At 58.9% G+C, this 54,976-nt stretch carries 58 protein-coding genes and 1 pseudogene (2 of these 59 cut by a window edge); 32 read left to right on the top strand and 27 right to left on the bottom strand.

What is annotated here, in order from left to right:
- The 23 genes from tssM to AC1Z1G_RS26855 all read left to right on the top strand — a co-directional run.
- On the top strand, positions 1 to 3,375 hold the 3' portion of the coding sequence (tssM, locus tag AC1Z1G_RS26965; RefSeq protein ID WP_483623594.1) for a type VI secretion system membrane subunit TssM. The gene continues 165 nt to the left of window position 1, outside the view; only the last 3,375 of its 3,540 coding nucleotides appear in the window; its start codon lies off the left edge, out of view; the stop codon is at positions 3,373 to 3,375.
- The gene (locus tag AC1Z1G_RS26960; protein ID WP_483623593.1) at positions 3,375 to 4,103 is read left to right on the top strand and encodes a PP2C family protein-serine/threonine phosphatase; all 729 of its coding nucleotides are present in this window, start codon (positions 3,375 to 3,377) and stop codon (positions 4,101 to 4,103) included. The genes tssM and AC1Z1G_RS26960 overlap by 1 nt, the downstream gene beginning before the upstream one ends.
- Positions 4,100 to 5,122 (top strand): serine/threonine-protein kinase, encoded by a 1,023-nt coding sequence (locus AC1Z1G_RS26955; protein WP_483623592.1) that lies wholly within the window; start codon positions 4,100 to 4,102, stop codon positions 5,120 to 5,122. Before AC1Z1G_RS26960 ends, AC1Z1G_RS26955 begins: the two co-directional genes overlap by 4 nt.
- Positions 5,123 to 5,143: 21 nt before the next feature.
- Entirely contained in the window at positions 5,144 to 7,363 is a 2,220-nt protein-coding gene (locus AC1Z1G_RS26950; RefSeq protein ID WP_483623591.1) for a type VI secretion system Vgr family protein, read from the top strand.
- Positions 7,360 to 8,373, top strand: coding sequence for a DUF2515 family protein (locus AC1Z1G_RS26945; RefSeq protein ID WP_483623589.1), 1,014 nt, complete (start codon positions 7,360 to 7,362; stop codon positions 8,371 to 8,373). The genes AC1Z1G_RS26950 and AC1Z1G_RS26945 overlap by 4 nt, the downstream gene beginning before the upstream one ends.
- 71 nt (positions 8,374 to 8,444) lie before the next feature.
- Positions 8,445 to 9,251: a hypothetical protein gene (locus AC1Z1G_RS26940; protein ID WP_483623588.1), complete on the top strand. Its 807-nt coding sequence runs from the start codon at positions 8,445 to 8,447 to the stop codon at positions 9,249 to 9,251.
- A 71-nt stretch (positions 9,252 to 9,322) separates the two neighbouring features.
- Positions 9,323 to 9,778 carry an XAC2610-related protein gene (locus tag AC1Z1G_RS26935; protein ID WP_483623586.1) on the top strand — a complete coding sequence of 152 codons (456 nt, stop codon included), beginning with the start codon at positions 9,323 to 9,325 and terminating at the stop codon, positions 9,776 to 9,778.
- An 87-nt stretch (positions 9,779 to 9,865) separates the two neighbouring features.
- Entirely contained in the window at positions 9,866 to 10,462 is a 597-nt protein-coding gene (locus AC1Z1G_RS26930; RefSeq protein WP_483623585.1) for a hypothetical protein, read from the top strand.
- Positions 10,463 to 10,615: 153 nt separating this feature from the next.
- Positions 10,616 to 11,215, top strand: coding sequence for a hypothetical protein (locus tag AC1Z1G_RS26925; RefSeq protein WP_483623583.1), 600 nt, complete (start codon positions 10,616 to 10,618; stop codon positions 11,213 to 11,215).
- 195 nt (positions 11,216 to 11,410) lie between these two features.
- Positions 11,411 to 12,430, top strand: a complete 1,020-nt coding sequence (locus tag AC1Z1G_RS26920; protein ID WP_483623581.1) for an SEL1-like repeat protein — start codon at positions 11,411 to 11,413, stop codon at positions 12,428 to 12,430.
- 38 nt (positions 12,431 to 12,468) lie between these two features.
- The gene (locus AC1Z1G_RS26915) at positions 12,469 to 13,269 is read left to right on the top strand and encodes a PoNe immunity protein domain-containing protein (protein WP_483623579.1); all 801 of its coding nucleotides are present in this window, start codon (positions 12,469 to 12,471) and stop codon (positions 13,267 to 13,269) included.
- Between the two features lies 1 nt (position 13,270).
- On the top strand, positions 13,271 to 14,143 hold the full coding sequence (locus AC1Z1G_RS26910) for a hypothetical protein (RefSeq protein WP_483628015.1): 873 nt from the start codon (positions 13,271 to 13,273) through the stop codon (positions 14,141 to 14,143).
- A 54-nt stretch (positions 14,144 to 14,197) separates the two neighbouring features.
- Positions 14,198 to 14,968 carry a PoNe immunity protein domain-containing protein gene (locus tag AC1Z1G_RS26905; RefSeq protein ID WP_483623577.1) on the top strand — a complete coding sequence of 257 codons (771 nt, stop codon included), beginning with the start codon at positions 14,198 to 14,200 and terminating at the stop codon, positions 14,966 to 14,968.
- Between the two features lie 14 nt (positions 14,969 to 14,982).
- Positions 14,983 to 15,405, top strand: coding sequence for a hypothetical protein (locus tag AC1Z1G_RS26900; RefSeq protein WP_483623576.1), 423 nt, complete (start codon positions 14,983 to 14,985; stop codon positions 15,403 to 15,405).
- Between the two features lie 86 nt (positions 15,406 to 15,491).
- Entirely contained in the window at positions 15,492 to 16,013 is a 522-nt protein-coding gene (locus AC1Z1G_RS26895) for a hypothetical protein (RefSeq protein WP_483623574.1), read from the top strand.
- Between the two features lie 15 nt (positions 16,014 to 16,028).
- On the top strand, positions 16,029 to 16,601 hold the full coding sequence (locus AC1Z1G_RS26890) for a lysozyme inhibitor LprI family protein (RefSeq protein WP_483623572.1): 573 nt from the start codon (positions 16,029 to 16,031) through the stop codon (positions 16,599 to 16,601).
- A gap of 26 nt (positions 16,602 to 16,627) precedes the next feature.
- Positions 16,628 to 17,140: an FG-GAP repeat protein gene (locus AC1Z1G_RS26885; protein WP_483623570.1), complete on the top strand. Its 513-nt coding sequence runs from the start codon at positions 16,628 to 16,630 to the stop codon at positions 17,138 to 17,140.
- Positions 17,141 to 17,286: 146 nt separating this feature from the next.
- Positions 17,287 to 17,910 (top strand): hypothetical protein, encoded by a 624-nt coding sequence (locus tag AC1Z1G_RS26880; protein ID WP_483623568.1) that lies wholly within the window; start codon positions 17,287 to 17,289, stop codon positions 17,908 to 17,910.
- Entirely contained in the window at positions 17,907 to 18,323 is a 417-nt protein-coding gene (locus tag AC1Z1G_RS26875; protein ID WP_483623567.1) for a hypothetical protein, read from the top strand. Before AC1Z1G_RS26880 ends, AC1Z1G_RS26875 begins: the two co-directional genes overlap by 4 nt.
- A gap of 103 nt (positions 18,324 to 18,426) precedes the next feature.
- Complete coding sequence (locus tag AC1Z1G_RS26870) at positions 18,427 to 18,822, top strand: hypothetical protein (protein WP_483623566.1); 396 nt, start codon at positions 18,427 to 18,429, stop codon at positions 18,820 to 18,822.
- A gap of 20 nt (positions 18,823 to 18,842) precedes the next feature.
- Positions 18,843 to 19,226 (top strand): hypothetical protein, encoded by a 384-nt coding sequence (locus AC1Z1G_RS26865; protein ID WP_483623565.1) that lies wholly within the window; start codon positions 18,843 to 18,845, stop codon positions 19,224 to 19,226.
- Between the two features lie 136 nt (positions 19,227 to 19,362).
- A complete protein-coding gene (locus tag AC1Z1G_RS26860) occupies positions 19,363 to 19,749 on the top strand; it encodes a helicase (protein WP_483623564.1) in 387 nt (128 codons plus the stop codon).
- Positions 19,750 to 19,899: 150 nt separating this feature from the next.
- Positions 19,900 to 21,252: a hypothetical protein gene (locus AC1Z1G_RS26855; RefSeq protein ID WP_483623562.1), complete on the top strand. Its 1,353-nt coding sequence runs from the start codon at positions 19,900 to 19,902 to the stop codon at positions 21,250 to 21,252.
- A 96-nt stretch (positions 21,253 to 21,348) separates the two neighbouring features.
- Here the strand turns inward: AC1Z1G_RS26855 and AC1Z1G_RS26850 are convergent, their stop codons facing one another.
- The 6 genes from AC1Z1G_RS26850 to exbB form a co-directional block, all read right to left on the bottom strand.
- Entirely contained in the window at positions 21,349 to 22,749 is a 1,401-nt protein-coding gene (locus AC1Z1G_RS26850; protein WP_483623561.1) for an aminoacyl-tRNA deacylase and HDOD domain-containing protein, read from the bottom strand.
- A 78-nt stretch (positions 22,750 to 22,827) separates the two neighbouring features.
- Entirely contained in the window at positions 22,828 to 24,903 is a 2,076-nt protein-coding gene (recG, locus tag AC1Z1G_RS26845) for an ATP-dependent DNA helicase RecG (RefSeq protein WP_483623560.1), read from the bottom strand.
- Positions 24,904 to 24,912: 9 nt separating this feature from the next.
- A complete protein-coding gene (locus AC1Z1G_RS26840; protein ID WP_483623559.1) occupies positions 24,913 to 25,833 on the bottom strand; it encodes a LysR substrate-binding domain-containing protein in 921 nt (306 codons plus the stop codon).
- 285 nt (positions 25,834 to 26,118) lie between these two features.
- Positions 26,119 to 26,868, bottom strand: coding sequence for an energy transducer TonB family protein (locus AC1Z1G_RS26835; protein ID WP_483623557.1), 750 nt, complete (start codon positions 26,866 to 26,868; stop codon positions 26,119 to 26,121).
- The gene (exbD, locus tag AC1Z1G_RS26830) at positions 26,865 to 27,293 is read right to left on the bottom strand and encodes a TonB system transport protein ExbD (RefSeq protein WP_483623555.1); all 429 of its coding nucleotides are present in this window, start codon (positions 27,291 to 27,293) and stop codon (positions 26,865 to 26,867) included. The genes AC1Z1G_RS26835 and exbD overlap by 4 nt, the downstream gene beginning before the upstream one ends.
- Positions 27,294 to 27,299: 6 nt before the next feature.
- A complete protein-coding gene (gene exbB, locus AC1Z1G_RS26825; protein ID WP_483623553.1) occupies positions 27,300 to 28,283 on the bottom strand; it encodes a tonB-system energizer ExbB in 984 nt (327 codons plus the stop codon).
- A gap of 189 nt (positions 28,284 to 28,472) precedes the next feature.
- Between exbB and AC1Z1G_RS26820 the strand changes: the two genes are divergently transcribed.
- Positions 28,473 to 29,330, top strand: coding sequence for an SDR family oxidoreductase (locus AC1Z1G_RS26820; RefSeq protein ID WP_483623552.1), 858 nt, complete (start codon positions 28,473 to 28,475; stop codon positions 29,328 to 29,330).
- A gap of 36 nt (positions 29,331 to 29,366) precedes the next feature.
- On the opposite strand, the gene AC1Z1G_RS26815 is transcribed toward AC1Z1G_RS26820, so the two are convergent.
- From AC1Z1G_RS26815 to AC1Z1G_RS26785, 7 genes are all read right to left on the bottom strand, one after another.
- The gene (locus tag AC1Z1G_RS26815; RefSeq protein ID WP_483623550.1) at positions 29,367 to 30,089 is read right to left on the bottom strand and encodes a hypothetical protein; all 723 of its coding nucleotides are present in this window, start codon (positions 30,087 to 30,089) and stop codon (positions 29,367 to 29,369) included.
- 77 nt (positions 30,090 to 30,166) lie between these two features.
- Positions 30,167 to 30,907, bottom strand: coding sequence for a hypothetical protein (locus tag AC1Z1G_RS26810; protein ID WP_483623548.1), 741 nt, complete (start codon positions 30,905 to 30,907; stop codon positions 30,167 to 30,169).
- Positions 30,908 to 30,962: 55 nt separating this feature from the next.
- Entirely contained in the window at positions 30,963 to 31,343 is a 381-nt protein-coding gene (locus tag AC1Z1G_RS26805; RefSeq protein WP_015097371.1) for a RidA family protein, read from the bottom strand.
- Positions 31,344 to 31,381: 38 nt separating this feature from the next.
- On the bottom strand, positions 31,382 to 33,487 hold the full coding sequence (gene spoT, locus AC1Z1G_RS26800) for a bifunctional GTP diphosphokinase/guanosine-3',5'-bis pyrophosphate 3'-pyrophosphohydrolase (protein ID WP_347902715.1): 2,106 nt from the start codon (positions 33,485 to 33,487) through the stop codon (positions 31,382 to 31,384).
- A 57-nt stretch (positions 33,488 to 33,544) separates the two neighbouring features.
- A complete protein-coding gene (gene rpoZ / locus AC1Z1G_RS26795) occupies positions 33,545 to 33,808 on the bottom strand; it encodes a DNA-directed RNA polymerase subunit omega (RefSeq protein ID WP_003176920.1) in 264 nt (87 codons plus the stop codon).
- Between the two features lie 167 nt (positions 33,809 to 33,975).
- Positions 33,976 to 34,596 carry a guanylate kinase gene (gmk, locus tag AC1Z1G_RS26790; protein WP_347902714.1) on the bottom strand — a complete coding sequence of 207 codons (621 nt, stop codon included), beginning with the start codon at positions 34,594 to 34,596 and terminating at the stop codon, positions 33,976 to 33,978.
- A 12-nt stretch (positions 34,597 to 34,608) separates the two neighbouring features.
- Positions 34,609 to 35,472 carry a YicC/YloC family endoribonuclease gene (locus AC1Z1G_RS26785; protein ID WP_483623545.1) on the bottom strand — a complete coding sequence of 288 codons (864 nt, stop codon included), beginning with the start codon at positions 35,470 to 35,472 and terminating at the stop codon, positions 34,609 to 34,611.
- 270 nt (positions 35,473 to 35,742) lie between these two features.
- Between AC1Z1G_RS26785 and rph the strand changes: the two genes are divergently transcribed.
- The 3 genes from rph to gltS all read left to right on the top strand — a co-directional run bounded on the left by rph (position 35,743) and on the right by gltS (position 38,561).
- Positions 35,743 to 36,465: a ribonuclease PH gene (gene rph / locus AC1Z1G_RS26780; protein ID WP_483623543.1), complete on the top strand. Its 723-nt coding sequence runs from the start codon at positions 35,743 to 35,745 to the stop codon at positions 36,463 to 36,465.
- Between the two features lie 28 nt (positions 36,466 to 36,493).
- A complete protein-coding gene (locus AC1Z1G_RS26775) occupies positions 36,494 to 36,862 on the top strand; it encodes a DUF4870 domain-containing protein (protein WP_483623541.1) in 369 nt (122 codons plus the stop codon).
- 493 nt (positions 36,863 to 37,355) lie between these two features.
- Positions 37,356 to 38,561, top strand: a complete 1,206-nt coding sequence (gltS, locus tag AC1Z1G_RS26770) for a sodium/glutamate symporter (protein ID WP_483623540.1) — start codon at positions 37,356 to 37,358, stop codon at positions 38,559 to 38,561.
- Between the two features lie 118 nt (positions 38,562 to 38,679).
- On the opposite strand, the gene AC1Z1G_RS26765 is transcribed toward gltS, so the two are convergent.
- Positions 38,680 to 39,459 (bottom strand): exodeoxyribonuclease III, encoded by a 780-nt coding sequence (locus AC1Z1G_RS26765; RefSeq protein WP_003195493.1) that lies wholly within the window; start codon positions 39,457 to 39,459, stop codon positions 38,680 to 38,682.
- A gap of 82 nt (positions 39,460 to 39,541) precedes the next feature.
- Between AC1Z1G_RS26765 and pyrE the strand changes: the two genes are divergently transcribed.
- Positions 39,542 to 40,186 carry an orotate phosphoribosyltransferase gene (pyrE, locus tag AC1Z1G_RS26760; RefSeq protein ID WP_483623538.1) on the top strand — a complete coding sequence of 215 codons (645 nt, stop codon included), beginning with the start codon at positions 39,542 to 39,544 and terminating at the stop codon, positions 40,184 to 40,186.
- Positions 40,187 to 40,226: 40 nt separating this feature from the next.
- Here the strand turns inward: pyrE and AC1Z1G_RS26755 are convergent, their stop codons facing one another.
- From AC1Z1G_RS26755 to coaBC, 7 genes and pseudogenes are all read right to left on the bottom strand, one after another.
- Positions 40,227 to 40,595, bottom strand: a complete 369-nt coding sequence (locus AC1Z1G_RS26755) for a hypothetical protein (protein ID WP_483623536.1) — start codon at positions 40,593 to 40,595, stop codon at positions 40,227 to 40,229.
- Between the two features lies 1 nt (position 40,596).
- Positions 40,597 to 41,169, bottom strand: coding sequence for a hypothetical protein (locus AC1Z1G_RS26750; RefSeq protein ID WP_483623534.1), 573 nt, complete (start codon positions 41,167 to 41,169; stop codon positions 40,597 to 40,599).
- A gap of 16 nt (positions 41,170 to 41,185) precedes the next feature.
- Entirely contained in the window at positions 41,186 to 41,398 is a 213-nt protein-coding gene (locus AC1Z1G_RS26745) for a hypothetical protein (protein WP_483623533.1), read from the bottom strand.
- 189 nt (positions 41,399 to 41,587) lie between these two features.
- A complete protein-coding gene (gene argB / locus AC1Z1G_RS26740) occupies positions 41,588 to 42,493 on the bottom strand; it encodes an acetylglutamate kinase (RefSeq protein ID WP_347902706.1) in 906 nt (301 codons plus the stop codon).
- 20 nt (positions 42,494 to 42,513) lie between these two features.
- Positions 42,514 to 43,890 (bottom strand): annotated as a pseudogene (locus tag AC1Z1G_RS26735) (phosphomannomutase/phosphoglucomutase); the annotation flags it as partial.
- Positions 43,891 to 44,169: 279 nt separating this feature from the next.
- Positions 44,170 to 44,625 carry a dUTP diphosphatase gene (gene dut / locus AC1Z1G_RS26730; protein ID WP_095146311.1) on the bottom strand — a complete coding sequence of 152 codons (456 nt, stop codon included), beginning with the start codon at positions 44,623 to 44,625 and terminating at the stop codon, positions 44,170 to 44,172.
- A 5-nt stretch (positions 44,626 to 44,630) separates the two neighbouring features.
- Positions 44,631 to 45,839, bottom strand: a complete 1,209-nt coding sequence (coaBC, locus tag AC1Z1G_RS26725; protein ID WP_483623531.1) for a bifunctional phosphopantothenoylcysteine decarboxylase/phosphopantothenate--cysteine ligase CoaBC — start codon at positions 45,837 to 45,839, stop codon at positions 44,631 to 44,633.
- A 136-nt stretch (positions 45,840 to 45,975) separates the two neighbouring features.
- Between coaBC and radC the strand changes: the two genes are divergently transcribed.
- Entirely contained in the window at positions 45,976 to 46,650 is a 675-nt protein-coding gene (radC, locus tag AC1Z1G_RS26720; RefSeq protein ID WP_483623530.1) for a RadC family protein, read from the top strand.
- Positions 46,651 to 46,759: 109 nt separating this feature from the next.
- Here the strand turns inward: radC and AC1Z1G_RS26715 are convergent, their stop codons facing one another.
- The gene (locus tag AC1Z1G_RS26715; RefSeq protein WP_483623528.1) at positions 46,760 to 48,346 is read right to left on the bottom strand and encodes an ABC transporter substrate-binding protein; all 1,587 of its coding nucleotides are present in this window, start codon (positions 48,344 to 48,346) and stop codon (positions 46,760 to 46,762) included.
- Between the two features lie 547 nt (positions 48,347 to 48,893).
- Here AC1Z1G_RS26715 and rpmB point away from each other — a divergent pair.
- Both rpmB and rpmG read left to right on the top strand, forming a co-directional pair.
- Positions 48,894 to 49,127, top strand: a complete 234-nt coding sequence (rpmB, locus tag AC1Z1G_RS26710; protein WP_007894701.1) for a 50S ribosomal protein L28 — start codon at positions 48,894 to 48,896, stop codon at positions 49,125 to 49,127.
- Positions 49,128 to 49,138: 11 nt separating this feature from the next.
- Positions 49,139 to 49,294 (top strand): 50S ribosomal protein L33, encoded by a 156-nt coding sequence (gene rpmG, locus AC1Z1G_RS26705; protein WP_007894709.1) that lies wholly within the window; start codon positions 49,139 to 49,141, stop codon positions 49,292 to 49,294.
- An 83-nt stretch (positions 49,295 to 49,377) separates the two neighbouring features.
- Here the strand turns inward: rpmG and AC1Z1G_RS26700 are convergent, their stop codons facing one another.
- The 3 genes from AC1Z1G_RS26700 to AC1Z1G_RS26690 all read right to left on the bottom strand — a co-directional run bounded on the left by AC1Z1G_RS26700 (position 49,378) and on the right by AC1Z1G_RS26690 (position 50,586).
- Positions 49,378 to 49,650 (bottom strand): I78 family peptidase inhibitor, encoded by a 273-nt coding sequence (locus AC1Z1G_RS26700; protein ID WP_483623527.1) that lies wholly within the window; start codon positions 49,648 to 49,650, stop codon positions 49,378 to 49,380.
- A 166-nt stretch (positions 49,651 to 49,816) separates the two neighbouring features.
- Complete coding sequence (locus tag AC1Z1G_RS26695; RefSeq protein ID WP_483623525.1) at positions 49,817 to 50,029, bottom strand: hypothetical protein; 213 nt, start codon at positions 50,027 to 50,029, stop codon at positions 49,817 to 49,819.
- A gap of 194 nt (positions 50,030 to 50,223) precedes the next feature.
- The gene (locus AC1Z1G_RS26690) at positions 50,224 to 50,586 is read right to left on the bottom strand and encodes a cupin domain-containing protein (RefSeq protein ID WP_483623523.1); all 363 of its coding nucleotides are present in this window, start codon (positions 50,584 to 50,586) and stop codon (positions 50,224 to 50,226) included.
- Positions 50,587 to 50,824: 238 nt separating this feature from the next.
- Here AC1Z1G_RS26690 and AC1Z1G_RS26685 point away from each other — a divergent pair, with 238 nt between their 5' ends.
- On the top strand, positions 50,825 to 52,318 hold the full coding sequence (locus AC1Z1G_RS26685; RefSeq protein ID WP_483623521.1) for an aldehyde dehydrogenase: 1,494 nt from the start codon (positions 50,825 to 50,827) through the stop codon (positions 52,316 to 52,318).
- A gap of 96 nt (positions 52,319 to 52,414) precedes the next feature.
- Here AC1Z1G_RS26685 and AC1Z1G_RS26680 read toward each other — a convergent pair whose 3' ends face one another.
- Together AC1Z1G_RS26680 and AC1Z1G_RS26675 are read right to left on the bottom strand one after the other, a co-directional pair.
- The gene (locus AC1Z1G_RS26680; RefSeq protein WP_483623519.1) at positions 52,415 to 53,983 is read right to left on the bottom strand and encodes a phospholipase D family protein; all 1,569 of its coding nucleotides are present in this window, start codon (positions 53,981 to 53,983) and stop codon (positions 52,415 to 52,417) included.
- Between the two features lie 60 nt (positions 53,984 to 54,043).
- Positions 54,044 to 54,976, bottom strand: the 3' portion of a protein-coding gene (locus tag AC1Z1G_RS26675; RefSeq protein ID WP_483623517.1) for an aminotransferase-like domain-containing protein. 501 nt of this gene lie beyond the right edge of the window; 933 of the gene's 1,434 nt are visible here — the last part of the coding sequence; its start codon lies beyond the right edge, outside the window; it ends in the stop codon at positions 54,044 to 54,046.

Raw genomic sequence — 54,976 nt, 5'->3', positions numbered from 1 at the left:
AGCGTGCTGTTCCTGATCTGGGGCCTGACCATGGTCTTCGTCAGTTGGCGCGCCGGTGTGCGTAAAAAAGCCGTCGAAGAAAGCGAAGACGGCCAGGAACGCATGCGCCGCGAAGAGATGATCGACGAAGAGCAGAAAGAACTGCGCTCGCGCTTCAAGGACGCTCTGAAAACCCTCAAGACCTCAAGCCTGTATCGGGGGCGCAGCGAACGCTGGCGCAACGATTTGCCGTGGTACTTGCTGATCGGCCCGCAAAGCAGCGGCAAGACCAGCCTGCTGGACTTCTCGGGCCTTGAGTTTCCGATCAACAAGATCGATCGCAAACTGACCCGCGACACCGTCGGCACCCGGCACTGCGACTGGTATTTCGCCGACCACGGCGTGCTGATCGACACCGCCGGGCGTTACCTGACGCAGCCGGACGCCGATGTTGACGGCAGCGCCTGGACCACCTTGCTCAGCCTGCTGCGCAAGCGTCGCCGCAACCGTCCGTTGAACGGTGTGCTGGTGACCATCCCGGTGGAAATGCTGCTCAGCGGCAGCGAGCAGGACCTGGATACCCTGGCTCGCCAGGTGCGTGCGCGCCTACAAGAGGTTCACCAGAAGCTGCACGTCGATCTGCCGATTTACCTGGTCCTGAGCAAGGCTGACCAGTTGCTTGGTTTCGACGAGTTCTTCGATCAACTGACCCGCGAAGAAAGCGATCAGGTGCTCGGCACCAGTTTCCGTAAAGAGCAAAGCGGTACAGATGTGGCGGTGCTGCGTGCAGAGTTCGAAGAGCTGCTGCGTCGCCTCAACAGCCAGGTGATCATGCGCATGCACCAGGAGCGCGACACCCAGCGCCGTGGCCGCATCCTCGACTTCCCGCATCAACTGGGGCAGATCGGCGAGCGTCTGTGCCTGTTCGTCGACATGGCGTTCACCGGCAACCGTTACCAGCGTGTCAGCCAGTTGCGCGGTTTCTACCTGACCAGCGCACCGCACCTGAGCGAAAAACTCGACCAGAGCACGGCGGGCATTGGTGCCAGCCTGGGCATCAGCAGCGGCGTATTGCCGACGTTGCGCAATGGTCGCTCACGCTTCATCCACCATTTGCTCAGCCGTGTGATCTTCCCCGAGGCCGATCTGGCCGGGTTGGACAAACGTGAACGCAGCCGCATCCATTGGGGCCAGCGTGCGTTGTACGTTGGCGCACTGGCGGCACTGGGCCTGTTCGGCATGTTGTGGGCGACCGGTTTCTCGGCCAACTACGAACGCCTGGAACACCTGCGCTCGTTGGCGCAGACCTGGACTCAGCAACGCTCGGTCCTGACCGCGCGCGATGATTCGATGGCGGTGCTCAAGACCCTCGACACCAGCTACGAAGCGACCAAAGTGTTCCCGCCCAAAGGCGATGTGTCGCTGTATGAGCGCGGTGGCCTGTATCAGGGCGAGTCGAGCAACCCGGTGGTCAAGGGCGCCTATGAGCGTGAACTGGAAACCCAGTTGCTGCCACGGGTTGCGCAAGTGCTCGAAGGGCAGATTCGCTCCAACATGAAAGACCGCGAGCGCCTGCTCAACAGCCTGCGTGCCTACCTGATGCTGAACATGAAGGATCGTCGTGATCCAGCGTGGCTCAAGGATTGGGTCGCCACCGAGTGGTCCCTGCGTTACGCCGGCAACACGGCGGTGCAGAACGGTCTGAACGCGCACCTCGAACGCCTGCTCAAGCAACCGTTTATCTACCCGATCAACGAGACGCTGGTGGCGCAGGCCCGTCAGGTCTTGCGCAGCGAATCCCTGGCCACCGTGGTTTACCGGATCTTGCGTGAACAAGCGCGCAACCTGCCGGATTACCGCCTGAGCCAGCACCTGGGGCCGCAAGCCGGCCTGTTCGTGGGCACCGATTACGTGATCCCGGGTTTCTACACCCAGCAGGGCTATCAGCAGTATTTCTCGGTGCAGGGCAGCACATTGGTCACCGACCTGCTGCGTGACAACTGGGTGCTGGGCGAAGGTTCGGGCATCAGCGGCATGGACATGCGTCGCCTGATGGTTGAACTGGAGCAGCTGTACTTCCGCGACTACGCCAACTACTGGAGCGAGGCGGTCGGCCAGGTGGGCCTGCAACCGTTCACCGACGCGCGCGAAGGCGCCGATCAGGTGGCGGGGCTGACGTCCGCCAACTCGCCGATCCTGCAAATGCTGGTTGAAGTCCGGGAGAACACCCGCTTCCCGGCTGCCGCTGATCCGGTTGATGAGGCCGGTGATGCCGCCGATGCACTGGCCGGGCAGAAGGGCAAGTTGGGTAAAGTCGGCAAACTGGCGTCTGCCGTGGCGGACAAGGCTTCGGCCATGAACGTCGCCAAGAACCTGCCGGACACCGCGAAAAAATCCCTGCAACGGCGCTTCGAACCGCTGCACCGTTTGCTGGACGACAACAACGGCCCGGCAGCGGACCTGACCCCGGCCCTGCAAGCGCTCAACGACCTGCAGCTGCAACTCTCGGGCCTGGCCCGCGCCAGTGCACCGGAGCAGGCCGCGTTCGAAATGGCCAAGACCCGCATGAGCGGCCAGCGCGATGCGCTGAGCACCCTGCGTAACGCGTCGGGCCGCTTGCCGCGTCCGGTCAGCGTGTGGTTCAACGTGCTGGCCGAAGACACCTGGCGCCTGGTGCTCAACGATTCCTACCAGTACCTCAACCAGCGCTACCAGAGCGAGCTGTACAGCTTCTATGGCAAGGCGATCAACAAGCGTTATCCGTTCAGCGCCCACAGCACCAGCGACGTCGCGATCAGCGACTTCCGCGAGTTCTTCAAGGCCCAGGGCATCGCTGATCGTTTCTTTGAAACCTACATGCGTCCGTTCGTGAGCGGCGATCCGGGTAACTACCGTCTGCGCAGCATCGACGGTCACAGCCTGCCGATGTCCAAGGTCTACCTCGACCAGATGGCCGCCGCGCAAGTGATCCGCCAGAGCTTCTTTGCCGAAAACCCGGCCGAGCCGCAGGTGCAGTTCAAACTGGAGCCGTACACCCTGGACCCGGCCGTCAGCCGTTCCGAGTTCCGTTTCGGCAACCAGACCATGGAATACCGCCATGGTCCGATCGTGCCGGTTTCGTTCAAATGGCCGACCGAGGCTGAAGACGGTCGCACCAGCCTGGTCCTCGACAAAATGGCCGGGCGCCCGATCGGCATCGAGAAAAACACCGGACCGTGGTCGTTGTTCCGTCTGTTCGACCTGATGCAGACCGAGTACCTGACCGGTCGTGACGTGCTGGTGCTCAAAGCAGACCTGGGTGGCCTGCGCGCCAACTACCTGCTGATGAGCCAGCGCACGCCAAACCCGTTCGACATGGGCGTGTTGCGCACCTTCCGTATGCCGGTGCAGCTCTGATGCCGGTTGCCAGTGCCTGGCGCAGCGCGGCGCGTACCGACCCCGGCAAGGTTCGGGCGCGCAACGAAGATGCCTTCCTCGACACCCCGCAACATGGCTTGTGGGTGGTCGCAGACGGCATGGGCGGTCATCAGGGCGGCGACATCGCCAGCCAGCTGATCGTCGCCAGCCTGGCGGATTTGCCGGTCGAAGAGAGCTTCGACGAACGACTCAAGGGCGTGCGCCAGTGCCTGCACTGGCTCAACCGTCGCTTGGGCCAGGAGTTGACCGTCACCGCCGGGCGCCACGACAGCATCATGGGCAGCACCGTGGTGGCGCTGCTGGTGGACGGTAATCGGGCGGCCTGCATCTGGGCCGGTGACAGCCGTTGTTATCTGTGGCGTGGGCAGCGGCTGTATCAGCTGTCCAAGGACCATTCGCTGATGCAGCAACTGGTCGACGAACAACAAATGAGCGTCGAGCAAGCCCGTGCTCATCCGTCCGCCAACGCCCTGACTCGTGCGGTCGGGGCCAGCGAACAGCTGACCCTGGACGTGCTTGAACTCGAGGTCCATCCCGGCGATGCGTTCCTGTTGTGCAGTGACGGTTTGTACCAGGGCCTGACCAGCGACGCGCTGGGCAACGCCCTGAGCCTGACCGCGCCGCACGTGGCGCTGGAGCGTCTGTTCGACGGCGCCTTGCGTGGTTCGGCGCGGGACAACCTGACTGCCGTGGTGATCCGCCAATGAGTGAACACGACCCCGTACTCGACCAATTGCTGGTCAGCGAAGAAGAAGCGGCCAACCTGACCTACTTCGCCTTCGCCAAATCCCATGCGCCGCCGCAGTCCGTGACACCCAGCCGGGCCAGCGTCGGCGAATTGCCGGACGTGCTCGCCGGGCGCTACCGCATCGAGCGTCTGCTCGGTGCCGGTGGCATGGGCGCGGTTTACCGCGCACGGGACCTGCTGCACGAACAGTTCGGTGACCCCGACCCTTACATTGCGCTGAAAATCCTCAGCGAAGAATTTGCCGAATCGCCGGACGCCAGTGCCTTGCTCTACAGCGAGTTCGCCCTGACCCGGCGCCTGCGCCACCCGAACGTGCTGCGCTTGCACACCTTCGAAGTGGACACCGAGTGCCAGCGCGCCTTCATCACCATGGAACTGATGCGCGGGCTGACCCTCGACAAATTGCTCTGCGAGCGGCCCTTGGGCCTGCCGTGGAGCGAACTGCGCGACGTCGCGCTGCCGCTGCTTGACGCGTTGGCCTATGCCCACAGTCGTGGCGTGCTGCACGGCGACCTGAAACCGAGCAACGTGATGCTCAGCGAGGAGGGCGTGCGCCTGTTCGACTTCGGCCTTGGCCAGGCGCAAGAGGGCGTATTGCCCGGCTTGCCGCACCTGAGCCGCAGCCGCTTCAACGCCTGGACCCCAGGCTACGCCGCGCCGGAACTGCTTGAAGGCGCGCCGCTGACTGCCAGTGCTGACCTGTACGCCGTGGCCTGCGTGCTCTACGAATTGGCGGGCGGCAAGCACCCGTTCCGCCGCGTGCCATCGACCCAGGCCCGCGATGAACGCCTGGACCTTGAACTCAAGGCCCCACCGCACCTTCCCGCACACTGCTGGCCCGCGTTGCGCACCGCGCTGGCCTTCGAGGCGGCGCAACGCACCATCACTGTCGCCCAGTTGCATGAAACATTGGCGCGTGCCGCCATGGGCGCCACTTCGTCCTGGCTGCAACGCTGGTTGCATCGGCGCAACGGATGACTACCGAACAGGGAGCAAGCCATGTTCAACCCTTCTAACGAAACGCATTTCAGCCTGACCGTCGAAGACTACAAGGGCGACCTGCAAGTGTTGGCGTTCACCGGCACCGAAGGCATCAGCCAGACATTCAGGTTTGACCTGGAACTGGTCAGCGAAGACCCCGATCTGGACCTGGAAAAGCTCCTGCACAAACAGGCATTTCTAGCATTCGACCCGCAAGGCAGTGGCATCCACGGGCAGATCTACCGCGTGGCCCAGGGGGATACTGGCAAACGCCTGACCCGCTACAAAGTGTCACTGGTGCCGCAAATGGAATACCTGCGCCATCGGGTCAACCAGCGAATTTTCCAGAACCTCAGCGCACCCAAAATCATCGCCCAGGTCCTGGAAGAGCACGGCATCCAGAGCAACGCCTACCAGTTCCAGCTCAGCGTGCCGTGCCCGGATCGCGTGTACTGCGTGCAGTACGACGAATCCGACCTGCACTTCATCCAGCGTCTGTGCGAGGAAGAGGGCATTCACTACCACTTCCAGCACAGCAGGAAATCGCACCTGCTGATGTTCGGCGATGACCAGACCGTGTTTCCGAAACTCGGCCAGCCCACAGCGTATGTGCAGGGCAGCGGCATGGTCGCGGATGAGCCGGTGATCAAGGGCTTCAAGCTGCGCCTGGAAACCCGCACCAGCCGCACCACGCGGCGCGACTACGACTTTGAAAAACCGCACCTGCAACTGGAGTCGGCCTACAAGCCCGAAGCCAAAAGCGAAGAGCCGGACCTCGAAGACTACGACTACCCTGGCCGTTTCACCGAACGCCCGCGCGGCAAGGTCCTCAGCCAACGTGCGCTGGAGCGTCATCGCGCCGACTACCGTCAGGCCGAAGGCCATGGCGACCAGACGACGCTGGTCAGCGGCCACTTCGTGGAGCTGTCCGATCACCCGCGCAGCGAGTGGAACGACCTCTGGTTGCTGACCGAAGTGTTCCACGAAGGCAAACAGCCGCAAGTCCTCGAAGAGTCGGTGACCAGCGACACCACCGACAACAAGGACGACTTCCATCAGGGCTACCGCAACCGCTTTTTCGCCACACCGTGGGACGTGTTCTATCGCCCGGCGCTCAAACACGGCAAACCCCGGGTACTCGGCAGCCAGACCGCCACCGTCACCGGCCCCAAGGGTGAAGAGATTCACTGCGACCAGTACGGCCGCATCAAGGTCCAGTTTCACTGGGACCGCGAGGGCCAGGCCGACGACAAAACCAGTTGCTGGATGCGCGTCTCCAGCAGTTGGGCCGGCGACCGCTACGGCGCCATCGTCATCCCGCGTATCGGCATGGAAGTGCTCATCACCTTCCTGGAAGGCGACCCCGACCAACCGCTGGTGACCGGCTGCCTGTACCACAAGGAAAACGTCGTCCCCTACGCCTTGCCGGCCAACAAAACCCGCACCGTGTTCAAAACCCTCAGCTCACCGGGCGGTGGTGGCTACAACGAACTGCGCATCGAAGACAAAAAAGGCGCCGAACAGATCTACCTGCACGCCCAGCGCGACTGGGACGAAAACATCGAGCACGACCAGAAAATCCGCGTGGGCCACGAACGTCACGACACCGTGGAAAACTCCACCTACACCGAACTCAAAGCCGAAGAACACCGCACCACCGTGGCCGACCGCAAAGTGGAGGCCCGCCTGGACGACCACCAGACCGTCGGCGTCAGCCAACACATCAAACTCGGCACCGCCCAACTGACCAGCGCCGGCCGCGAAATCCACCTCAAGGCCGGCAGCAAAATCGTCATCGAGGCCGGCATGGAACTCACCCTCAAGGCCGGCGGCAGCTTCATCAAACTCGACGCCGGCGGCGTGACCGTCATGGGCCCGGTGGTGAAACTGAATGCCGGCGGCGCGGCGGGGAGTGGGACGGGGATTGGGATCAAGGCACCTGCGATACCCCTGATTGCGGATCAGGCACGGGCAGGGAACATTCTCAAGAATCAGGCGGTAGAGAACTTCTACGGGCAACTCAGGTTTGTGACCAGTACGGGCGTGCCTTTCAGCGCCATCGGTGCCGCGTTCATTTTGCCGAATACCCCGGCGCCACTGACCTTTCGTAGTGACGCAGAGGGTCTGTCTCCCAATGTGAAAGCAGAGGCCGTACAAACCGCTGAAGTTCATTTGATGTGGGATGACTTCGAAGTACCAGACGGCTCCGATGATTACGAAAAGGGTCAGAAGCAATGAAACCTACACCTGTTACTTGCCTGGATATCAGCAAGCAAAAAGACGCAATGCCCCATGAAATCTGCATCAGTTGTTCACAGTCTTGGTCAATCGCTCAAATGGAAGCTATCAGGCGATTGAGCGTCAATGAGAAGAGTTTCTGGACGGGTAAGAACAAATTGACACTGGTGAGTGATTTCAGTGTGCGCGCAGCGCGTATTGCTGGGAACTACGCCCGCTTCTACCTGGAAACTGAAGAGGGTGGGAAACCGGAACTCAAAGGACGTTACTACTGGATGGGGCTCGCTTCGTTTGCCAGTAAACAAGTCAAGTGCGGTCTCGATTTTACTGCAAAGATGACAAAAGTTTCGGCTGCGACAGTTCCAGTTGCAATGGCCCCCTTATTAGTAGGCAAGAATGGTCTCGGTAAAGGGAATTTTTGGCTATTTCAAGATATTTTCTGCTGGCATTGGCTTTATAACAAATGCCCCGACGAATTTTTCAAGTGCTCATCAGTTCGTGATGTCGAGTTGTACGAAGAGGCCGCTAAAAAGGTGGTCAAAGATTTGCCTTGGTCAAAGGTGGCACTGAGTTCAGTCAATAACCTGAAAATCACGAGCGAAATTACCAGCGCATTCAAGCTGATTAGAAAAGTAGAAGGGCTACCAGAAGGTGACGCCAAGGAAGAACAGAAGCTGAAATCGTTGTTGGTGATTGCGGATCACGAGCAGCTTAAAATACTACAGCCGCTTATTTATGAAAGTTTTACATTTCAAAAGATTCTCGACGGCCAGGCTATAATGGAAGGGGTTCCATATGTACCTCTTCGGTCTGCTGCATTTGATGTGGCATGCGATGTTGAATCGGCCGAACATCGTGTTCAGATGCATAAAGGAAAGCTTTATGAGGCGCGAGATCGAATGAAATTTATCGGTGAAATTGCAGATCAGTATCATAAACTCATGCTCACTCAGAAGAAACATATGGAAGGGGTGATCTCTCAAATTGCCTCTTGGAGTAGTAAAGTGTGAGAGGTGTATTTTTAGCGGTATGTTTGTTTCTAAGTGGCTGTGATGACGCTCGTAATGTTGAGAGTTCAAAAATGACAATGGAAGGCAAGGTGGTTGAAGTACAGATTGGCGCTCCGGTACAAGGGGTGCTGGAAAGCAGTCCTATAAAGTTTTCATCTGACTGTCTGGATGCGGTCAATATGTGCTGGTACAAGATCAAGTACCGAAGCGGCGAGCCGTCGTTTCCAACCGTGCGGGTGGTTCAAGGGAAGTCGGCCTTGACACTTGAGTCAGTAACGGATGTGAGCATTGTTGATGCAAGTATTAATAAGAATGTTGAAGACTTTAGTGTCACATTGCTAGGGCTGCCGGATGACAGTCCTCATGATGAAAACAGAAAGCTTGTATATAAGCTGATGGGTGACTTGAAGTCTGCTGGCTGGAAGAAATACTACTACCCCGCCGATCCAAGAATTCCAGGCTCCGAACTCGGGAAGCTGCATTCGGAAGACGATATGTTTGGTGAGTTCTCTTTGTCTCAACCGAGATTTGATCCAGATATTGAACTTGATATGCAGCAGTGGTTAAGCGTTGACCGGTTTTATAGTTGGTATCTGTATCAGGATGATGCGCGTGTGAAGTTGAAAGTACAGCGTCGGGATTCTGATAGCTCACCTCAGGAAAACGGCACTTACTTAATAGCTCTGGAGTTCACGTCGCTGGATTACAATTGGCGGATAGACGCAAAGGAAGAGGATCGCGCTCACTGGCTGGAGCTCTTTCCTGCTCGCCTGAAATCTCTGCAGCTTCGTCGCGACGCGGCCGAAAAGCGGGCAAGAGCCGCGGGTGTGGCCATAGATGAAAGTTATGAACCTCCGAAAATTGAGCGGCTGAAGTGAGCCAAGAGATAGATATGACCTTTCCAGGGGTATCCGATGCTCATAATAGAATACAGTTTGTGGAGTGATGAATGAGTTTTAGGGACTTGGTTGCAGTCGTGATCGTGCTCTTTTGCAGCGCGTCAGCTTATGCTGAGTCGACGACCTTTAATCCGAACAAAGAAACCACTGTAACGCTTACGCAAGACGGATCAAGTCTAACGGTGAGCGCGGAAAGTAATGGCCATTCCGAAACAAGAAAAATAGTGATTCAAGCTGAAAAAAAGTTGCATCTGGAGATAGATGATTTCAACTTTGATGGGGTGAAGGATTTCGCCGTTTGGCATTTCGACGATGGAATGGGTGTTTATACCATCTTTAGGGTATTTGTTTATAAGCCTGAGGTAGGGTTTTTTGAGGAACAGAGGCCAGCTTGTAGCGATGAATTTATAAACCTGAAAGTGGATAAGAAGAATAAACTGCTAAAAAGCACCTACTATAAAGGCAATGAGCCGACGCTGTGCATTACAAAGCTATCCAAAAAATGATGTTGGTGATTTTTACGTGCTGAATGGGTTCCTCATCTGAGCTATTAGTTTCTCGATGGTGAGTAGCAAGATAATGGAAATAGGCTGATGAAGCATATTGCAGTACTGTGTTTTTTATTGTTCTGTGCCTCGGCCTCATCAGAGGGGCTCGAGAATAGTCTGGAATGTAAACCCGGGGCAGAAGGAGGGCTGACTCTTTTCTCGGCGGAACATGAGTTTGTTATAAGTAGTTCCGAGAGAGACTGTCAGTCAGCATTTACCTTTAAAACGTATCCCGGCAAAACTGGCGCGACTCTGATATTCGCCTGGCCACCCAGTGACGAATTCGGGTTGAATGCTCAACGCTATGTGTACTCTGTCATGCCCGGGAAGAAAGAGGCTATCCACATCGGCTATATTCCTGCGGGTGCTGACGAAATCGAAGATAAAGTATTCAAGCACGTGCTTCAGGAGGGCGGATCAATCTATGAAACCCGCTATCGAATAGAGAGCGACAAGGTCTCTACGTTGTCCCCGGTGAAGGAACTCATCATTGCTGACACGCTATGCATTTATCCACAAAGAAACAGCCACCAGTGCGAGCAGATGACCGGGACGTTTGAAAATCTGGTGTGTGTCATGAACTATGGCGAGCGTAAAGTGCTCGCTGATATTTCAGCGTGCGCTGGCATGATTGACCAATGAGTACTGAGGCATTACTCGGTGGCTTCCCAGGTCGCCAACATTCATAAGGCTGGAAACGAAAATTAAAAGAAACTTACTGCCGCTGCTTTTTCTGTATCCACGCCCTGCACGTGGTGTGTGTGGTCGCCCATGGTGAAAATATACCGTGTCGTTATGTTGTCGATGCTATCTGCGCTCGCCAGCGCTTGCGTCCACGCACAGCCGTTAGAAGCCTGCGGTGTTGCTGTTCCGGATATCCCAGGTTTTGAACTGAGTGTCACGCAGGAAGACGGTATCTGTTACGGCAAATTGGCTTCGAGGGTGGCGTTGACCCCTGGGATTCTGGAAGAAGAAAACACCTTCATGATCCAGCCCGTGCCCTTTCAACAGCAGATCGAAGCCTCGGGGCGCTTTGATGCGATGCATCACTATCGGTACCGCTATGACGTTGACGAGGTGATTACCCAGATGTCCGGGACTTCTGAAGGGGCCATCGAGCAACGCCGGTTGCTGGGAACTGCGTTTGTGCGCATCACCATGTCGCCGTTTGTGTTGTGGGCGTCCGAGGAGGCGATAAGCCAGGCGATGCAGAAGTTCTCGATTCCGCGCACGGGTTTGTTGATGGACTGCTTTTACGGTGTAGCCGGTGTGGGTGAGGTCAGCGTGACGCTGTCTGCGTGTGTGCCGAGGTCGACCGATTCTGCCGACCCGAGCATTGATGACATTAAGTCCGCCTTCAACCAGCTAGCCATGGCGGGTGTTAAGCCGCTGTAGCGCGTCCCACTGTCGTTCTTTTCTTTCATGCTTGTAGTCAGGCAGCCGATATGACGAGCGTCAGAAGGCGTGGGTTGCATCACGCCGCGTTGAAGGAAATGTCCTGGCAGACAGACATCGATAACGAAATGCTGTAGTAAAGGCGCTCCGGCCTGGCAGAGGGTCGGGGTTGATAAGGAAGGCTGAGTAAAAAGCATGGACGGTGTGTTGAAGAACAAGTGGTTTTCAAAAGCGCGGGTACTGGCCGCGCTCGTGTGCGCAGCCCTTCACGGGCAGGCGTATGCCGCCGAACTGGCGTGCCCTTCGCTGGATTTTCCGACGTTCCTGAGGGCGTTTTCTGTCAGCGAGGCGCTGCAACGGCAGTTCACCGCGCCCACGGTTCGCGCCATGACGCTGCAACCGGCCAAAACCGATCTGGTCGGCCCCCAGACTCGCCCGATTGACCGCACACAACTGACGTTCCCGGTGATTGCGCCCGTCAGCGCGGCACCCGACGAAGGCCTTGAAACTTCGTTCCTCAAGCAGGACCGCGTCAGCCTGGTCGACAAGCGCGCCGGTAACAGCGACATCAAGGTGTACACCTTTACCCGTCAGGCGTGCTGGGTTCTGAGCGGTGTGGCGGACTGGTCCATTACCGAGGCCAATTTCCACCCTTCGCTGAAACCGGGCATGAGCCCCGCCGACAGTTTTTGCTACCAGAAGGCGATGGCCTATGGGACGTTGATCGACGTGCACCCCGCACTGATGGTCGAGTTCTACGCCGCGATGCTGGACAACTTTGTGTGCGCCGCCGCGTCGGGCAATCCAGATGCCAGCGTCGCCGCCGCGAGCCTGAGTTTATCGGGGATGGCACCGCAGTTGCCGACGCCTCAAGTGGAAGCCTTCTTCAAAGCAGCCGCGACCGCATCGGCCGAAGGCGTCCTAAGCCTGTCTCTTTTCTATTGTGACGGTAACAACATCGCCAGTTCCGGCCCATGCCTGGACCCTGCGCGCGCCGAGCAAGTGCTTCTTGACGCGGCGCCCAAGGGCTGGCCGGAGGTTGCCAGCCACCTGGGTTATTCCTTTGAAAAAGGCGAACTGGTCACCCACGATGTGGCCAGGGCGCTCGCGTGTTATCAGTTGGCGATTGAGGGCGGCAGCGACAGCGCCCGCATGCGCTTAGAGCGACTACGCAAACAACGTGCAGACTTGCCGGCCGCCAGTTTCTGCTACTGACGCAGGCCAGTGTTAAAGGATGAAGACGGGTTATGAGCATGAGTCATCGACAGCACGCGTTCGCGATGTCTTATTACAGCAAGTCGATAGGGCTCTACGACGCCACCGAGGCGCGTTGGGCGGGACAAACGATGCAGGCTGACTCGCCCGAGCAGGAGCGAGCGCTGCGCACCGGTTACTTCAAAGAGGTCGCGTTCAAGGGGTTGTTGCTCAGTTATACCGCCGGGGAACCCATTGGTTCGCTGGTGGGGCGCCTGGAGAAACTCATTCACTGTTATGAGTTGTATCAACAGGCACTGGCGGTTGAAGAGAGCAGCCCTGACATCTCCCCGCTGGCCATTGATGACTGGCCTGGCGAGTACGAAGAGTGCGTGCAAGTCATCAGCTTGTGCATCTTGTTGCAGCGTACCGACCTGTTAGTGCGCTTTGTGCGGTTGATCGACAACGCCGGTTACGCCCACGAAGACACGCTCTATGAAGACTTGTTGTGCAAGTTGCTACCGGGCCGTGGCGATGTCGATGAGTGGTATCACGCGCTCTATACGCCCTTGATCAAGTCTATTTATGCCGACACACCGCAGGAGTCTGCGGCGTTATTGAAGCAGTACTGCACGGCGTGGTACCCGGCCTTCAAAGCGCTACAGGTTAGTTGGTACGACAGTCATCTCGAGATTGAAGAGGACGATGGCGATTACGTCGGTTACTGGGCGTTAGAGGCGGGTGCCATTGCATTTTTGTATGGCATTGACGACAGCAAGATCGATTCCAGGGTCTATCCCAAAGACTTGGTTGAATACGCACGAGAGCATTCAAACCCCGGACAGGCAGGGGCGCGTTAGTGTGAAAGTGTATTGGCTGATCATGCTGCTTTGTCTGGCCGGGTGCGATGGCGCTCAAAAGTCGACCCCGGCGAAGTGGCATCCGCCGCCCGTGAAAATCCAGCTGGGCACCTCTGTCGACGGGCTGTTGAAGCAACTGTTTTTCCCGTTCACCAGTGATTGCCTGAAAGCGGTCAACCTGTGTTGGTATGAACTGACATTTGTCGATAAAAAGCCCTTGGACGTCACCCTCACACAGCCGGGTCAGTCGCTGGTGTTGCGTCAGGTCATTGGTTTGCAAGTGCTCGCGAACCGTGAGGTCAGCCAGAACGTCGATGAGCTGGACATTACCCTTCGGGGTTTACCCGATGGCAGCAGTCATGAGGCCAATAGACAATGGGTGTATGCACTGCTGGGTGATTTGAAAGCGGCGGGCTGGAAGAAATACTACTTCCCCTCGGACCCACGCATTGCCGGTTCGCAACTCGAAAAGTTCGAGTGGAAAGACAATGTGTTTGGTCAGCAAACGTTGACTCACCCCTTGTTTGACCCCGATGTGCAGATGAGCCTTGAACGTTGGATGGCAGTAAATGGTTTTTATGACTGGTACTTGTACAGCGGCAGGTTCATTGCCCATGTGAGGGTGTGGCGCCTGGGCGTTGCCAATGAGTCTTCTCGCCCAGGCTCGTACCTGACGAGCATCGAGTTCAGTTCCCTTGATACGTTCTGGCGAACAGACTTTCCGGAAGCGGATCGGCCGAACTGGAAGGCATTGTTTGCCGACCACGTGCGGCAACTTTTGGCACGGCGTCAGGCCACTGAAGCCAAGGCCCGGGCGGCTGGTGTAGCGATTGACGAGGGTTACGAGGGGCCTGCGGGCGAAAGGATTCAGTAGTTGACGGCTTTTTGAGTAAAGACACGCGGCATTACGTTTCCAGGGAATGAGTTTTTGAAGAGCACACGGCAGCGGTTTCTCACCGAGCAGCGATTGAGCAACTTTCACAGGGATCATGCGCGGGATATCGAGTTTGCTCGGACGCACCTGTTCGAGGCGGACTCTCCCGAGCAGGAACTCTCGCTCAAGGCCGGTTATTTTCAGGAGGCCGCGCTGGATGAAATCCTGATCCGCTACACCGCAGGTGAGGCGATCGATTCGTTGGCGCCCTGTCTTGAAGTCCTGATCGACACGTTTGAGGACTATCGAGAAAAGTTGGCCGTGTATGAACAGATGCCTGACATGGCGCCTCTGGATATTGCCAACGACCTGTTTCACTACGAAACCTGTGTTCAGGTGATCAGCCTGTGTGTACTGCTGTTGCGAACGGATTTGCTGAAAAGATTTGTCGCGCTGTTCGATAACGCCGGTTTTGCCGGTGACGATACGTTGTACGAAGACTTGTTGAGCAAGGTGCTGCCTGACCGGCATGACGTTGACGAGTGGCATCACGAGCACTATTCGCCGTTGGTCCACGCTGTTTATGAAGAGGAACCGGCAGAGGCTTCACAGCTGTTGCAGCACTATTGCGACAGTTGGTATGACGCGTTCGAACACGCCCCCTGGCATGACACGCACCTGATGGGTGATAGAGGCAGTTACGTCGGGTATTGGGCGTTAGAGGCGGCGGCCATTGCGTTCTTGTATGGCATTGATGATAGCCAGGTCGACTGCTGGGTTTATCCGAAGGACCTGGTTCAATACGCTCGAAACCACTCACGTTGATCAGGAAGATGAAAATGAAGAAGCTGGGTTTGCTGGTGATGTGTCTGCTGCCGTTACCGGCTTACAGTGAAGTCATGACGGAAGTGTATTGCTTCAGTTCGGCCGACAAGGCACCGAAAAACTTCGAGTTCAGGTTCAACTACGACACGTCGGCCAAATGGACGGTGGGCTACTTGAAATATGCGGACGCGCCTCGTCAGATCACCCTGGCCGCGCGCGACGCGCAGTGGGATGAGTCAGACCCGCAACGGCCGGACGATGTGGCCAATAGTTGGCTTGAAGTGACCACTGGCAAAGTGACCGGCGAATATGAAATGGTGACTGAGGCGGGGGCGATTAACGCCATGGTTTACACCCGTTACGCCGACAAGAAGAAAACGACATTCAACCGTAGCAAGACGGTCGATGGCTCTCTGGAAGAGGGGTGCCAGTGGTAAGCGCTTATTGCGATCAAAACAAAGTAAGCGGTATTGGTTTGCAATAGCGCCCCCCATTTTCCCTGACGGCAGGTTGCAAGGATCGCATGAAGATTTTCCGGGTTTCACTGTGTGCCGCTGCACTGTACGTCACCACCGCGTGCGCGGAATCAGACTTCGTGCGTGTTGACGCGCAGCTTCCCGACAGCATGGTGGCGGCTATTGCCAAGAACAGTGAGATGTTGCCTGGCCAGATTCATTGGGTGCCGGGCGGTGCCTTGAGTTGGAGCGGTGGTTACATCGCTACCGTGGTGTTTGAAGATTCCAACCCCAACTGCGCGATCTTTACCTACAGCAACAACGTCTTGAGTACAGTGTTCGCCGGCGTGCCCTGCACGTTTAAAGGCCCGCCCACCGTCAAGTTCGCAAGAAACATCAAGGTGCCGGACATTGTCTATGCCGTTCAATTGTCCAATCAGGGCGTAATGGTGGACGAAGGCGTGGCGCTCTACTTTGATGCCGAGAAAAATACGTTCTGTGAAAGTCGTCACCTTTCTAACTGGTACATGTTCGGCAACAAGCAGCGACTGCCCAGCGTGGATGATGGTCATTGCTCCGGGTTCTATTAGTTGAAGGAAGTCATCATGCCGCGCCTGATTGTTCAAAGCCTTATTGCCGGGATGTTGGCTGCGTCAGTGGCCACGGGCGCGCTTGCGTCGAGTACGTGCAACCCCGACAGCCAGAGCAATCCGGACATCATCACCTGCTCTCAACAGGCACTTGATCGGCTGGACCGTGTGCTCAACGAGCAATACAAGGCGTTGGTCAGCGAGTCTCCCGGCCCTCGCAAATCCGACCTGTTGTCCGTCCAGCGAAGCTGGCTGGCTTTCAGGGACCGGTACTGCGAAGACGTTTACCAAAGTACTTTCCCCGGTCAGGAAGCGCCCATCGACAAGATTGCCTGCCTGAGGCAACTCACCAGTGCGCGGGTCAACGAGCTGGTGTACTTGCGTAGCGGGTTTGTCGGGGATGGTTTTTACAAGGTGGCCGCGGTACTGGGCGCGCAGAGTGTTCAACCATTCCTGGTGTTGCCGGTGGGCGTGAACCCGCAGTGGGATGAGTACGCCAGCCAACACTGCGCTATGACCCGAACGCTGTTGCGGGAAGAGACGTCGCGCTGCCTCGCCAGAATGCAATTTCACCTGCCAATCAACTGATGGTTTGGCCTTACAGAGCGATACCCATGAAGAACGTACTCGCAGTGCTGTTGTTGGTTCCCGCCCTGGCGGTGGCAGCTGCCGAGCCCGAGTTGTGCAAAACACAGTCCGGGCCTTATTACTTCCTGTCGTCGTGGAAGGAGGGCAACAGCACCGTAACGTCGATGGCCGCGGTGGAAGATGACAAGTTATCAACCGAACAGGGTGACGTGGTCTACACCGGTGATTTAAACGGCGACGGCAGGGACGATTTCATTTTCAACTCCTACAGCAGCCATGGATCCGCCGGCGATACGACGCACTCGGTGTATGTGCAGTGCCGCGGGTATTTGAAGTTTGCGGGGGGGGAGTACTTCGCACGGGCAGAAGTGCCGCCCGAGGACCCACAGTTCAAAAGCGAGTACCGCGAGATCGTGTTCTATTCCTATAAGCGTGGTGCTTCCGCGCAGATTCTCTACAAGAACAACGAAGCTTTGGTCACGCCCCATATCTGGAACTTCAATCCCGAAACCCAGCGGTACGAAGGCGAGTCCGAGTGAGGTTGTTTACACATAAAACCCTTGCTGGCATTGGATGGGGGGTCGCCGTTGCCTGTGTTCCCTCGCTGGCGTGGCCCGCGCCTGCTGACGCTGTTGTACTGGGTAATCAGCCCGGTGCAGTTCAGTCCGTGCAAGGCCCGGCCAGCGTGCTTGTTGCATTGAATGAATGCCCGTTTTCACTGGCACTGGCGAAAGGTCAGTACCTTCGGTTCAACACCCCGGACGTGGTGTTTGTCCAGTCTGCAACGACGCTCAACGAGCGGAATATGCCGCATCTATGGCAGGCCGAAACGTACGCCGGGTATGAGTGGCAATTCAGGAAACCGGGTGGCTTGGCGGATACCTGGTTTGGTGTGATGTGTGAAGACACGGCGAGCTTTTCGTTGCTCAAGCCTGAGGTCGCGGGCCCGGAGTCGGAGGTCAGCCCCGGACTTCAGGTCATCAGGGACAGCAACGACCTCAAGTGCCCGGCGACCCTGACCCGCAGTGGTTGGGCGCCGACCCAGCGCGCCGGGCGACCGGAAGACTATGTGTTTGAGCCACTGAGCGGGCCGGACTGGAGCGGTTTCGTCCTGGGCTACCGCAACAGGGCCGGGAAGACGTTCGCACGTGTCAGTTTTTGCCTGGTTCACGACGACCAGGTCCTGGTGGGCGCCGCCGAGAACGACGCACGTCCGCTGAAGTTGAGCAGGCAAGCCTTCGAAGACATCAAGAAAACGCTGTTGGCTGTCAGGTTTCAGAGCGCAGCGGCTGCAAGGAATGAACCATGAAAAATCTCCCATTGGCGGTCGTACTGCTGGGCACTGGCCTGATCGCACAAACCACGATGGCGACCCCCGCGTGCCCGTCCACGGATTTTGTGCCGTTTGTTTCTGCCTATTCAGAGAGCCAGGCCCTGCAACGCACGTTTGTACGCCTGCCGCTGCAAACCCTGCTGACGGTGAATGCCGACCCCGAACCGCAGCAGCAACGGCGCAAACTCGGTGCCGGGCAGTTGACGTTCCCGCTGATGCCGGACGCCGCGAGCCGGCAGGCCAAGGGCCTTGTATTGCGGGTGACGCAACCGGCCGAGGGCAAGGGAGTGGTGATACTGGAAAAACCCGATACGGATTATCAGGTCGAGTACCGGTTTGTGTTCGATCAGTGCTGGGTGCTGCGCGAGCGGCTGGATTATTCGCTGTAAGGGTCGATGTTGATTGGCGACTGCATAAGGAGTTTTCGCAGTGAATGTTGCTTCAATAGCGCGTTGTTTCAAGGGCGCACCCGTGCGCTGGGGAGTCTCGCTGATGGCATTACTGTTGGTGTTGCACGTAGCCCCGGCAGCGGCCAGCGGGCCCGACCTGGCGCAAGCGTACCTCATCGACTCCCACCGAATCGGCAAGGTGGTTGCGCGGTACGTGATGACGTTTCGCGACGAATGCATGGATGTTCAGGTGATGGACCCTGATGGCCACTGGAAAGTGTTGTCTGCCCGGCGGTTTTGCAGTTTTGAAGGCAAGTCGTTCAACGACGGGTTTGCGCATGCAGGATTTGAGGACTTGAGGTTTGCTGAGGATGGACTGCACGCGACATTGGTGACCTTTGCGCTGCGTGGGGCGGGAGAAGAACGGCGCGCCTGCCTGATTCCGGTTCAGGGGACGAAGGTCAAGGCAATGCAATGTGCAGAGCCAGAAATCCGTTGAGGCGGTACAGGAGCAATGAAATGAAGCAGTCGTTGTATGCGGTGGTGGTTGCGCTGGCCGGTGTGTTGCTGGCGCCTGGGGTGTCGGCCGAGGAGCGCAGTGTCAGTGGCGAGGGCTGTTACGGCTATTTGACCGAACTGGTCAGGAGCAGCAATTTCCCGTTTCGCTACGTGACCCGGGACAAGGTCAACCTGCTGATCGATGAGGATGACGGGGAGAAGGTCAGGCTTCAGCTGTTCTTTGACACGGACGGCACGGGGACGATCGGCTGGGCGGTGTATACCCCGGCGACCCGTGAGCTTGTGGATATCTCGGCAGATCCCGAGGAACCGGTGGTGTTGAAATACGATAGCAAGTTCGCGCTGCAGTACGCGAAATGCCTGACAGGAAAGCGAGTGTCTTAGGGCGTGTGCGAACCATGACTTGGTGGTCATCTGCCGCAAAAACCGGCTGATCTTCTTCTAACGCTGCACTACGGTGGCGTTCTTTCGCCAAGCCGCTACACTGCGCCAGCCGTTCATTTTTCTTTGAGGCTTGCGCATGAAATTTCGTTTTCTTCTCTGGATGCTGGGTGTGTTGATGGCCAAGGCCAGCAAGCGCAACCCGGCGTTCCAGCAGCAGTTGGGTGACAAAGAGCTGGTGTTCCAGTTACAGACACTGGATGGCAAGGTGGCGCGGCACTTCCGGGTGAAGGATCAGCGTATTACCAGCCAGTCCGGGGTTTACCCCGAGCCGGCGTTCGCCATTGCGTTCAAGGACGCCGCGTATGGCTTTGCCACGATGCAGGCGAAGAACAAGCAGTTGGCGTTCATGACCGGGATTCAGGACAAGTCGATTCAGATCAAGGGCAACCCGGCACTGGTGATCTGGTTCCAGGGGCTGACCAAGTATTTGAAGCCCAGGAAGAAGGCTCAAACAGGTCGTTAAAAGCCGATTCGGCTCAATAAGCCAGTAATCTGTCTCTAAAAGACTATAGCGCTGTCATTTATGACAGGTGTTGTCAGTTTCTCCTCGTGTTTGACTCTGGTCATTGTCCCCTAATTGGCCAATTCCGACTCAACACGATGGAGCGTACTCATGAACCAGATACAAGTAAAAGCCACGGCAGGCACCCTTGATCCTGTTTTTGCTGAGAAGGGTGTGCTGTGGTTGCCGCTCCCTAAGATTCCTGGAGACATAGCTCGGGCTATTCTTGCACTTCCTCAAAACAAGACCCTCGCCGTCATACCGTGGCTCGGGAGCGAAAACCCGATCGCGGTGGTGCGGTTGAATGAGGACGGAACACTTGATACCCAGTATGGCAACGAACAATCAGGATACGTTGAGTTGCTTTTCGAAGGGATCGAGCTTAACTCCGCAAATTTGAAACTCAGTGCGCTAGCCGATGGTGGATGCGTCATTTTCGGTCTAGGCAAATCAAAGGGCTCTGGGGGGTTGGTCGTCATCCGGCTACGCCAGGATGGCAACCTTGAGGAGTCTTTTGGTGATGGTGGTGCACGCTTTATTCCTGAGGTGGATTATCGACTGGGGCAGCACGGGGAGGACGTTCGAGTTGTTGAGGGGGATGAAGATGACGCCAATGGAGCCTCCACAGTACAAGGCAATGGGGGGCTTTCAGCGGCTGAGGATCTGAACGGCAAGATCGTTCTGTCCGCCAACACTTTAAATTTTGGTCCCCGTCAAAGGACGGTTGTACTGCGTCTGAATTCGGATGGCTCGCCAGACAAAAGCTTCAACGGTCGCGGTTTGGCGATGGTCGAATTTCGGGGTGTTGAGGGCTACCTGTGGACCAGCGGCAGGGGGGTCGCAGTTCAGGCGGACGGTAAAGTGTTGGTGTGTGGCCAATGCGGCAATAACGAAAGTCGTGCAGTCTTTGTGATGCGTTTCGACGCAGACGGCCAAATCGACGTCGAATTTAATCGTGACCGTACGGTGATCATTACCTCTCCCGAATGGATCGACTTTAGCTCTATCAGTGTAAGAAAAACTGCTGTTGGAGATGAACGGATTGTAATGGTGGGCGAAGCACGCAGGAATGACGTAGATAGTGGGTTGATCGTCGTCTTGAATACCAGCGGATCTTACAATCTTGTATTCAATAACGGAGAGCCCTTGTTCTCTACTCTACTTTTTGAACAGTTGTATTGGCGACAATGCGTATTGCAGGCCGATGGCTCAATCGTTGCTGTGGGACGCGCCAATGTAGCAGGCAATCAAAAAAGTGTTGCGGTGACGGCACGATATCGTACGGATGGCTCTTTAGATCCTACCTTTAACGATGGCAAAGGCTTTGCTGTTTTCGAGAGTGAGTACGGGACTCAACTTTCGGATGGTGCGGTAGTCATGGAGGACCGCCGGATTGTTATCTGCGGTATGTGGTCAGGCCCCAATATCACCTTCGGCGGTTGGGTGTTGCGCTACCTGGGTTAGAACGGTCAGTTATACCGAGGTGGATTCATCGCGAGCAGGCTCGCTCCCACAAGGATCACCAGCATCCTGTGGGAGCGAGCCTGCTCGCGATTGCTTTCAGGCCTGGCTGAACTGGGTGGCGAGTTCGCGCAGCAGGACTTCGGCTTCGAGGACTTTGCTGACCACGTCTTCGGCCTTGTCGCGGGTCAGGCCCAGGCGTTCGAGCATGGCCTCGGGGATTTCTTCGTCGGGACCGGAACCGATGCCACGCCCGCGCAGCAGGCGCACGGCCAGGCACACCAGGTTCGGGTACTCGGCGTAGGCACCGTCGTAGCTCGGGTCGTGCTGGAAGCGCAGCGCTGTGGACAGTTCTTCGGGCATGTCCCAGTAACGCATCAGCCAGGAACCGATCTGTTCACGGCTGATGCCCAGCAGGTGCTGCTCGACGTAGCTGTGGCACAGGTGCGGGTTGACCTCCAGGTGCCGGCAGATCAGTGAGAAGTGCGGCGGGAAGACGTGGGCCAGCAGCAAGTAGCCAAAGTTGTGCAGCAGGCCGGCCAGGTAGGTCAGGCCGGTTTCCGGGCGCTGGGCACGCGGCATGGCGCGGGTCAGGCCTTCGATGACGGCGGCGGTGTAGATCGACTGCTGCCAGTACGGCGTGTGGTGTTGCGGATGGTCCTTGGGCAGGCTCAGGGTCTTGCCCAGCGCCAGGCCCAGCGCGAGGTTGATCACCAGATCAAAACCCAGCACCCGGACAATCGCGTCCTCCACCGAACGAATCTTGCCCGGCGAAGCGTAGTACGGCGACGCGGCCCAGCTCACCACTTGGGCCGCCAGGGCCGGGTCAGTTTCGACCACGCCGGTGATGTCGTCGATGGTGGCGTTGGGGTCGACCCGCAGGCGGATGATTTTCTGCGCGGTTTCGGCCAGCGGCGGAATTTCGATGGTCGCTTCCAGGCGTTGCTGGATGCGGCGGGCGGTGAACGCCTGCATCGCCTGGCTGATTTCCTCGCGGTCATCGTCGGGGCGGTCGAGGTTGGGCGTGATGCTGCTCAGCGCTTCGCCGAAGTTAGCGGCGCTGGCCTTGTTGAGCATGCTTTTGAAGTCTTCGCGGGTGATTTCCAGCAACAGCCCCGGTTCGCCCGAGTTGATCAGCAGGCTGTCTTCACGCAACAGGCTTTCTTCGTACAGGCACGGCGAACTGGTGAGCGCCGGCAGGCCGGGCAGCAGGCTCAGGCTGTGTTTGCCGAGCATGCGCTCCAGGCGTTCCAGCGGTACGGCGGTGAGCCGGCGGCCGGTGAGTTCGGCGAGGCGATTGAGGTCCAGCAGTTGGTTCTGCGGGAACAACACCATGAGTGCGCCGACTGCGTCGTCCAGCAGAACCGCTTGAACCTTGCGCGCGGCGGGCAGGCCGGGGCGGTCGAGCACTTCCTTGTAGCTGATGGCCAGCTTGCCGAGCAGCAGCCGGATAACAGACGGAGCGTGCGGGGTTGCGGGAGCGAGAGCAACTTCTGTCATGGTCTGTATCCGATTTCCTACAATTTCAAGAGTATAACCAGCTTGGTTATGCCTTTGGTCCATTTACTGAGACGAGCGTCACACTTGGCCGTATTGCTGCCCATGTCGTAGCCAGCGATCCAGCAGCGGGCTGACATGGTGGGGCCAGCGCTCGAGCAACGCCTGGGCGGCATCGCGCACGGCCGGCAGCAGGTCGGCGTCGCGCATCAGGTCGGCGACCTTGAATTGCAGCAGGCCGGTTTGCCGGGTGCCGAGCATTTCGCCGGGGCCGCGCAGTTCAAGGTCTTTTTCAGCGATCACGAAGCCGTCATTGGTTTCGCGCATGATGCCCAGCCGCTGCCGACCGATTTGTGACAGCGGTGGATGGTAAAGCAGGACGCAATGGCTGGCGGCGCTGCCCCGGCCGACCCGGCCGCGCAACTGGTGCAGTTGCGCGAGGCCCAGGCGCTCGGGGTTTTCGATAATCATCAGGCTGGCGTTGGGCACGTCGACACCGACTTCGATCACCGTGGTTGCCACCAGCAGTTGCAAGGCGCCGGCCTTGAACCGGGCCATGACGTCGGCTTTCTCGGCCGGTTTCATACGGCCGTGGATCAAGCCGACCTTCAACTCGCCGAGGGCGGCGGTGAGGTCTTCATAGGTGGTTTCGGCGGCCTGGCAAGTGAGCTCTTCCGACTCTTCAATCAGCGTGCAGACCCAATAGGCCTGGCGCCCTTCGGCGCATGCCGCGCGCACCCGTTCGATAACTTCGACGCGCCGGGTGTCGGTGACCAGCACGGTGTTCACCGGGGTCCGGCCGGGCGGCAGTTCATCGAGGATCGAGGTGTCGAGGTCGGCGTAGGCGCTCATGGCCAGGGTCCGTGGAATCGGGGTGGCGGTCATGATCAGTTGATGCGGGCACATCCGTCCGCCTACGCCTTTTTGTCGCAGCGCCAGACGTTGTTGCACGCCGAAGCGGTGCTGTTCGTCGATGATCACCAGCGCGAGGTTCTTGAACTGCACTTCGTCCTGGAACAAAGCGTGGGTGCCGACCACCATCGGTGTACCGTTGGCGATCTGCTCCAGTGCGCCAGCGCGGTTTTTGCCCTTGAGCTTGCCGGCCAGCCACGCGACCTCCAGGCCCAGCGGTTCGAGCCAGCGCTTGAAGGTGATGAAATGCTGCTCGGCGAGGATTTCGGTGGGTGCCATCAGCGCCACCTGATAACCGGCCTCCAGCGCTTGCAGTGCTGCAAGGGCGGCGACCACGGTTTTACCAGCGCCGACATCGCCCTGGATCAGCCGCAGCATGGGTTCGCGCTGACTCATGTCGTAGGCGATTTCGTTGCCCACCCGCTGCTGCGCGCCGGTCGGCGGGAAGCCCAGGTTGGCCAGGTACTGAGCGGGCAGCTTCGTCGCCTTCGGCATGGCCGGTGCCCGCAGCGAGCGCATGCTTTCGCGCAGGCGTTGCTGCGATAGCTGATGGGTCAGCAGCTCTTCGAAGGCCAAACGGTGCTGGGCCCAGTGATGGCCGAGCGCGAGTTCGTCCACATCGGCATCGGCCGGTGGATGGTGCAGATAGCGAATCGCGTCGGCCAGCGGGGCCAGTTGGTAGTCGCGCGCAAGCTCTGGCGGCAGCCAGTCGGGCAGGCTGCTGGGGCCGAGCAGGGTCAGGGTCTGCATGCACAGTTGGCGTAGGCGTTGTTGGGTCAGGCCTTCGGTGAGCGGGTAGACCGGGGTCAGGGTTTCATCCACCGGCGGCGGTTCGTCGCCGGTGATGGCGCGATATTCCGGGTGGTAGATTTCCAGCCCTGACGCGCCGGGCCGGGCCTCGCCGTAGCAGCGCACGCGGGTACCGCGTTTCAGGCCTTCCTTTTGTGCGTTGCTGAAATGGTAGAAGCGCAGGCTGAGCCCGCCCGTGCCGTCCTGAAGGCGCACTACCAGGCTGCGGCGTTTGCCCATCACCACGTCGGCGCCGCTGACGGTGCCCTCGATCACTGCGTCCTGGCCCGGCCGCAAGTGGCCGATCGGCACCACGCGGGTGCGATCCTGATACCGCAATGGCAGGTGAAACAGCACGTCCTGGAGGTTCTCCAGGCCAACCTTGGCCAGCTTCTCGGCCATGGCTTCGCCGACACCCTTGAGTGCCGTCACCGACACTTGCGACAACTCAGCCATTACGAACGCTTAACCCGCGACGGGCGGCTTGGCCACCGAGCACAGGCGGATCGAGTCAGCGAGGATTTCAATCGCTTTCGGGCGCGGGAAGCTGGCACGCCAGGCAATGGCCACGGTGCGGAATGGCACCGGTGGCGTCAGTGGGCGCACTTCAATGACGCCGGGGGCGTAGTGATGGCTGTCGACGGCCGAGAGCGGCAGGATCGAGATGCCAAGGCCCGAGGCGACCATGTGCCGGATGGTTTCCAGGGAGCTGGATTCGACCGTGGTGTGCCTGGCGCCGTCGTTGCCCTTGGTCAGGGTCGGGCAGGCTTCCAGCACCTGGTCGCGGAAGCAGTGGCCTTCGCCGAGCAGCAGCAGGCTTTTGTCGTTGAGCAGGCTGGCGTCGATGGTGTCTTTCTCGGTCCACGGGTGCTGGGCCGGCATCAGGACGTAGAACGGCTCGTCGTAGAGTTGCAGCGTCAACACGTCGGCTTCGTTGAACGGCAGGGCAATGATGATCGCGTCCAGCTCGCCGTTGCGCAGTTTGTCGCGCAGCACGTGGGTGAAGTTTTCTTCGATGTACAACGGCATCTGCGGGGCGACCCGATGCAGTTGTGGGATCAGGTGAGGAAACAGGTATGGGCCAACGGTGTAGATCGCGCCGACTTTCAGCGGAGCGGTCAGTTGGTTTTTGCCGGCCTGGGCCAGTTCACGAATACCTTGGGCCTGTTCGAGGACTTTCTGGGCCTGGGCGACGATGCCTTCACCGACCGGGGTCAGGCGCACCGCGCTTTTGCTGCGCTCGAAAATCAGTACACCGAGCTCGTCTTCAAGCTTTTTCACGCCCACTGAGAGGGTTGGCTGGCTGACGTGGCATTTCTCGGCGGCATGGCCAAAATGCTGCTCTTGGGCGAGTGTAACGATGTAGCGTAATTCTGTGAGGGTCATAGCGGGCGTCCATGATGATGCGGCCAAGCATACCGGCTGCAATCGATAGACGCACGTTATCAGACGGAGTGTGTTGAGTGACACAGGGCAATGCAGGTTTGCCGTTTCCAGATATGCAAAAGGCACCTTTCGATGCCTTTCATAAACAATCGAAGATCTTTCTGCTGCTGGAGAACCCTGTGGGAGCGGGCTTGCTCGCGAAAGCGGTGTAACAGTCAACGAACATGTTGAATGTGCTGGCCTCTTCGCGAGCAAGCCCGCTCCCACATTGGATCAGTGGTGCTTTTAACGCCGGCGTTTTTCCAGCGAGTACACAAACGGTGCAACGATTTCGATCGAGCCATTGGTCAGCATGTCAGCCGGTGGCTTGGGCAATGGCTGGGCGCGGCGGATCATTTCCAGGGTGGCCCGGTCCAGATCAGCGTTGCCGGAGCGCCCGACCAACTCGTAGGACAGCACCTTGCCTTCAGCGTCGACCACGAAGCGCAGACGGTTTAAGCCTTCCTTGCCGCGTGCCTGAGCGCCCGACGGGTACTTTTTGTACTTGGCCAGGTGCGCCAGCAGCGTGCCTTGCCAACTTTCCTTGGCCGCATTCTGCGCAGGCGATGGCCCAGGGGCCGGCTGCGCGGATTTGTCGGTCGGGGCGTTGGTGGGCTGCGCGTCGCTCGGTTTTTCCTCGGAAGGTTTTTCCTTCGGTGGCTCGGGCTTTTTCTCGATCGGTTTAGGCGGTTGTGGCTTGGGTTTTGGCTTGACCGGTTTGGGCACCGAGATCGTCGGTTTTGGCGCTTCCGCCAGTTTGGGCAACGGCAGTTCTTCTGTCGGAGCCGGAGGTTGAGGCGGCGTTACGACCTTTGGCGGCGCGGGTGGAGGCGGTGCCGGAACCGGCGCCAACTCGATCATCATCGCCATCGGCGGCAACTCGACGGGTGGTGATGACGTCCAGTTGAGCGCGAGCAGAATCGCGATCCCATGGACGCCCAGCACCACGGCCAGGCTACCGCTGTAACGCGTCAGCTTTTGGCGCGTCGTGATCATTTTTTGGCTGCCGTCTCAAGTCCGACCAGGCCGACTTTCAGGTAACCGGCTGCCCGCAGGGCATCCATCACGTGCATCAGGTCGCCGTAATCCACGCCTTTGTCGGCCTGGAAGAAGATGGTCGTGTCCTTCTTGCCTTGCGTCCGTGCGTCGAGGGTCGCGCCCAGGGTCTCGGCTTTGACTTCGTCTTCGCCCAGGTACAGGCGTTGGTCAGCCTTGACGCTGAGGAACACCGGTTTCTCCGGCCGTGGCTCGGGTTTGGCGGTCGAGGCGGGGAGGTCGACCTTGATGTCCACGGTTGCCAGCGGTGCCGCGACCATGAAGATGATCAGCAGCACCAGCATTACGTCGATGAACGGCGTGACGTTGATTTCGTGGTTCTCGGCCAGATCGTCGTCTGCGCCTTCTTTCAAATGCAGGCCCATGGCTGATTACCCCACTTTCACCATGTGCGGTTGCGAGGAGCGCTCCGCTGGCAGGTGATCGAGGTCGCGGCTGACCAGCAGCAGGACTTCAGCCGAAGCATCGGAAACTTGGGCCTTGTAACCGGCGATGGAGCGGGCGAAGACGTTGTAGATGACCACCGCAGGAATTGCGGCCACCAGGCCCAGTGCCGTGGCCAGCAGGGCTTCGGCGATGCCGGGAGCGACGACGGCGAGGTTGGTGGTCTGGGTTTTGGCGATGCCGATGAAGCTGTTCATGATGCCCCAGACGGTGCCGAACAGGCCGACGAACGGTGCGGTGGAGCCGATGGTCGCCAGCACGCCGGTGCCGCTGCTCATGTTGCGACCGCAGGCCGCTACCAGACGCTCAAGACGGAAGCTGACGCGTTCCTTGATGCCTTCTTTCTCGCGGCTGTTGGCCGACAGGCGCATTTCTTCCAGCGCATCGTGGACCAGCAGGTTGGCGAGGGTGCCTTCCTTGGTTGCGGACTCGCTCGCTTCCTTGAGGGTGCGGGCCTTTTTCAGGTGAGCGATCTCAACACGCAGACGACGCTTGGCGCCGAGGACTTCAAAGCCCTTGGCGATCCAGATGGTCCAGGTGATGATCGAGGCAATGGCCAGGCCGATCATCACGATCTTCACGATAATGTCGGCGTTCTGGTACATGCCCCACGGCGACAGGTCATGGGCCATGCCCAGGGTGTTGTCGGCTTCGAGCACTTCAGGTTCGTCTGCCGAGGCACCTTCTGCCAGCGTCGCGTCGGTGGTGACTGGTGTGGCTACAGGTGCAGGGTGATCGGCTGGGGCGGCAGCGGGAGCAGTGGCCGCTGGTGCGGTGACAGGTGCCTGGGCATCGGCGAACGCGGCGGTCGGTGCCAGCAGCAGGCTGAACAGCAGCGCGGCGGCGGCGCCCAGGGCGCGAGCTGGACGGGCAGGATGGGTTGGCGAAGCGGAGAGAGGAATGCGTGTCATGCTGGCCGGACCTGAGAGAAAAAGAGGGTTGATGTCCTTTCAGGCCTCGTGGGGCCGAGAACAAAACAGGCAGGCATTATTGCAAGTAATTCTTGTTAACAGAAGTAATAGAGTCTCTTTTTTTCTTTGATTGCTAGCCGCTTGTCCACTGCCAAGGCTAGTCTGTGCCTTTCTGATGGGAGATTTCTGATGTCTGCGCCTTCTGTTTTGATCGCCGGTTGTGGTGATGTCGGCAGCCGTTTGGCCACGCAATTGCTGGCCGGGGGCTGGGAGGTTCACGGCCTGCGGCGTGACATCTCGCGCCTGCCAGGGGGCGTTATTGGCGTTGCCGGCGACTTGTTTAACAAGGATTGTCCGCAGACCTGGCCGGTCGGTGCGGTGGATTACCTGGTGTATTGCGCGGCCGCCACCGATCACGATGAAGCCGGTTACCGCGCCGCTTATGTTCAGGGGTTGCAGCATGTACTGGAATGGCTGAACGACTACGGCCAGGAACCCAAGCGCCTGCTGTTTGTTTCAAGCAGCAGCGTTTACGGGCAGCAGAATGAGGAATGGGTCGATGAAACTTCGCCGACTCAAGCGAACGGCTATTCCGGGCGAGTGATGCTGGAAGCTGAGCAGGTCGCTTTAAACAGCGGCATCCCTGCCAGTCTTGTGCGCTTGACCGGGATTTACGGTCCGGGCCGCGAGCGGCTGTTGACGCAGGTGCGCGGGGGTTATCGCGTGGCCATCGACCCGCCGCTGTATGCCAATCGTATTCATGCCGACGACGCCGCAGGCTTGCTGGCCTTCTTGCTCAGGGCTGATCACCAGGGTGCAACGTTGGATGACTGCTATATAGGTGTCGACGACGGGCCTGTGCCACTGGCCGAGGTGGTGGGCTGGTTACGTGAGTACCTGGGCGTAACTGAATGGGCAGCGGACGCGAGCGTGCGTCGCACCGGCAGCAAGCGTTGCAGCAATGCCCGAGCCAAAGCGCTGGGCTGGACGCCGAAGTATCCAAGCTATCGCGAAGGGTATGCCGCCATTCTTGAAAGTGTTCGTTGAACTGTTTTTACGCTTGAAGAGAAAGGAGTCTACGGGCTACTGCTTTTCCAGCAGCCACTGGCGTGGGCCGAGGATGAGGTAGGGGACTTCGTCTGGCCGCGACTGATTAATGGCCTTGAGGATTTCCAGTCGCTTGCCCTTGCGAATGAAAATCCACGTGTCCCCCAAGTCTCCAGTACTTAGAAACAGCGTGTTATTGCCTGCGCCCTGGGAGGCGCAATCACCATCCAGGCACAGCTCGTATCGATCAGTATTCGGCAGCCCTGAAACCCCGCCATCGGTCGAGAACACAACGATATTGCCGTTTCCCTGGCCATCGATGATTTTCCACTGCCCGCCCATGTACGCTGAGTTCAGGGCTCTTCTGAAGGTATTACTCCACGTTGTCCCCGTTCTGCCGGCCTCGGTGGGGCGGTTGAACACTTGTTGGGGGTAATGTTCTTTGGCAAGTTGGGTCAGTTGAGTGCCGTCGAAACGCAGTTCGTCGGTGCCATAGCCGTTGTAGTCGACAGTCCAGGCGCCGGGGGCCTTTTGCAGCAGTTGGCCTGCGCCCATTTCGAAGCCGCTGCTCACTTGTGCCTGGCCGGTGTGAGTGTTGATGTCCCATTCCAGATTTGAGCCACGGATGTTTAGAGGCTGGCCCAGAGCGGCGGCATCAATGATTGCCTGATTGATCCAGATACCGCTGATATCCGCTTCTTGCGACGTATGAGTGCAACCGCCCAGCAGCAATAGGCTCAGGATAAGCAGTTTGCGCATGATCAATCCTTGGGAGGTAAAAAAGAAAGCATGCCGCAGGCTAAAAAAAAGGAGCCCTTGGGCTCCTTTGTCTTGTGTCACTGTTTTTCCAGCGTCCACTGGCGATTGCCAGGGGAGAACGACGGTACTTCATCCGCCTGGGAGCCGTTGACGGCCTGGAAAATCTCCAGTTCTTTACCTTTGCGAGTAAAGATCCATGGGTTGCCCTGTCCATTCTGTTGCAGCCAGACCGTGTCGTGGCCGCCACTCATGGAGGCGCAGTCGCCCGCCAGGCACAGCGCGTATCGGTCCGCACCGGGCAAGCCTTGAACCGAGCCGTCGGGCTGGAACTGAACGGTGCTGCCGAGGCCTGGGCCGTTGACGACTTTCCAGCTGCCACCCAGGTAAGCGGCGTACAACGCACGTTCGAAACTGGCACCCATCGGCGCGCCTTCGGGGACGGCGTCTTTGGCGCGGTCAAAAACCTGTTCGGGTTCGTTGTCGTTCGCGGCTTGGCTGAGTTGTTTGCCATCGCGTTTCAGTTCGCTGGCTGAGCTGCCATAAAACTCGACTTGCCAGGCCCCGGACTTCTCGCCCAGCAGCTTGCCTTCCACATTCTCGAAACCGTTGGTGTAGCGCGCCTGACCGGCCTTGGTGTTGATGTCCCACTCAAGGTTCGGGCCGTAAGCCTGCAAGGCCTCACGCAAGGGGCCACCCTTTGATGCCGCGTCGATTGCCGCCTGGTTGATCCAGGTGCCGCTGATGTCACGGTCGGCAGGGTCGCTGGCACAGCCACCGAGAAACACCGCGAGCATCGAGAGAGCTAGCGCTTTGCGCATGAGGAAATCCTTTCAAAACGAAGTCGGCGCAGCCACGCAGGCTGCGCCGCCGGTATTACTCGATGACCAGGATGGCATCCATTTCAACTTGCGAGCCTTTTGGCAGCGCAGCAACGCCGATGGCGGCGCGGGCCGGGTACGGCTGGTCGAAATATTTGCCCATGATCTCGTTGACCTTGGCGAAGTGGCTCAGGTCGGTGAGGAAGATGTTCAGCTTGACGATGTCCTTGAACGAACCGCCGGCAGCTTCAGCCACGGCTTTCAGGTTTTCGAACACCTGGATGGTCTGGGCTTCGAAGCCTTCGACCAGTTCCATGGTTTTTGGATCGAGCGGGATTTGACCGGACATGTAGACGGTGTTGCCAGCCTTGATCGCCTGGGAGTACGTACCGATGGCGGCAGGTGCCTTGTCGCTGGTGATAACAGTCTTGGTCATCTATGACTCCTTGTAATGGGCTGGGCTATGTGGACGAGCTATGCGCGCATGCGGGTGATGCGGATGACCCCGGTCAGGGCGCGCAGTTTCTTGATCACGCGGGCCAGGTGCACGCGGTCGTGCACGCTGACCACCAGTTGGACCACGCTGATACGACCGTCGCGTTCGTCCATGCTGATTTTTTCGATGTTGCCATCGGCGGCGTTGACGCTGCTGGCCAGCAGGGCAATCAGGCCGCGCTGGTGCTCCAGCTCGACGCGCAGCTCGACGTTGAACTCGCCGGTGACATCCTTGGCCCACGAGAGCTGGATGCATTTTTCCGGGTTGTGGCGGATTTCGCTGATGTTGCGGCAGTTGTCCAGGTGCACGACCATGCCTTTGCCGGCGGACAGGTGACCGACAATCGGGTCCCCCGGGATCGGTGTGCAGCATTTGGCGTAGCTGAGGACCAGGCCTTCGGTGCCGCGAATCGCCAGCGGGCCTTCCGGGCTTGGCAACTGCTCGCCTTCGCCGAGCAGGCGGCGGGCGACGACGTAGGCCATGCGGTTACCCAGGCCGATGTCTTCGAGCAGGTCTTCGATCAGTTCGAGGCGGTACTCGGTGAGCATCACCTTGATGCGCTCGGCCGGGACATTTTCCAGCGAGCTGTCGAACCCGTTAAGCACCTTGTTCAGCAGGCGTTCGCCCAGGCTGATGGACTCGGAGCGGCGTTGCAGCTTCAGTGCGTGACGAATGTGCGTGCGCGCTTTGCCGGTGACCACGAAGTTGAGCCACGCCGGGTTCGGCCGTGCGCCGGGAGCGCTGACGATCTCGACTGTCGAGCCGCTTTGCAGCGGTTCGGATAACGGCGCGAGACGGCGATTGATCCGACAGGCGATGCAACTGTTACCGACGTCGGTGTGCACCGCGTAAGCGAAGTCGACCGCCGTGGAGCCTTTGGGCAGCTCCATGATCCGGCCTTTGGGCGTGAACACGTAGACCTCGTCCGGGAACAGGTCGATCTTCACGCTTTCGATGAATTCCAGCGAGTTGCCGGCGCGTTGCTGCATTTCCAGCACGCCTTTGACCCATTGGCGGGCGCGGGCGTGAGTGCCTTTGGGCTGCTCGTCGCCGCTGGATTTGTACAGCCAATGGGCGGCGATGCCGTTGTTGGCCATCTCTTCCATTTCACGGGTGCGGATCTGGATCTCGATCGGTACGCCGTGCATGCCAAAGAGCGTGGTGTGCAGCGACTGATAGCCGTTGGCCTTGGGGATCGCGATGTAATCCTTGAAGCGCCCCGGCAACGGTTTGTACAAATTATGTACAGCACCCAGTACGCGGTAGCAGGTGTCGACCTTGTCGACGATGATCCGGAACGCGTAGACGTCCATGATCTCGTTGAAGGCCCGACGTTTGCCGCGCATTTTCTTGTAGATGCCGTAGAGGTGTTTCTGGCGACCGCTGACCTCGCCCTGAATGCCATCGATGGCCAGGCAGTGGCTGAGGGATTCTTCGATCTTGTTGACGATTTCCTTGCGGTTGCCCCGGGCGCGCTTGACGGCCTGGTAGATCCGCGCGGAACGCATCGGGTGCATGGCCTTGAAGCCCAGGTCTTCGAACTCTATGCGGATGGCGTGCATACCCAGCCGGTTGGCGATGGGCGCATAGATTTCCAGGGTTTCCTTGGCGATTCGCCGGCGTTTTTCACCGGAGAGGACTTCCAGCGTGCGCATGTTGTGCAGGCGGTCGGCCAGTTTGACCAGGATCACGCGAATGTCGCGGGCCATGGCCATGGCCATTTTCTGGAAGTTTTCGGCTTGGGCTTCGGCCTTGGTCTCGAAGTTCATCTGGGTCAGTTTGCTGACCCCGTCGACCAGTTCGGCCACGGTTTCGCCGAACTGCGCAGAGAGCGCTTCCTTGGCGATGCCGGTGTCTTCGATCACGTCATGCAGCATCGCAGCCATCAGGCTCTGATGGTCCATGTGCATGTCGGCAAGAATGTTCGCGACCGCTAACGGGTGCGTGACGTACGCCTCGCCACTGCGGCGGCGCTGGCCGTCGTGGGCTTGTTCGGCGTAGAAATACGCTCGGCGGACCAGGTTGACCTGGTCATTGCCGAGGTAGGTCGATAAGCGATCGGCGAGGGCGTCTATGCTCGGCATGATGACTCCTGCCGATGGCTGTGACCCCGCGCCGTGCTACGTCGACCAGGCATAGGCTTAGACGGCCTCGTTGGACTCGTCCTCGAACGCTGCGAACAGCGGTTCGTCTTCGACGATTTCGGCGTTGGCGATGAACTCGTAGCTCATCAGGCCTTCAGCGATTTCACGCAGGGCCACAACGGTAGGCTTGTCGTTTTCCCACTGAACCAACGGCTCTTTGCCACCAGTGGCGAGTTGACGTGCACGCTTGGTAGAGAGCATGACCAGCTCAAAGCGGTTATCCACGTGTTCTAGGCAGTCTTCAACGGTTACGCGGGCCATGGTATTCCTCGGAGCGAATGCAATATGCGCGCTGCCCGGTTGGGCGAGCGGACTCAACAGTTTAAAAAATCACCAGCGATTAGGGAAGCGCTGATTTTTTCAAGCCGCTCTCCATCGCGCCACAAGTACCAATGTAAAGCCCTTGCAGCGCTTTTGGAAAGTGCTGATTAGCCCAGCAGTTCGGCCAGCAACTTGCCGTTACGCTGCTGCTGGCGCTTCTGATGCAACTGGTTGGCACGGAAAATCGCCTGCAAATCGCGCAGTGCGTGGGCGAAATCGTCGTTGATAATCAGATAGTCGTAGTCAACGTAGTGGCTCATTTCACTGACGGCTTCGCGCATCCGGCCTTCGATGACTTCGTCGCTGTCCTGGCCGCGATTGTTCAGGCGCTGGTGTAAAGCCTGCAGGGACGGCGGCAGAATGAAGATCGAACGGGCCTGGGGCATCAACTTGCGCACTTGCTCTGCACCCTGCCAGTCAATTTCCAGGATCAGGTCGTGGCCTTCGTCCAGGGTCTGCTGCAGGTGGCTTTGCGACGTGCCGTAGAGATTGCCGAATACCTCGGCGCGCTCGAGGAAATCTCCATGTTCGATCATCTTCACGAACTCGCTGCGTTCGACGAAGTGATAGTTCACGCCGTTCACTTCACCGGGGCGCATGGCGCGGGTGGTGTGGGAGACCGAGACGCGGATCTCCTGATCAGCGTCGGTCAGGGCCTTGACCAGGCTGCTCTTGCCCGCGCCCGAAGGTGCGGAAATGATGTACAGGGTGCCGGTGCTGTGGGTCATGTCGGGTTTGCCTTACTCAATATTCTGCACTTGTTCGCGCATTTGCTCGATCAACACTTTGAGGTTGACCGCAGCCTGGGTGCTGCGCGGGTCGAAGGCTTTGGAGCCCAGTGTATTGGCTTCGCGGTTGAGCTCCTGCATCAGGAAGTCCAGGCGCCGGCCCGCAGCGCCGCCGGACTTGAGCACGCGGCGAACTTCGATGATGTGGGTGCTCAGGCGATCCAGTTCTTCGGCGACGTCGCTTTTTTGCGCGAGCATGACCATTTCCTGTTCCAGACGCTGAGGGTCCAGCTCGGCCTTCATGTCGGCGAAGCGATCAAGGACCTTCTGGCGCTGGGTGGCAAGCATCTGCGGAACCAGTTCGCGCAGGGTCACCACGTCCTCTTCTATAGAGCTCAAGCGTTCGTTGATCAGTCGGGCCAGCTCCGCGCCTTCGCGCTCGCGGCCGGCCTTGAGTTCTTTAAGGCCTTGAGTGAACAGCGCCAGGGCCTCGGCGTTCAGCGCTTGCGGGTCGCTGGCGTCGGCCACCAGAACGCCCGGCCAGGCCAGCACTTCAAGCGGGTTCAGGGGCGCCGGGTGCTTGATCAGGCTGGCAACGGTCTCGGCGGCGGCGACCAGTTGTGCGGCGCGCTCGCGGTCGACTTGCAGCGGTTTGCCGGTGGTTTCTTCAGTGAAACGCAAGGTGCATTCCAGTTTGCCGCGTGACAGGCCCTGGCGTAGCGCTTCGCGCACATTGCCTTCGAGGTCGCGAAAGGACTCTGGCAGGCGCAGGTGCGGTTCCAGGTAGCGGCTGTTGACCGAGCGCAACTCCCAGCTCAGGGTGCCTTGGGTGCCGGCTTTTTCGACGCGGGCGAAGGCGGTCATGCTGTGCACCATGGAGGTACCTCGCGATTCAGGCCAGCGCCAAACCCTGCGGGCTCGACGAACCTGATAGTGATGAATTAAAGCCCACGGGCCGTAAAGGCGCAGGATTGTAACGCAGTGCGACGGATGCTCCCAAATGGCACGTGTGACAAAGCGCAGCAGGTCATCGCAGGGCGCTGTTCAGAGCCTTCGCTCGTCGCCCGGGTTTTTTAGAAGTGCCCAGGTGCGCCCGGTCACCCTATAATGCTCGGCAGATTTCCGTCCTCCGTACAGGTATCCCCTATGAAACGTCCAAGTGGTCGCGCTGCCGATCAGCTCCGCTCGATCCGCATCACCCGCAACTACACCAAACACGCCGAGGGATCTGTACTGGTCGAGTTCGGTGATACCAAGGTGATCTGCACCGTCAGCGTCGAAAACGGCGTGCCGCGCTTCCTCAAGGGCCAGGGTCAGGGTTGGTTGACCGCCGAATACGGCATGCTGCCGCGCGCCACCGGCGAGCGTAACCAGCGTGAAGCGAGCCGCGGCAAGCAAGGCGGCCGCACCCTGGAGATCCAGCGCCTGATCGGTCGTTCCCTGCGTGCAGCACTGGACATGTCCAAGCTGGGCGACGTTACCCTGTATGTCGATTGCGACGTGATCCAGGCCGATGGTGGCACGCGAACCGCTTCGATCACCGGCGCCATGGTTGCACTGGTCGACGCCTTGAAAGTGATCAAGAAGCGTGGTGGCCTGAAAGGTGGCGACCCGCTCAAGCAGATGATTGCTGCGGTGTCCGTGGGCATGTACCAGGGCGAGCCGGTGCTGGACCTGGACTACCTGGAAGACTCGGCTGCCGAGACCGACCTGAACGTGGTAATGACCAGCACCGGTGGTTTCATCGAAGTGCAGGGTACCGCTGAAGGCGCGCCATTCCAGCCTGAAGAGCTGAATGCGATGCTGGAGTTGGCGAAGAAAGGCATGAGCGAGATCTTCGAACTGCAACAGGCTGCACTGGCCGACTGATCGGACCGTCCCACGCAAGGAGGACGCCATGAGTGACAAGCAACTGCCGCTTCCCACGCCGAGCCAAGAGGTTCGTCAGTGGGCAATGTTTTGTCATCTGTCCGCCTTGCTGGTGATCTGGATTCCATTTGGTACGCTGATCGGTCCACTGATTCTCTGGCAGATGAAGCGCGAGACGGATCCGTTTATCGATGATCAGGGCAAGGAAGCGTTGAACTTTCAGATCACCGTCGCTATCGCCTCCGCTATCTGTTTTCTGCTGATAGTGGTGATCATCGGTTTTTTCCTGCTCGGCCTGCTCGCGATCGGTGCGCTGGTGCTGACGATCATTGCTGGCGTGAAGGCCAATGAAGGGGTGCCTTACCGGTATCCGTTTACGTGGCGGTTGATCAAATAAGTCGCGACTAGATCCCTTGTGGGAGTGGGAGCGAGCCTGCTCGCGAAAGCGGTCTTTCAGCCACATCAATCTTGAATGTAACGGCCTCTTCGCGAGCAGGCTCGCTCTTGCATTGGAAAATCAGTGTGCGCAATAACCTGACGGCAATCAGGCTGCGTGGAAACGCAGTTCGCTGCGGTTTAAAGTAAATGCCCCGACTTGTCGGGGCATTTGCTTTTTTGACATTAGATAAATTTCTCAAGCCGGATAAAAATAACTCGTACACGTATCGCTCTTACACTTCTAGTCACAACTGCAACGTCTCTGTGCTTGGCAATGAGACTTGGCGGTTGATAAAGTTGCGCCAAGTAATATTTATCAAGAAATATTTCGATATATTCAGACCATTGAAGGTCCTTGAATCCAAGACTAATCAGTGTTGAGGAAATCAACCTGTTCAAGAGGCGTGTCCAGGTAAAAAGTTCGCCCCTGAATATATCCAAGAATAATATCAATGGTTCAGCTCGATTTTTATGGAACACTTGTGGCCGCCTCTTTAGTGCTGTTATTGGGGCGCGGACTTGTCACACGTATAGGTTTTTTGCGCGCCTACAATATCCCTGAGCCTGTAGCAGGCGGCTTGGTGGTTGCCCTGCTTCTCTTGGCTTTGCGGGGTCTTGAGGTTGAAATCCGCTTTGACACTTCACTGCAGACTCCCTTGATGTTGGCGTTTTTCGCCACCATTGGCTTGAGTGCAGACTTCGCCAGCCTGAAGAAAGGCGGGCGTGTAGTGGGGGTTTTTCTACTGGCGGTCACCACGCTTTTGGTGGTCCAGAATGCCATGGGCATCGGGCTTGCAAAAATGTTGGGGCTCGACCCTTTGATGGGCCTGCTGACAGGCTCAATTTCGTTGGCCGGCGGTCACGGTACAGGCGCTGCGTGGGGAGCGACGTTCAGTGAGAAGTTCGGTCTGGCTTCGGCCTCTGAGCTTGCGATGGCCTCTGCGACGTTTGGCCTGGTACTGGGTGGCTTGATTGGTGGTCCGGTTGCTCGCCTGCTCATTAAACGTGTCCAGGTCCCCGGCCTCGAACAAGAAAAACCACGGCTGCCAAAGGGCTTTGAACAGCCGAACAAAGAGCGCTCGATCACACCCTTTTCGTTTATCGAGACACTCGCTCTGATCGCGGTCAGCTTACTGGCAGGCTCTCTTCTGAATGGTTTGCTCCAGGGAACCGCCTTCGAGTTGCCGACATTCGTTTGCGTCTTGTTCGTGGGTGTGGTTTTACGCAACGGGCTTTCAGCGCTTGGCTTGTATCAGGTGTTTGAGCGTGAAGTCTCCGTGTTGGGGAATGTCAGCTTGTCGCTGTTCCTGGCGATCGCTTTGATGTCGCTCAAACTGTGGGATCTGGCTTCGCTGGCTTTACCATTCTTCATCATCCTGGCTGCGCAAACGTTGGTCATGGCACTGTTTGCGATTTTCGTGACTTTCAGGCTCATGGGCAGTAACTACGATGCGGCAGTTCTGGCGGCAGGACACTGCGGTTTTGGATTGGGTGCCACGCCAACAGCCATCGCTAACATGCAAGCGGTGACACAGCGCTACGGACCGTCGCAGATAGCGTTCCTGGTGGTGCCAATGGTGGGGGCTTTCTTCATCGACATCATTAATGTCATCGTGATCAAGTTGTACCTTGCGCTGCCGTTTTTTGCCGCTGCCTGAAGTTCAGCTCACGTCCCGCGATGTTGGGAGCCACGCGCTCTGAGAGCGGTTCTCTCCCTGCACTGACGCATAAGAAAAATGCCCGTATCTTGCGATACGGGCATTTTCTTTTAAACGCTTAGATGGTCAGCGTCCAGTCGTAGTCCACGATCAGCGGCGCGTGCTGCGAGAAGCGCGGCTGGCGAGGCAGGCGTGCGCTACGAACGAAGCGGCGCAGGCCGGGGGTCAGCAACTGGTAGTCGAAACGCCAGCCCAGGTTGAGCATCTCAGCCTGTTCGTTGTCTGGCCACCAGCTGTACTGGTCGCCTTCACGGCTGACTTCGCGCAGGGCGTCGACATAGCCCATATTGCCGACAATCTCGTCCATCCAAGCGCGCTCTGGCGCCAGGAAGCCCGGGGATTGCTGGCTGTCGCGCCAGTTCTTGATATCAAGCTTCTGTTGCGCCACGTACAGCGAGCCACAATAAATGTACTCGCGACGTTTGCGCCGCTGTTTATCCAGATAACGGGCGAAGTCGTCCATTAGCTTGAACTTCTGGTTCAAGTCTTCATCGCCGTTCTGCCCCGAAGGAAGCAGCAAGGTCGCGATGCTGACCTTGTCGAAATCGGCTTGCAGGTAGCGCCCGTAGCGGTCGGCCGTCTCGAAGCCGAGACCGCTGATGACGGCCTTCGGCTGCAACCGCGAGTACAAAGCCACGCCACCTTGGGTGGGAACTTCGGCATCGCAGGCATAAAGGAAGTAGCCATCCAGTTGGAAGGCTGGATCGTCCAGTTCAAAGGCGGAGGCGCGGGTGTCCTGCAGGCAGATGACGTCGGCATTCTGTGCTTGCAGCCAACTGAGCAAACCGCGCTCGACTGCCGCCTGAATACCATTGACGTTCACACTGATGATCCGCATAAATGGCCCCAAAAATCGCGTGCGTGTATGATACACGGCGTCTACCTAATTAGCTAAATCCGTGGTATTTGGGGTTTTTTTCATGCAAGCGTATCAGCGCGACTTCATTCGTTTTGCCATCGATCGCGGCGTTTTGCGCTTCGGTGAGTTCACCCTGAAGTCCGGGCGCACCAGTCCTTACTTCTTCAATGCGGGCCTGTTCAACTCAGGCTCGGCGCTGGCGCAGCTGGGGCGTTTCTACGCGGCAGCCATCGTCGAGAGCGGTATTCCCTTCGACGTGCTGTTCGGCCCGGCCTACAAAGGCATTCCGCTGGCGGCGACCACCGCCGTGGCGTTGGCGGAACACCATGACCGTGACCTGCCTTGGTGCTTCAACCGCAAGGAGGCCAAGGCCCACGGCGAAGGCGGCAGCCTGGTCGGTGCACCGCTGACCGGCGACGTGTTGATCATCGATGACGTGATCACCGCTGGCACGGCCATTCGTGAAGTGATGCAGATCATCGCTTCCCAGGACGGTGCCAAGGCGGCGGGCGTGTTGATCGCGCTGAACCGCCAGGAACGCGGCAATGGCGAGCTGTCGGCGATCCAGGAAGTCGAGCGCGACTTTGGTATCCCGGTGGTCAGCATCGTTTCGCTGACCCAGGTCCTGCAATTTCTGGCCGACGACCCTGAACTCAAGCAGCACCTGCCGGCGGTTGAAGCTTACCGCGCGCAATACGGCATCTAAATCAAAGGCCCTGTTCTCACAGGGCCTTTTTCTTTTGTGTTCAAGCAAGCTTTCTCCATTTGACGGCCAGTCGAGCCGTCAGCCATCCGAAATGCACCGCAAAGAAGATCAGTGTGCACGTCAACATGACGTACAGCGTCTGTGTCACGTCGAAATCCCAGAGATCGAAGCTGCTGCCGTGAATGATGCGTAGTGCGGCGGGCAGGTTGACGTAAAACAGTGCTGTGAATGCCGTCAGAAAAGGCAGCGCAATCGAGAACAGTGCGTTGCGCGCCTTTTCCCGGCTGCGTTTTCGCGCTTGAAGGCCTGTCACGTACTCATCCAGTTCCAGCGCTTCATGCAACCTGGGCCACACCAGGTTGAACATGAAGGTGGTCAGTGTCAGCAACAGTCCGCTGGTCGCGACCATGTCACTGAACGGCATTGAGCCCCAGTGTTGCGCACAGCAGATTGTGGGAGTCCTCGCTGATTTCAAACTGCCCGGCGCTGCCTTTGCGCTTGGTGATGGGTTTGAACGTCGGCTCGTTCTGGGTAATCAGCATGTTCAGTTCGTCGCGGATGACGTCCGAATGAATGACCACCAAATAGACCGTCTGCGCATACTCCGCCGACTGGATTACCGTGCTCATGCTGTGGCGCAGAATCTCGTCGAGCTGGTTCCTGAAGCGTGAAACCGTGTTTTTCAACAAGGTTTTGCTCTGGCTCTGGGTGAGCTGGAAGATTGTCGAGATCTGCGACTCGGTGGGCAATGTTTGCCCAAAATAGCTCTGGATCAAGTACAGCAGCCGATCCTGCTTCGCCTCATCGGCCCGGCTGGGCATTCCGCCCTCCACCAGCATTTTCAGGTATTCGGTCAGGCTGGCCTTGGCGATTCTCTCCAGTGCGTGGGCAATTTCGTGATCGTCGATACGAAGGGTCTTTTTGACCGGTTCTTTTTGCTCCTGGTTGAAGGCCTGGGCATCAATCGTGAAGGAAATCTGCATGGACGGCGCCCCGTGGTTATCGGGTGGGTTTGTTCGGATAAGGGTCTTTCACGGCATCGCCCTGACCGGTGAGGATCTTCCAGCCATGGCGGGTATGCGGGGTCGATTTGAACGCCGGGCAGGGCGGCATCGAGGTTTTGGCCTGGTTGGAGTAACGATGCCCGCAGTCCACGCACTCGTAAGTGCCTGCTGAAACATCGCTGCCGTAGGGGACGTAGTCTTTTTGCATGAGGAATCTCCTGTGGGTTCAGGTCGATCCTATGGGTATTGCTGGACTGGCGATGTCAGGCGTTTCCGTCGCTCGTGCAGGACGGTTCCGTGCTTTTCGCATTCGGCAGGAGGAAAACTACAGGGGGAAACGGAAATCGCCCGCCAAGTCAGGAACCTGGCGGGCGATTTTCAGTGTGGGCGGGTGAGATCAGTGAGGCTTGTGGTTGCTGATCAGGGTGCCCACGCCGGTGTCGGTGAAGATTTCCAGCAGCACTGCATTCGGCACGCGACCGTCAATGATGTGCGAGGTGGTCACGCCGCCTTGTACCGCTTCCAACGCGCAGCGGATCTTGGGCAGCATGCCGCCGTAGATGGTGCCGTCTGCGATCAGTTCGTCGACCTGCGCGGTGGTCAGGCCCGTCAGGACCTTGCCCGATTTGTCCATCAAGCCGGCAATGTTGGTCAGCAGCATCAGTTTCTCGGCTTTCAGCGCTTCGGCCACCTTGCCGGCCACCAGGTCGGCGTTGATGTTGTACGACTCGCCGTTGGCACCAACGCCGATAGGCGCGATCACCGGGATGAAGTCACCTTTGACCAGCATGTTCAGCAGGTCGGTGTTGATCCCGACCACTTCGCCCACATGGCCGATGTCGATGATTTCCGGGGTGGTCATCTCGGGTGTCTGGCGGGTGACGGTGAGTTTCTTCGCACGAATCAGCTCCGCGTCCTTGCCGGTCAGGCCGATGGCGCTGCCGCCGTGGCGGTTGATCAGGTTGACGATGTCCTTGTTTACCTGGCCGCCGAGGACCATTTCCACGACGTCCATGGTTTGCGCGTCAGTGACGCGCATGCCATCGATGAAGTGGCTTTCGATCGACAGACGCTTGAGCAGGTCACCGATTTGCGGGCCGCCACCGTGTACCACCACCGGGTTGATCCCGACGGCTTTCATCAACACGATGTCGCGGGCGAAGCCGGTTTTCAGCTCGTCGCTTTCCATGGCGTTGCCGCCGTACTTGATGACCAGCGTTTTGCCGACAAAACGTCGGATGTAGGGCAGTGCTTCGGACAAAACCTTGGCTACGTTGGAGGCGGCATCGCGTTCGAGGGTCATTAGGGCTCCGGTGGATCAGGTCAAAACGGTAGTTGGAGATCAGGTGCAACACGTTTCAGTTGGGTGTGGAACACATCCTTGATGCGCTGCAATTGGGCCTCGTTGTCAGCCTCGAAGCGCAGCACCAGCACCGGTGTGGTGTTGGAGGCGCGAACCAGGCCCCAGCCTTCGGCGTAGTCGACACGCACACCGTCAATGGTGGTCAGGTCGGCGCCTTGGCCCCACTGCGCGTCATGCAGTGCATCAATGATGCTGAATTTGCTCTCTTCGGTCACATGGATATTGATTTCAGGCGTAGAAATATCGTTCGGGAAGGTCGCGAACAACGCCTCGCAGCTGGATTTCTCCTGGCTGAGGATCTCCAGCAGACGAGCGGCGCTGTAAATACCGTCGTCGAAACCGAACCAGCGCTCCTTGAAGAAGATGTGCCCGCTCATTTCACCCGCGAGCAAGGCGCCGGTCTGTTTCATCTTCTTCTTGATCAACGAGTGACCGGTTTTCCACATTAGCGGGCGGCCGCCATATTCCTTGATCAGCGGGGTCAGGCGACGGGTGCATTTGACGTCGAAGATGATTTCTGCGCCCGGGTTGCGCGCCACCACATCCTTGGCGAACAGCATCAGCAGGCGGTCCGGGAAGACAATGCTGCCGGTGTTGGTCACCACGCCCACGCGGTCGCCGTCGCCGTCGAAGGCCAAGCCGAGGTCGGCGTTGGTTTCCTTGACCTTGGCGATCAGGTCCACCAGGTTCTCGGGCTTGCCCGGGTCCGGGTGGTGATTGGGGAAGTTGCCGTCGACTTCGCAAAACAGCGGGATGACTTCGCAGTTCAGCGCTGCGATCAGTTGGGGGGCGATCACGCCGGCCGCGCCATTGCCGCAGTCGACCACCACTTTCAGGCGGCGGGCGAGCTTGATGTCCTGAACGATTTCGGTGGTATAGCGATCGAGGATCTCGACCTGGGTGATGCTGCCCTTGCCGCTGCTCAGGTTGTTGGTTTTCAGGCGCTCATGCAGGGCCAGGATCTGTTCATTGGCCAGGGTGTCGCCGGCAATGACGATTTTGAAACCGTTGTAGTTCGACGGGTTGTGGCTGCCGGTGAGCATCACCCCGGACTTGCCGGCCAGTACGTTGGCGGCGTAGTAGAGCGCGGGAGTCGGCACCAGGCCGACATCGCTGACGTGGCAACCCGCGTCGTACAGGCCCTGAATCAGCTGTTCGACCAGTTCCGGGCCGGACAGGCGGCCGTCACGCCCAACAGAAATGTTCGGCTCGTTCTGGGCGAGGGTTTCGGCGCCAATGGCGCGACCGATCCAGTAAGCGGTTTCAGCGGTCAGCGTTTCCGGGACAACGCCACGGATGTCGTAGGCGCGAAAGATACTGTCGGGGAATCGGGGTGCGACTTTGGCGGCGTTGCTCATGGCTGAGAGTGCTCCATCTGAAAGGGTGCTGGACGGACCGGCGAATGACTCGTCGGCAGGCTCAAACTGAAGGGTATGACGGTGTTTTTCGCAGAGAGTTCGTGGTGTGCAAAGGCCATGACCTCGGCATCGGCGCGCATTTGGTCCGCCAATCCCTTGATATTCAGTGGTAAACCTTCCAGATGACGACTGTGCAATTTCGAGCATATAGAGCGCTTGTGGCGAGCAAGCTCGCTCGCCACAGGGCTCTCTGTTGGATCAGTGGCTGCCGGAGTGGCCGAAACCGCCAGCGCCGCGCTGGGTTTCGTCGAATTCTTCAACCAGTTCGAAGTGTGCCTGAACCACCGGCACCAGCACCAATTGGGCCAGACGCTCGCCGACCACGATGTTGAAGTCGGTCTGGCCGCGGTTCCAGCACGACACCATCAGCGGGCCCTGGTAGTCGGAGTCGATCAGGCCGACCAGGTTGCCCAGCACGATGCCGTGCTTATGGCCCAGGCCCGAGCGCGGCAGGATCAGGGCTGCAAGGCCCGGATCGCCGATGTACACCGACAGGCCGGTGGGGATCAGCAGGGTCTCGCCCGGCTTGATGACGGTGTCCTGTTCCAGCATCGCCCGCAGGTCGAGGCCGGCGGAACCTGGCGTGGCGTACTGTGGCAGCGGGAATTCGCTGCCGATGCGTGGGTCGAGGATTTTGGCTTGTAGAGCGTGCATGCGAGTTAAACCTGGTTCAGACGTTCGGCGATAAAAGTGATCAGCTGGCGGGCAATTTTGCCTTTGCTGGTCTGGGCAAAGAGTGTTGCGTGCAATTCACGGTCGATCACGCTGCAAGCGTTTTCCTCACTGTTGAAGCCAATGCTCGGGTTGGCCACGTCGTTGGCGACGATCAGGTCGAGGTTTTTGTCTTTCAGTTTGCGGGCAGCGTAGTCGAGCAGGTGTTCGGTTTCGGCGGCGAAACCGACGCTGAACGGACGGTCGGGACGCGTGGTAATGGTGGCCAGGATGTCCGGGTTACGGACCATTTGCAGCAGCAGGCCGTCGCCGTTCGTAGGGTCTTTCTTGAGTTTCTGTGGGGCGATGACTTCCGGGCGGTAATCAGCGACCGCAGCGGAGGCAATGAACAGGTCGCACGGGATCGCCGCTTCACAGGCGGCGAGCATGTCGCGGGCACTGACCACGTCGATACGGGTGACGCGATCCGGGGTCGGCAAATGCACCGGGCCGGTGATCAGGGTCACGCGGGCCCCGGCTTCAACCGCCGCTTCGGCCAGGGCAAAGCCCATTTTTCCGGAGCTGTGGTTGGTGATGTAGCGCACCGGGTCGATGTTTTCCTGGGTCGGCCCGGCCGTGATCAGCACGTGTTTGCCGGTCAGTGCCTGGCGCTGGAAGCAGTCGGCGGCGCACTGCGCCAGGTCATCGGCTTCAAGCATGCGGCCCATGCCGACGTCGCCACAGGCCTGGCTGCCAGACGCTGGGCCGAAGACTTTCATGCCACGGCTTTCGAGCAATTGAGTGTTGGCCTGGGTCGCCGGGTCGCGCCACATGGCCTGGTTCATGGCAGGTGCCAACGCCACAGTGGCGTCGGTGGCCAGTACCAGGGTGGTCAGCAGGTCGTTGGCGATGCCTTGGGCCAGGCGCGCGATCAGGTCGGCGGTGGCCGGGGCGATCAGCACCAGGTCGGCCCATTTGGCCAGCTCGATGTGGCCCATCGCGGCTTCGGCCGCCGGGTCCAGCAGGTCCAGGTGCACCGGGTGCCCGGACAGTGCCTGCATGGTCAGCGGGGTGATGAACTCGCTGCCGCCACGGGTCATGACTACGCGCACTTCGGCGCCCTGGTCGATCAGTCGGCGAACCAGCTCGGCGCTTTTGTAAGCGGCAATGCCGCCGCCGACGCCCAGAACAATGCGTTTCCGATACAGCCGCTGCATAGGTCTGCCTTTCATTTCGTTGATGACTTACGTGGCGAAACCCCCTCCCCAGGGATGTAATCGCCCGCAAAATAGATGGGCTACGATATCACAGCGACCGCTACGCAACAGCGGCGCCCACAGACATGGAGGTCCTATGAGCATTCGCGATTGGCCGGCGGCGGAGCGACCGCGGGAGAGGTTACTGGAGTTGGGCCCGGCGAGTCTTTCGGATGCCGAGCTGCTGGCGATTTTTTTACGTACCGGTGTCTCGGGCAAAAGCGCGGTTGATCTGGCGCGACACTTGTTGAGTCAGTTTGGCAGCCTGCGTTCGCTGCTGGAGGCTGATCAAAAAACATTCAGCAAACAATTGGGGCTCGGGCCCGCGAAATTCGCTCAGTTGCAAGCGGCCCAGGAAATGGGCAGGCGGCATTTGGCTGAACACTCGCGCCAGAAGTCGGCGCTGGAAAATCCCCGGGCTGTTCGTGATTACCTGAAGTCGATGCTGCGCCATGAGCCCCACGAGGTGTTCGGTTGCCTGTTCCTGGATTCAAAGCACCAGGTGCTGGCCTTCGAGACGCTGTTTCGCGGTTCCATCGACACTGCCAGCGTCTACCCCCGGCAAGTGGTCAAGCGAGCGCTGGCGCACAACGCGGCGGCGCTGATCCTGTGTCACAACCATCCTTCGGGCAACGCCGAGCCGAGTCAGGCTGATCGAGTGCTGACCAAGCGCCTGCAAAAGGCGTTGGACCTGGTGGATGTGCGGGTGCTCGACCATTTCATCGTCGGTGACGGCGACCCGCTGTCCATGGCCGAGTATGGGTGGATGTAGGGAAGCAGCGACAAGCTTCAAGCTGCAAGTTAAAGCGGTATGAGGACTGCTCTGAACTTGCAGCTTGCAGCTTGCAGCTTGTAGCTTGTAGCTGAAAGCTTGCAGCTGCTTATCTGAAACTGACCTTCGAATAATCCTGACGCCCGAACGGGCTGACTTGATAGCCCTGAACGTCCTTGCGCGTTAGCGCAGAGGCCGTCGGATGGGCCAGCGGCAGCCACAGCGCCTGTTGCTGGATCTGCGCCTGAGCCTGCTCGTAGAGCTTGCTGCGCACACCTTGTTCGGTGGTGGTCTTGCCGGCGCTGATGAGTTTGTCCAGGCCCTGGTCGCAGTAGCGGGCGAAGTTGGTCCCGGACTTGACCGCCGCGCAGGAGAACTGCGGCGTGAGGAAGTTGTCCGGGTCACCGTTGTCGCCGGCCCAGCCCATGAACAGCAAATCGTGCTCACCGGCCTTGGCGCGCCGGATCAGTTCGCCCCATTCGATCACGCGTATTTCTGCCTGAATGCCGACTTCGGCCAGGTCGGCCTGCAACAACTGGGCACCAAGGCTTGGGTTGGGGTTGAGCAGGCTGCCGGAAGGGCGGGTCCAGATAGTGGTTTTGAAACCGTCCTTGAGCCCGGCCTTGGCCAGCAGCGCCCGAGCCTTGGCGATGTCTTTCGGGTAGCCCGGCAGGTCTTTGGCGTAACTCCAGGTGTTGGGCGGGTACGGGCCGTTGGCGGCCTCGGCGGTACCCTCAAACACTGCCTTGAGGTAGCTGGCCTTGTCGAACGCCAGATTAATTGCTTGGCGCACTTCGGGTTTATCCAGTGGCGGGTGCTGGCTGTTGATCGCCACGAACGCAGTCATGAGCGCCGGTGTGCTTTCGATCTTGAGGGTCGGCTCCTGGGCGGCGGCCTGAACATCCAGCGGTTTGGGCGAGAGCGCGATCTGGCATTCGTTGCGCCGCAGCTTTTGCAGGCGCACGTTGGCGTCGGGGGTGATGGCGAACACCAGGCTGTCGATGGCCGGTTTGCCGGCGAAGTAGTCGCGGTTGGCCTTGTAGCGAATCGATGCGTCCTTCTGGAAGCGCCCGAAAATAAACGGGCCGCTGCCGATCGGCTGGCTGTTGAGCTTCTCCGGAGTGCCGGCCTTGAGCAACTGATCGGCGTACTCGGCAGAGTAGATCGAGGCAAAGCCCATGCTCAGGGTGGCGAGGAAGGTCGAGTCGGCGTGGTCGAGCGTAAAGCGCACGGTCAGCGGGTCGATGGCGTCGATTTTCTTGATCAGCGCGGGCAGTTGCATCGACTGGGCGTGCGGAAAGCCGCTTTGCGCAATTTTGTGCCACGGATGCGCCGGGTCGAGCATGCGGTCGAAACTGAACTTCACGTCTTCGGCCGTCAGGGTGCGCGTCGGGCTGAAGTATTCGGTGCGGTGGAATTTCACCTGTGGGTGCAGCGTGAAGACGTAGGTCAGGCCATCTGCCGAGACTTCCCAGCTGTCGGCCAGGCTGGGAACGACTTTGCCGCTGGCGGTGTTGAAGTCCACCAGGGTATTCATCAGCACGTCCGCCGAGGCGTTGGTGGTGGTCAGCGAGTTGTATTGAACGACATCGAACCCTTCCGGGCTGGCCTCGGTGCAGACGCTCAGGGCGGCCGCCTGGGCCAACGGGCTCAGCAGGAGAGGGGCAAGCAACAACGGTAGGGCAGCGAGGCGCATTATGTGAGTTTCCTTTGCAGATCGAAGGGCCATCTGCGAGTGCAGTCTGGAAAAGGGTTACCCTAGTGACCTCTTTTGCAAATGACTATCCCCTTTTTCAGTTTATGGCTGAGGTTGTGTGTCGTTTGCGAAGGTCAAAGTGCCAGGCAGAAGGTTTTTCAAAGGCAAAAAGGCTCGGTTTTTTTGTCGAAAAGGCTCTGTTTGCGGCGCTGGAGCGCGAGGGTTTGTGGCAGATTTGCGCAGCTGACCTGGGTGAATCGGGTCGAACGCGGTTGTTCTGCGACGAGCGGTCGCTGCCATTGGCAGCCTTTTGCTAAAGCGTTCGAGCCAGGAAAATCGGGTATTTCGCAAAGTCTGTTCACACTGACTGTTGTTGCTACGGGGTCTTTCTGGTATAAAGCAGCGCTCTTTTCTAGGGGCCCGGTTCCTTCACTGTAGGTGTAGCCGGTAAGACCTCTAAAGAAACGCGGCGCCTGGCGCCAAATGACTGAGAGATTAAGCGGCCAACCCATGCCGGGTTGGGCATGTGGTTTTAGAGGGCTGAGGCATGTCGAGAGTATGTCAAGTTACCGGTAAGGGTCCGGTGACTGGGAATAACATTTCCCACGCAAACAACAAAACCCGTCGTCGTTTCCTGCCGAACCTGCAGCATCATCGCTTCTGGGTCGAAGAAGAGAAACGTTTCGTGCGTCTGCGCGTATCTGCCAAAGGCATGCGTATCATCGACAAGCGTGGCATCACTGTCGTGCTGGCCGAAATCCGCAAAGCTGGCAAGATCTAAGGGAGCTAATCATGCGTGAATTGATTCGTTTGATTTCGAGCGCCGGTACTGGTCACTTCTACACTACCGACAAGAACAAGCGCACTACTCCGGACAAAATCGAGATCAAGAAATTTGATCCGGTTGTTCGTAAGCACGTGATCTACAAAGAAGGCAAAATCAAGTAATTGATTTTTCCCTCTTAAGAAAAAGGCCCGTATCGCAAGATACGGGCCTTTTTTGTTACGCCTGAGAAAGTCCGGGGGATCGATCAGCCGCAGACGATTTCGATGATCTTGTCTTGATCGTCGACCAGCACCCGGACTCGATCGTCCTTGAACCTCAGGTTGAACATATCGTCTGGTTTTTCAAGGCGCAGTCGACTGGCGCCTGCCTGGATTCGGATTGCCTCCAGTCGCTGGGGTGTTGCCCGTTCGCCGAGAGTCGGGGAGTCAGGTTGGCCCAGGCACTGGGCGGCTGCGCTTTGCAGGCTGAATGCGCCCAGCCCGATCAGGGCCGCGATGGTTATTTGTTTGAATGGCATCCTTGCTTCCTTTTGATCGATTTTTGTCCGTGCGTCCGTTGGGCGCAGCATCTTGTCGGGCTTAATGCAAAACGCCCGATGCAAGGCATCGGGCGTTTTTTGATGCTCTGTGCAACCAGGCTGCGTCAATCAGCGTTCAGGCTGGAGGCTCAGGTTGCGGGAGGTATCAGTTACCCATTGCGGCGCTGGTGATGATTTCGTTTTCAACCAGCAGATTGATGCGTGCCGGGTTGTAGTCCTTGGTCATGATGAAGCCGGCGCCGATTGGTCGTACCACCAGGCCGGTCTTTTCGGACAGTTCTGCGCGCAGAGCTTCGGCGTATTGCTTGCCGACGTACTGCTTTGCGGTTTCCAGGTGTTGGTTCAGGTCGATGGTCATAAGTTGCTTCCTTGCGATAGTTGAAATGAGCGAGTGTGCTCCCGTCATCCGTCATGGATGGCGTGGGAAAAGTCTGGAGTAACTCTGGTTTTTTATCACCTGTCTGAGTGTGTCCCGATATTTGCCTGCCGTGCGTCGGGCAACAAAAAGCCCATCACGATGGATGGGCTCCAGAGGGGCTCAAGTAGCTGAGTTCAGGGCTTTTGCTCGAACACGACATAGATTTTCCGGCACGGTTCCAGCACTTCCCAGGTGCCTTGGAAACCTGCTGGGATTACAAAACGATCTCCCGCACGGAGGGTCTTTGCGTTACCGTTTCCGTCACGCAGAACGGAAACACCCTGCACGATTTCGCAGTATTCGTGCTCGGTGTAGCTCACCATCCACTGGCCGACTTCGCCTTCCCACACTCCGGCGTTCATTTGCCCACAAGGGCTGTTGTAGTGGTTGTAGAGCGTTTGCTCCGGGTCGCCCTTGAGGACCTTGACGGTGTCCGGGCGGTAGCGTTCGGCCTGGGTCTGGGCCTGACTGAAATCGACGATGTCCTGGATATTCATTCTGCTGATCCCCCGTGATTGCGGCGCAAGTGGTTGGAAAGACCAAAGTCTATGTTTATTAAAATGAACATCGCAAGGCTGTTTGCCTGTGTTATGTCAAATATATTGAAACATGAGGGGCCGCTGGTTTAGGGTGGCGCAAGCCTTGGGCCGATTTTAAGGCTGGCCGGGCCCATTTCCTGAAGGGCGCCTGCGTTGAACGCGGGGTGCTCGTATTCAATAAGAGGAGGACACTCGTATGACCACCCTGACTCGTGCCGACTGGGAACAACGTGCCCGCGACCTGAAAGTCGAAGGCCGTGCCTACATCAATGGCGAATACACCGCTGCTGTCTCCGGCGAGACCTTCGAGTGCATCAGCCCGGTCGATGGCCGTCTGCTCGGCAAGATCGCCAGCTGTGACGCCGCCGATGCCCAGCGCGCCGTGGAAAACGCCCGCGCTACCTTCAACTCCGGCGTCTGGTCGCGCCTGGCGCCGACCAAGCGCAAAGCCACCATGATTCGTTTCGCCGGCCTGCTCAAGCAGCATGCCGAAGAGCTGGCGCTGCTTGAAACCCTGGACATGGGCAAGCCGATCAGCGATTCCCTCAACATCGACGTTCCGGGCGCGGCGCAAGCGCTGAGCTGGAGCGGCGAGGCTATCGACAAGATCTACGACGAAGTGGCCGCCACCCCGCATGATCAGTTGGGTCTGGTGACCCGTGAGCCGGTCGGCGTGGTCGGCGCCATCGTGCCGTGGAACTTCCCGTTGATGATGGCCTGCTGGAAACTTGGCCCGGCGCTGTCGACCGGTAACTCAGTGATCCTCAAGCCGTCCGAAAAGTCCCCGCTGACCGCCATCCGCATCGCTGCGCTGGCCGTTGAAGCTGGCATCCCGAAAGGCGTGCTGAACGTGCTGCCGGGTTACGGTCACACCGTCGGCAAGGCGCTGGCCCTGCACATGGATGTCGATACGCTGGTGTTCACCGGCTCGACTAAAATCGCCAAGCAACTGCTGATTTACTCCGGCGAATCAAACATGAAGCGCGTCTGGCTCGAAGCCGGCGGCAAGAGCCCGAACATCGTGTTTGCCGATGCGCCAGACCTGCAAGCCGCGGCGCAATCCGCTGCCAGCGCCATTGCTTTCAACCAGGGCGAAGTCTGCACCGCCGGTTCCCGTCTGCTGATCGAGCGTTCGATCAAGGACAAATTCCTGCCATTGGTGATCGAGGCGCTGAAAACCTGGAAGCCCGGCAACCCACTGGACCCGGCAACCAACGTCGGTGCGCTGGTCGACACACAGCAGATGAACACCGTGCTGTCGTACATCGAGGCCGGCCATGCCGATGGCGCCAAACTGGTGGTTGGTGGCAAGCGCATCCTTCAGGAAACCGGTGGCACTTACGTCGAGCCAACGATTTTCGACGGCGTGAGCAATGCGATGAAGATCGCCCAGGAAGAGATCTTTGGTCCGGTGCTGTCGGTGATTGCCTTCGACAGCGTGGAAGAGGCGATCCGGATTGCCAACGACACACCGTATGGCCTGGCAGCGGCGGTCTGGACGTCGGACCTCTCCAAGGGCCACCTGACCGCCAAGGCACTGCGTGCCGGCAGCGTGTGGGTCAATCAGTATGATGGCGGCGACATGACTGCCCCGTTTGGTGGCTTCAAGCAGTCGGGCAACGGTCGCGACAAGTCGCTGCATGCGTTCGACAAGTACACCGAACTGAAGGCGACCTGGATCAAGCTGTAATCCTTTCAGGGAGCCTGCTCTGAATCAGGATTCCTGAAACGACGCAGATCCCCTGTGGGAGCAAGCAGGCTCGCTCCCACAGGTTTTTGTCGCCTGTTAGAGCATCCGCTCCAGTCCCACCGTGGTGCTGAGCCAGGCATTGAAACGCCGCCACCAGCTCCCCGGTTCGCGCGTCAGGGTGTGGAGCGTGCGGTTGTCTTCGGTGACCCAGACCAGTTGGCCGTTCTCCAGCCGGACCTGATAACTCAGGGCCGGCGCCATGCCTTGCAGCGCCAGTTCGCGCACCCGTTCGGCGAGTTCCGGGCTGTTCACCAGCACCCCGACTTCGGTGTTCCACAGCACCGAGCGCGGGTCGAAATTGAACGAGCCGATGAACGCTTTTTGGCGGTCGAAAATCATCGCCTTACTGTGCAGGCTGGAGTCGGAGCCACGGGACGCCGCGCTGTGGAACAGGTTTGGGCCGCTGCCACCTTGTGCGCCAGGTTGTCGGCGCAGTTCGAACAGTTGCACGCCGTGCTCCAGTAACGCCTTGCGATACGGCGCGTAACCGCCGTGCACGGCTGGCACATCAGTGGCTTCCAGCGAGTTGGTCAGCAAGTTCACCGACACCCCGGCATCCGCACGTCCCGTCAGGTAGACCAGCCCTGGCTGGCCGGGAACGAAATAGGCGGAAATCATGATCAGCTCCTTGCTGACGCCTTGCAGTTCGGGCGCCAGTTGGGTGGTCAGCAGCAGTTGCGGGTCTGGCTCATTCCTGGCCAGCACTTTGCTCGGTGCATCCCATAAGGCCTGGTTCCAGGCCCAGATCAATTCGCGGCGCCAGACGTCCATCCGGGGATGAGTCCGGTAGATCTTCAGTTGTCGATACAGCGCGTGGTTCTGCTGGCGGGTTTCGTCCAGCGATTTTTTGAGCCGCAACCGTGTGTCCACCAGGTCCTGGGCGGTCGGCCGCAAGGACATGAACTGATCGATGGGTTTGCTCAGGGCGCTGTTCCAGTACTGGTCGAAACTGTGCCCCAACTGCTCGGCCACCGGACCGATGCCGAGCATGTCGATGTCGGTGAAGTTCAGGTTGGGCTCGGCATCGAAATACTCATCCCCCAGGTTTCGTCCGCCGACGATGGCGGCGCTGTTGTCCGCCAGCCACAGCTTGTTGTGCATGCGCCGATGTTGCAGCGACAGGTTGAACAGCCGGCCCATTGTCCGCGTCACACCTGTGCTGCGGCCCAGGTGCAGGGGGTTGAACAGGCGGATGTGGATGTTCGGGTGAACGGCGAGGGTGGCGATGATCTGGTCCAGGCCATCGCTGGTGGTGTCGTCGAGCAGGATGCGCACGCGAACGCCACGGTCGGCGGCCTTGAGGAGTTCCTCCACCAGCATGCGTGTGCTGATGCCGTCGTGGACGATGTAGTACTGCAAGTCGAGGCTGCTTTGCGCGTTGCGGATCAGTTCGGCACGGGCCATGAAGGCCTCGCTGCTGTTGGGCAACAGGCGAAAGCCCGAGCGGCCCTGATAGGGCGCGGCCTGGGCCTGGATCGACCGTCCGAACGCCGAGTCTGAGACCGGCAGGGCCTGGCTCGGCTTGTGCGGCACCTCCAGGGAGGTGCAGCCGCCAAGCAGGGCGGTGAGCAGCAACAGCGTGCTCAGGTCTTTTCTGGCTCTCACGTAGGAAGCTTCCGGTTGTCGGCGGATGTCGGCATGTGGACGCTAGGTTCCAGTGAGAGGTCAGTCCGCCGTGTCGCGGGTTTCGGCCAGCAGTTTAATCGCCGCCGCGCCGACCTTGCGGACGGCGTCTTCAACCTGCGGCGTTGGTTTGGCAGCGTAGTTCATGCGCAGGCAATTGCGGTACTTGCCCGAGGCCGAAAAAATACTGCCCACCGCAATCTGTACGCCTTGGTCGTGCAGTGCGCGGTTGAGCTTGAGGGTGTCGAAACCGTCCGGCAATTCAACCCACAACATGAAGCTGCCCTGAGGACGACTGGCGCGAGTGCCGACGGGAAAATAACGGCTGACCCAGTCGATCATCAAGTCGCGATTACGCTGGTATTGGGTGCGCATCCGCCGCAAATGAGGCTCGAAATGCCCTCCTTTTAAGAACTCTGCGATGGCGATTTGCGGTTGTGGGGCGGTGGAGCCGGTGCTGATGTATTTCATGTGCAGCACCCGTTCCAGATACCGCCCCGGCGCGACCCAGCCAATACGCAAACCGGGGGCCAGGGTCTTGGAAAACGAACTGCAGAGCAACACGCGACCGTCCTCGTCGAAAGACTTGATCGTGCGCGGACGCGGGTAGCTGTACGCCAGTTCGCCATACACATCGTCCTCGATGATCGCCACGTCGAAACGCTGTGCCAGGCTCAAGAGCGCACGTTTTCGCGACTCCGGCATGATGTAGCCCAGAGGGTTGTTGCAGTTGGGGGTCAACTGTATGGCCTTTATCGGCCACTGTTCCAGGGCCAGTTCCAGGGCATCGAGGCTGATCCCGGTGAGCGGGTCGGTGGGGATTTCCAGGGCTTTCATGCCCAGGCCCTTGAGGGTTTGCATGGCGCCGTGAAAGCTTGGCGAGTCGACGGCAACGATGTCGCCCTGCTCGCACGTGGCGCGGATGCTGGTGGACAGCGCTTCATGGCAACCGGTGGTGATCACCAGGTCGTTGAC

It is taken from the genome of Pseudomonas sp. JL27(2026) (assembly GCF_056933555.1).
This window is presented reverse-complemented; position numbering and strand designations above follow the sequence as displayed.

Excerpts from the sequence above, each read along its gene's own strand:
- AC1Z1G_RS26960 (WP_483623593.1), top strand. The coding sequence starts at position 3,375 with ATGCCGGTTGCCAGTGCCTGGCGCAGCGCGGCGCGTACCGACCCCGGC.
- AC1Z1G_RS26955 (WP_483623592.1), top strand. The coding sequence starts at position 4,100 with ATGAGTGAACACGACCCCGTACTCGACCAATTGCTGGTCAGCGAAGAA.
- AC1Z1G_RS26950 (WP_483623591.1), top strand. The coding sequence starts at position 5,144 with ATGTTCAACCCTTCTAACGAAACGCATTTCAGCCTGACCGTCGAAGAC.
- AC1Z1G_RS26945 (WP_483623589.1), top strand. The coding sequence starts at position 7,360 with ATGAAACCTACACCTGTTACTTGCCTGGATATCAGCAAGCAAAAAGAC.
- AC1Z1G_RS26940 (WP_483623588.1), top strand. The coding sequence starts at position 8,445 with ATGACAATGGAAGGCAAGGTGGTTGAAGTACAGATTGGCGCTCCGGTA.
- AC1Z1G_RS26935 (WP_483623586.1), top strand. The coding sequence starts at position 9,323 with ATGAGTTTTAGGGACTTGGTTGCAGTCGTGATCGTGCTCTTTTGCAGC.
- AC1Z1G_RS26930 (WP_483623585.1), top strand. The coding sequence starts at position 9,866 with ATGAAGCATATTGCAGTACTGTGTTTTTTATTGTTCTGTGCCTCGGCC.
- AC1Z1G_RS26925 (WP_483623583.1), top strand. The coding sequence starts at position 10,616 with ATGTTGTCGATGCTATCTGCGCTCGCCAGCGCTTGCGTCCACGCACAG.
- AC1Z1G_RS26920 (WP_483623581.1), top strand. The coding sequence starts at position 11,411 with ATGGACGGTGTGTTGAAGAACAAGTGGTTTTCAAAAGCGCGGGTACTG.
- AC1Z1G_RS26915 (WP_483623579.1), top strand. The coding sequence starts at position 12,469 with ATGAGTCATCGACAGCACGCGTTCGCGATGTCTTATTACAGCAAGTCG.
- AC1Z1G_RS26900 (WP_483623576.1), top strand. The coding sequence starts at position 14,983 with ATGAAGAAGCTGGGTTTGCTGGTGATGTGTCTGCTGCCGTTACCGGCT.
- AC1Z1G_RS26895 (WP_483623574.1), top strand. The coding sequence starts at position 15,492 with ATGAAGATTTTCCGGGTTTCACTGTGTGCCGCTGCACTGTACGTCACC.
- AC1Z1G_RS26890 (WP_483623572.1), top strand. The coding sequence starts at position 16,029 with ATGCCGCGCCTGATTGTTCAAAGCCTTATTGCCGGGATGTTGGCTGCG.
- AC1Z1G_RS26885 (WP_483623570.1), top strand. The coding sequence starts at position 16,628 with ATGAAGAACGTACTCGCAGTGCTGTTGTTGGTTCCCGCCCTGGCGGTG.
- AC1Z1G_RS26875 (WP_483623567.1), top strand. The coding sequence starts at position 17,907 with ATGAAAAATCTCCCATTGGCGGTCGTACTGCTGGGCACTGGCCTGATC.
- AC1Z1G_RS26870 (WP_483623566.1), top strand. The coding sequence starts at position 18,427 with ATGGCATTACTGTTGGTGTTGCACGTAGCCCCGGCAGCGGCCAGCGGG.
- AC1Z1G_RS26865 (WP_483623565.1), top strand. The coding sequence starts at position 18,843 with ATGAAGCAGTCGTTGTATGCGGTGGTGGTTGCGCTGGCCGGTGTGTTG.
- AC1Z1G_RS26860 (WP_483623564.1), top strand. The coding sequence starts at position 19,363 with ATGAAATTTCGTTTTCTTCTCTGGATGCTGGGTGTGTTGATGGCCAAG.
- AC1Z1G_RS26855 (WP_483623562.1), top strand. The coding sequence starts at position 19,900 with ATGAACCAGATACAAGTAAAAGCCACGGCAGGCACCCTTGATCCTGTT.
- AC1Z1G_RS26850 (WP_483623561.1), bottom strand. The coding sequence starts at position 22,749 with ATGACAGAAGTTGCTCTCGCTCCCGCAACCCCGCACGCTCCGTCTGTT.
- recG (WP_483623560.1), bottom strand. The coding sequence starts at position 24,903 with ATGGCTGAGTTGTCGCAAGTGTCGGTGACGGCACTCAAGGGTGTCGGC.
- AC1Z1G_RS26840 (WP_483623559.1), bottom strand. The coding sequence starts at position 25,833 with ATGACCCTCACAGAATTACGCTACATCGTTACACTCGCCCAAGAGCAG.
- AC1Z1G_RS26835 (WP_483623557.1), bottom strand. The coding sequence starts at position 26,868 with ATGATCACGACGCGCCAAAAGCTGACGCGTTACAGCGGTAGCCTGGCC.
- exbD (WP_483623555.1), bottom strand. The coding sequence starts at position 27,293 with ATGGGCCTGCATTTGAAAGAAGGCGCAGACGACGATCTGGCCGAGAAC.
- exbB (WP_483623553.1), bottom strand. The coding sequence starts at position 28,283 with ATGACACGCATTCCTCTCTCCGCTTCGCCAACCCATCCTGCCCGTCCA.
- AC1Z1G_RS26820 (WP_483623552.1), top strand. The coding sequence starts at position 28,473 with ATGTCTGCGCCTTCTGTTTTGATCGCCGGTTGTGGTGATGTCGGCAGC.
- AC1Z1G_RS26815 (WP_483623550.1), bottom strand. The coding sequence starts at position 30,089 with ATGCGCAAACTGCTTATCCTGAGCCTATTGCTGCTGGGCGGTTGCACT.
- AC1Z1G_RS26810 (WP_483623548.1), bottom strand. The coding sequence starts at position 30,907 with ATGCGCAAAGCGCTAGCTCTCTCGATGCTCGCGGTGTTTCTCGGTGGC.
- AC1Z1G_RS26805 (WP_015097371.1), bottom strand. The coding sequence starts at position 31,343 with ATGACCAAGACTGTTATCACCAGCGACAAGGCACCTGCCGCCATCGGT.
- spoT (WP_347902715.1), bottom strand. The coding sequence starts at position 33,487 with ATGCCGAGCATAGACGCCCTCGCCGATCGCTTATCGACCTACCTCGGC.
- rpoZ (WP_003176920.1), bottom strand. The coding sequence starts at position 33,808 with ATGGCCCGCGTAACCGTTGAAGACTGCCTAGAACACGTGGATAACCGC.
- gmk (WP_347902714.1), bottom strand. The coding sequence starts at position 34,596 with ATGACCCACAGCACCGGCACCCTGTACATCATTTCCGCACCTTCGGGC.
- AC1Z1G_RS26785 (WP_483623545.1), bottom strand. The coding sequence starts at position 35,472 with ATGGTGCACAGCATGACCGCCTTCGCCCGCGTCGAAAAAGCCGGCACC.
- rph (WP_483623543.1), top strand. The coding sequence starts at position 35,743 with ATGAAACGTCCAAGTGGTCGCGCTGCCGATCAGCTCCGCTCGATCCGC.
- AC1Z1G_RS26775 (WP_483623541.1), top strand. The coding sequence starts at position 36,494 with ATGAGTGACAAGCAACTGCCGCTTCCCACGCCGAGCCAAGAGGTTCGT.
- gltS (WP_483623540.1), top strand. The coding sequence starts at position 37,356 with ATGGTTCAGCTCGATTTTTATGGAACACTTGTGGCCGCCTCTTTAGTG.
- AC1Z1G_RS26765 (WP_003195493.1), bottom strand. The coding sequence starts at position 39,459 with ATGCGGATCATCAGTGTGAACGTCAATGGTATTCAGGCGGCAGTCGAG.
- pyrE (WP_483623538.1), top strand. The coding sequence starts at position 39,542 with ATGCAAGCGTATCAGCGCGACTTCATTCGTTTTGCCATCGATCGCGGC.
- AC1Z1G_RS26755 (WP_483623536.1), bottom strand. The coding sequence starts at position 40,595 with ATGGTCGCGACCAGCGGACTGTTGCTGACACTGACCACCTTCATGTTC.
- AC1Z1G_RS26750 (WP_483623534.1), bottom strand. The coding sequence starts at position 41,169 with ATGCAGATTTCCTTCACGATTGATGCCCAGGCCTTCAACCAGGAGCAA.
- AC1Z1G_RS26745 (WP_483623533.1), bottom strand. The coding sequence starts at position 41,398 with ATGCAAAAAGACTACGTCCCCTACGGCAGCGATGTTTCAGCAGGCACT.
- argB (WP_347902706.1), bottom strand. The coding sequence starts at position 42,493 with ATGACCCTCGAACGCGATGCCGCCTCCAACGTAGCCAAGGTTTTGTCC.
- dut (WP_095146311.1), bottom strand. The coding sequence starts at position 44,625 with ATGCACGCTCTACAAGCCAAAATCCTCGACCCACGCATCGGCAGCGAA.
- coaBC (WP_483623531.1), bottom strand. The coding sequence starts at position 45,839 with ATGCAGCGGCTGTATCGGAAACGCATTGTTCTGGGCGTCGGCGGCGGC.
- radC (WP_483623530.1), top strand. The coding sequence starts at position 45,976 with ATGAGCATTCGCGATTGGCCGGCGGCGGAGCGACCGCGGGAGAGGTTA.
- AC1Z1G_RS26715 (WP_483623528.1), bottom strand. The coding sequence starts at position 48,346 with ATGCGCCTCGCTGCCCTACCGTTGTTGCTTGCCCCTCTCCTGCTGAGC.
- rpmB (WP_007894701.1), top strand. The coding sequence starts at position 48,894 with ATGTCGAGAGTATGTCAAGTTACCGGTAAGGGTCCGGTGACTGGGAAT.
- rpmG (WP_007894709.1), top strand. The coding sequence starts at position 49,139 with ATGCGTGAATTGATTCGTTTGATTTCGAGCGCCGGTACTGGTCACTTC.
- AC1Z1G_RS26700 (WP_483623527.1), bottom strand. The coding sequence starts at position 49,650 with ATGCCATTCAAACAAATAACCATCGCGGCCCTGATCGGGCTGGGCGCA.
- AC1Z1G_RS26695 (WP_483623525.1), bottom strand. The coding sequence starts at position 50,029 with ATGACCATCGACCTGAACCAACACCTGGAAACCGCAAAGCAGTACGTC.
- AC1Z1G_RS26690 (WP_483623523.1), bottom strand. The coding sequence starts at position 50,586 with ATGAATATCCAGGACATCGTCGATTTCAGTCAGGCCCAGACCCAGGCC.
- AC1Z1G_RS26685 (WP_483623521.1), top strand. The coding sequence starts at position 50,825 with ATGACCACCCTGACTCGTGCCGACTGGGAACAACGTGCCCGCGACCTG.